We start from the raw sequence: 57671 nt of genomic DNA, 5'->3' as shown, positions 1-57671 counted from the left end.
CCTTATTATATTTCTACGGAAAGAATTGGGGATAGTGATATTACGTCTCAGGTGCCAGCTCTTTATACGGTGGAGTATCTAGCAAAGGAAGTCCAAAAACAAAAACAAGACAACTCATAAAAACGAGTTGCCTTGTTTTTTCTCTTATTTAAAGAAAGCTGGTAAATAGTGTTTATGTGCTTCTAACAATTCATCCATCACTTCTTTAGCGACATTTCCACTTGTGATTAAGGGATTCATCGTAAAGGCTTGTAATAATGTCCCGTAATCACCTGTAACAGCCGCTTCGATCGTTAATTCTTCCATTGATTTCATTACTTGTAGTAACCCACGTTCTTGGGGTTTAAAGCTGCCAAAGTTATAAGGAACGGGGCCTTTTCCAGTAATTGTACACGTTACTTCTACGGCACTTTCAGCAGGTAAGTCTGTGATCGTACCGTTGTTTCTAGTGCTGACAGTCATTGTTGTACGTTTGTCATTGTGGATCGAGTTGATGATTTCACACGCTGCATCACTGTAGCGTGCGCCACCACGTTCTGCTAATTGTTTTGGTTTGTAGTCTAAATTAGGATCTTTGTATAATTCAAACAATTCATGCTCGATTTCTTTGACCTTTTCAGCACGTGTGCCATTGTTTTTGAAGTCTTCTAATTCTTCAGCTAACATTTTATCTGTATAATAATAATAATTGTGGTACGGACATGGAACCATGTGTAGGTTCTCAACTTGTTCCCAAATCAAGTTATTGTCTTTGATATTGGCTACGATTGATTTAGCATCCTCTTGACCATACATTACTTTAATTAATTCATCTGTACGATCTTTTCCGTTTTTATCTGTAATTGTATGCCAATGTAAATGATTGATTCCAGCAAATTGGAAGAATAAATCATGGTTATTTTCACCTAATAATTCGGCTTCTTCAAAGACTGCATTGACTGGAATATTACATAAACCGACAACTTTATCCCAATTTCCGTAACGTAAAACCGCTTCTGTCACCATACCGGCTGGGTTCGTAAAGTTGATCAACCAAGCATTTGGGCAAAGCTCTTTCATATCTTCTACGATATCTAAAATCACTGGAACAGTTCTCAACGCTTTGAAAATACCGCCAGCACCATTTGTTTCTTGACCGATCAAGCCGTGGCTTAATGGAATGCGTTCGTCTAAAATACGTGCATCTAAAAGCCCTACGCGTAATTGAGTTGTAACGAAATCAGCATCTTTCAGTGCTTCACGACGATCTAATGTCAAGTGAACTTCACAGTTAATACCAGCGGCTTTGACCATCCGTTTTGCCATTGCTCCAACGATTTCTAGTTTTTCTTTTCCTGCTTCAATATCAACTAGCCATAACTCACGTACAGGTAATTCATCGTAACGTTTAATAAATCCTTCCACTAATTCTGGTGTATAACTTGATCCTCCACCGATCGTAACGATTTTAATTCCTTTTGACATCTCGTTCAGCTCCTTAAGCGTTTTATCTGATTCTAGTATAGCCTTTTGCTGATTGAGAATATATAGGAAAGAAGAAAGTGGTTACAGAACAAAAGAAGAAGTCACTTGTAACATTGATGTATCAAGACGTTACAAAAAAAGGATTGAACACTATTTTCATGTCCAATACTTTACCTCTCTCAATCAATCATTAAACTCATCAAATGCACATCTAATAATTCGCCCTCATCCGTTTTTGCACCACGAGCCATGATCGCTTCTGTTTGAAAGCCAATTTTTTCATAAACATGGACTGCACGTTGATTGCGATGTTGAACAGTCAATTCTAGCCGGCGGATAACCTTACTTTCTTTTGCCCATTCGATCAGCTCTTCCATCATCAAGCTACCTAACCCAAACCCCCAATAATCCTTTAAAATACTGATACCGATTTCCCCAATATGTTCCATTCGCTTTTTCGATGATGCTTTAACAGAAGCTGTACCAATGACCTTCCCATCCGCTAAAGCAAGCATTAACACGTTATTCACAGATTCATATAGGTTTGCTAAGTTCTCACTCATCTCAGCTGATGTCATGCCCATTCCTTTTTCATCCATTACAAGAAAAGGAGTCTCACTGCCGATGATTTTTAATGCCTGTAAAATCTCTGTGGCATCATCTGGAATGGCTTCTCGAATCGTAAACTCAACTTCTGTCATACATGGTCCTCCATTTTTTTGTGAATGCGTTCTAAAAATCGTTCTGCTTGCGTGCCAATTGCTTGAAAGGAAACGATTCTTTTTTCCATATCTTCAGAATCTTTCGTTATCGTGATGTCTAAATAATCTGTCGGTAAAAATTCTCCTAATAGTTTACCCCATTCGACAACAGATAAGCCATCACCTTCAAAATATTCATCTAAGCCAAGATCATCTGCACCATGTTCAATACGATAAACATCCATATGATACAGTGGCAAGCGCCCTTGCTGATATTCACGAATGATTGTATAAGTAGGACTTTTGATCATTTGATCGATACCTAAGCCTACTGCGATTCCTTTGGTCATGGTTGTTTTTCCTGCACCTAAATCTCCGGAAAGTATGATCGTATCTCCTGGGGCAGCGACCGAACCGATAATTTTCGCAATTCCTTCTGTTTCTTTTGGATTGTTGAGCATAATATCCATTTTTTCACCTACTTATTTCAACAATTGATATTTCTATGTAGTGTAGTATACCGAATTTTCACAAAAAAAACTAGAGAACTGAGACAAAACGCTGAGCGTCTAGTTTCAGTTCTCTAATAGCTTACTCATTCATTAATGTTTGTGCAGCAGTGATAATTGATAATTTGTAGATATCTTCTTCATTTGCACCACGAGATAAATCAGAAACTGGTTTGTTTAATCCTTGTAAAATTGGACCAATCGCTTCAAAGTTACCTAAGCGTTGCGCAATCTTGTAGCCAATATTTCCTGATTGTAACTCTGGGAAAACAAAGACTGTTGCTTGTCCCGCTACAGATGAATTTGGTGCTTTTAATTGTGCAACAGACGCAACATATGACGCATCAAATTGTAATTCACCATCGATCTCAAGTTCTGGGGCTAAGCTTTTCGCAATTTTAGTTGCTTCAACTACTTTATCAACTTCTGGTGCTTTTGCTGAACCTTTAGTAGAAAAACTCATCATTGCTACTTTTGGTTCGATATCGAATAATTCAGCAGTTTTTGCACTATCAACAGCGATCTCAGCTAATTCTTGGGCTGTTGGATTTACATTAATCGCGCAATCAGCAAAAATATATTTCTCTTGATCACGGCCACGAACCATGATCATTGCACCACTTGTACGGCTAACGCCTGGTTTTGTTTTGATGATTTGTAGGGCTGGACGAACAGTGTCTCCAGTTGAGTGGATTGCACCACTGACCATACCATCAGCAAATCCCATGTAAGTTAGCATTGTTCCAAAATAGTTGACGTCTTTTAAAATCTTACGTGCGTCTTCTTCTGTAACTTTTCCATTACGACGTTCAACAAACGCTGTAACCATTTCTTCCCATCCATCATAATTATCTGGATCGATAATCGTAAAGTTAGATGTTTTGATTCCACGAGCATGTGCTGCTTCCACAATCGCTTCTTGTTTACCGATCAAAATTGGTTCCATTAATTCTTCTGCTTTCAAACGAGCTGCAGCTCCTAAAATACGAGGATCTGTTGCTTCTGGGAAAACAATTTTGATGTTACGGCGAATGACTTTAAATTTTAAGCTATCGAATAATTCCACGATATACCCTCCAACTGATTATTTATACAAACTAATCATACACCATTCTCCAAGAAAATAACAGTTATTTATAGCTGTATTAGTGTAAAAAATGCTGATTCTGATATTATTTTCACAAACTAGCTCTACTGCACTATAACAGATTGTTCTGTTTTAAGACACTGTATCAGGCAACTGCCAATTGATTGGTGTCTCCCCTAATTGCTCCAAAGCCTGATTTGCTTTTGAAAATGGTCTTGAACCGAAGAAGCCGCGATGGGCTGCCAAAGGGCTTGGATGGGGTGATTTGATAATAATATGTTTATTGGTATCGATCATTTTAATTTTTTCTTGTGCTGGTTTGCCCCATAGAATAAATACGATCGGTTTATCACGTTCATTCAACTTTTTGATGATGGCATCTGTTAAATTTTCCCAGCCTTGTCCTCGATGAGAATAAGCTTGACCATTACGAACAGTTAAAACTGTGTTCAATAAAAGGACACCTTGTTTCGCCCAACTCTCTAAAAAGCCATGTGAGACTGGCGAATACCCTAAATCCGCTTGTAGTTCTTTATAAATGTTCATTAAAGAAGGTGGTATCCTCACACCAGGCTGTACAGAAAAACTTAAACCATGTGCTTGATTTGGTCCATGATACGGATCCTGACCTAATATTACTACTTTTACCTCTTCATAAGGTGTTAATTCCAGTGCGGAATAAATGTGGTACATATCTGGATAAATGGTTTGCTGGTTATACTCTTGTTTCAGGAAATCACGTAAATTCAAATAATATTCTTTTGTAAATTCTTCTTCTAAAACCTCTTGCCAACTATTATGGATAATAGCTTTCATATGTTGTCCTCCTTGTATTGGTTTTATTTACTCATTAAAACTACTATTCTGACAGATTTCTTTTACACATTAAGCATATCTGATTTTTTGAGTAGTGACAAGAAAATTTTTTCTGCACTGAAATTGCAAAAACATGGTAAACTATAGGTAAGTTAAATAAACGAGGGGTAGAAAATTTTATGATTAAATTGATTGCTTCAGACATGGATGGAACATTACTCGATTCAAAAATGGGGATTTCAAAGGACAATGCTTCTGCAATCAGAGAAGCAGAACGACAAGGCATTGAATTTATGGTTGCGACAGGACGTGCCTATACCGAAGCAAAACCTGCTCTAGATGAAGCTGGGATCGAATGTGCGATGATCACGTTGAATGGTGCAAAAGTATTTGACAAGGCTGGTAATTCACTTTTTACCGCAGGAATCGAAAAGCAAACTGCAACAGATATCTTAGATATTTTAGAAGCGCACGATATCTATTTTGAAGTCTCTACAAACAAGGGGATTTATTCTGAACAACAAGAAAAAAGAATTGAAAATTTTGCTTCACATATTGCAACGACTATGCCCCATTTGACCTATAAAGTAGCTATTGCTATGGCTGCAGCGCATTTATCTTTATTAGATATCACTTATATAGAGGATATGCGCACTTTAATTAGAGAAGACGACATCGAAGTCTTAAAAATCATTGGTTTCAGTATGGATGGACCAAAAGTATTAGGCCCGGCAAGTGCTCAAATCAGACAATTGAATGATTTAGCAGTCACTTCCTCTGCTCAAAATAATATTGAGGTCAATCACAAAAATGCTCAAAAAGGAATCGCAGTCGCTCATGTTGCAAAAGATCGTGGAATTTCCGAAAAAGAAGTGATGACCATTGGCGATAATTTTAATGATGTTAGTATGTTGCAATGGGCGGGTGTTAGTTTCGCAATGGGCAATGCTGAATTAGAAGTCAAAGATCATGCAAAATATATCACGTCTACCAACTTAGAAAACGGGGTCGGCGAAGCGATATTACGTGCAATTAGAGAAAATTTATAATGTATTAAACGGCTAAACAACAAGGAAAAGAGGTGAGAGATGGTGTCTGAATTTTTTATTCAAGAACAACAATTGAGCAAGGTTACAAGAACCATTGTGAAAGACGAAGACGGCAAGTCCATTTTCTTACTTGTTGGCCGTTGGGGAACACGTGGTGATGCGTTGTCCTTATATACGATGAGCGGTGAATTAGTCGCTAGCATCAGACAGACCTCCTTTGCGTTTGGTTCACGTTTTGACTTGTATAAAGGATTTGAAAAAGTCGGTGTTTTACGGAAGATTTTAAATTTGAATGCTGACTTTTATTATATCCAACATATGCATTGGACCGTTTTAGGGGATATTAAAAATCATCGGTATTCTATTTACCAAGTGAATCATAAAGTGATGGAAATGAGTAAGGCTACTCTTTTCTCTGGTAATTACTTTACCCTGGATGTTGCAGATGACGAAGATGCGCCATTATGTATTTGTATTGCAGCAGTCTTAGATTATTGGCTATATAATAAAAAGAAAGATCAGAATCACAAACCAATCATTGGTTGGGGTACTTGTTGATATACATAAAAAATCAGCGGATTTTATTCGCTGATTTTTTTCTGCATATGATCGTACAAGTGTCCGCTGATCATCATCTCAGCCACATCTTTAAACCCTTTGCGGCTATACAATTTTTTAGCATTAGGATTTCCCTTGTCTACACTTAAACCAATGATTTCTTTACCATCTCGCTTCGCCATTTTTGGCAAAGCATCTAACAGTTTAGAACCGATTCCAGTCCCACGATACTTTTCATCAACGGAGATCGAATCTAAATACCACTCTCCCGGTAATGTTTCAGGATCGATAAATATTCTGATTTCTTCATCCAAATTGTATTTACGCAAGACTTTTTTTAACGGTTCGTCAATTATTGGTTCGTCTTCATTTGGATAACCAAAAGCAATTCCAGCTACATGCCCATTGTCTTCATAAACCAATCCTCGCTGATAGCCATAACGATAAGTTGGATCGGCTACTGCTTCGGCTAGAACGGCTAAAAGTGTTTTCTCTGGGATAATTTCTAATAAAGGTAATTCCATATCTTTTAAAATAACTAAGATCAACGGAGCAATAGCCTCTCCGTCTTCTTTTGTTGCAAAACGAATCATTGTTATTCCTCACTTTCTATAATGAAGTGTACCATTTATTATTTGTTAATGCATTACATTCACTTTTTTTTTAATTTGTTTTAACAAACAATGAGAAAAACAGTAAATCTGCAGCAAAAAAGACACTCGAATGAGTATCTTTGATTTTATTGAATTGTAACTTTGACATTATTTCTGCGACCCCAAGTTAAACATTGGTCAACAGATGGGAAATGTACATCAATAATATTCCCTTTGATTGCTCCACCGGTATCACCAGCAACCGCAAAGCCATAGCCTTCTACTTCAACAAATGAGCCTAGTGGAATCACACTTGGGTCAACGGCAATCACATTACTTTGTGAACGAAGATCGATCCCAGTCGCTGTGATATATCCTGAACCAGCTTCTCTAAAAGAATAAGCTGTTGATTGCATGTAGAGTACTCGCCCGTTAGCATTGCCTTGTCCAGTATCCCCGCCAGCGCTTGGTACTTCTTCCGGCTGAGATGGTGGTGTGACAACAGGTTGTTCTTCGCTAGAAGAGCTACTTGAATCACTGCTTAATGATGAACTGTTGCTTGTACTTGACGATGAAACAGTCGTTTTAGCTTTACTTTGAGCGGCTTCTGCCTGCTTACGCGCTTCAGCTGCATTCTTTTCATCTGTGATTCGTTTTTCTTCTGTCTGTTTTTGATCAGCGATTTGTTGTAACGCTGCTTGATTATCAGATAATTGCTGTTTTAATGTCACAACTTGTTCATCCATTGCTGAAGCTTCATCCTGTAATTTCGTTTCGTTGGTTTGTAATTCTTCTTGTTTATTTTTTACAGTTTCTTGAAGTTCAGACAATTTTTCTTTATCTTTAGATAGACTATCGATTTTTTCTTGTTCTGCATTTTGTAAGATTGTCATCGCATATGCTTTATTAAAGAAATCTGATACACTTTCAGCATCTAATAATACTTGCCATGTACGCTGTTCCCCACTTAGCTGGATATCTTTCATACGATTTCCAACGACTTCTTTACGGCGTGCAATGCTTTGTTCTGTCACTGTGATTTCAGCTTCAGAGTTCTTGATTGTTTCTTCAGCTTTTGAAATATCTGCTTTAAGTTTTTCAATTTCAGCGTATTTTTCATTAACATCATTCAAAGCTGTATTGATATCTTTGCTAAGTGATTCTCCTGTTTGTGCGGCTTGTGTTTCTTTATCCTTCAGCTCGTCTAATGACTCTGCTGCGGCACCAACTGGAAGAGCAACATTTACTAGCATGATAGCAGCTAAAAATGGTATCAATTTTTTTACTTTCACTGAATCCAACACCTTTCCTAACTAAATCCAACTCCACCTATTATACTAATCTATCAGGCTTATTTTATTTCAATAGCGTTACAATTTGTTACATTTCAGCGAAAACATCCCTTTTGCTGTAACATTGTTTGTTTTTATCTAATGTGTTTTACTGAAAAGAATGCTTACATACCAATGCTTTAAAGCGTTATAAAACACTCTTTCCGACTGTTATAGTCACACCAAATTATTTAACATTCTTTTTGTTTTTTTTGATGATTTCTTGGACTTCAGAAGAGTTTTTCACCTTTTTCAGCTTCAAATTGGGATAATTTCGAACCCAACGCTTTTGATTAAAGCTCATATGTGTGACTAATTTTTTGATTGCAGGCGTTTCTTTGAACTCTTCCAACCAAGTGATTCTTTCTGTCATTTTAGCTTGTTTCCGTTCATTGATTTCTTCTGATACGGACTCTTTAAATTCAGAAAGATTCGTTGCAAGCTCCTCTCTTTTTTCAGCCAAAACTGCTGTTAATTCTTGCTTACGTTCTTCCACAGCTGTATTGAGTTGAGACGTAACTTTTTTGAATGACTGCATATTAACTAAGGTATAAACTAAATCGCTAAGCAACAAAAATAGTAAAATGATCGGTAGTACTAGTCCAAATTTTTCAGATAAAAATGTCTCAAGGAGCATGACTTTGGGATGGATGACACGAACGATCAATACACAGCCGATTCCCCAAAATAGCGATACCGGCAAGGCAACTCGGCCATTGATATTTAAGGGAACATCTTTGTAGTCCCACCATGAAGCGTGGAATAATTTTTCCAAGCCATAACTCGTGATATACTCTAAGATAGTGACTAGAATCGTCGATAATAAATATAAAACAACAATATTTTGTTTGAGCGGCTCTAAAAAATACAGGACACCTAAAATACCAAAGCCATAAATTGGGCAATAAGGTCCGATTAAGAACCCTCGATAGACAAACTTTCCAGCTTTTAATGAGCAGTAAACAGTTTCCCAGAGCCAACCGACAAACGAGTAGATAAAAAACAATAAAACAATTTTGATAAATTCATTCATATATTTTCTCCTTCAAACAGCATTTACTAGCTATTGTAACAAATAATTATGGTTTTATGCTAGCAACTTTATTCTCAAGAAATATTGATATACAATAGAAGGGAAAATAAATCATGTTCATCTTTTAGAAATTCTGTAATACGCTTTTCATTTTAGGAGGAAATTCATGTTCAATTTACTTAGATACGCGAAGAAGTACCGCAAGCAAATCATACTTGGACCTTTTTTTAAGTTTTTAGAAGCTTGTTTTGAGTTAGTCTTACCATTATTTATGGCCCGTTTAGTTGACCAAGGAATTCGTAATAATGATCGTGCCTACGTAATCCAAATGGCCGGTTGGATGCTTTTGATGTCGATCATCGGACTAATTTGCGTAATGATTTGTCAATATTATTCCTCAATTGCTTCACAAGGGTTTGGAACTGAACTAAGAAATCAACTGATGAAAAAGATCAATCAACTTTCACATGCTGAATTGAATAGCTTCGGAACGGATACCTTGATTACAAGAATGACGAATGATATCAATCAATTACAGTTAGCCTTAGCAATGTTGATTCGCCTTGTCATTCGGGCCCCCTTTTTAAGTATCGGTTCAGTGATTATGGCCTTTTACATCAACGTGCAAATGGGCTTTATTTTTCTACTGATGCTGCCAATTTTTTGTCTTATTCTTTATTTTATTATAAAAACAACTGTACCTTTATATAAGAAGGTGCAAGAAAAACTGGATTCGCTCAATCGTCAGATCAGTCAAAATTTGAGTGGTGTCCGCGTTATTCGTGCCTTTGCTAGAAAACAAACGGAAGAAAAACGAGTCAACAACGTAACAGATGACCTTTCTGCTATTTATATTCGTGTCTCAAATATTTCCGCTTTATTAACTCCCGCTACAACCTTAGTCATGAATCTTGGGATCTTAGCGTTACTTTATCTTGGCGGGATCAAAGTCGAGATTGGCGGGCTGCAACAAGGTGAGGTGTTAGCTTTAATCAATTATATGAATCAAATGCTGCTGGCTTTGATCGTTGTGTCAAATTTAGTGATTATTTTTACTCGAGCTTCAGCATCTGCCTCAAGAGTGAGTGAAGTGCTCGCTGTTGTTCCTAGTATTCAATCAGAAAAGTTCGATCCAGCCTTTAAAGAACAAGCCAAAGGCATCGTATTCGATCATGTCTCCTTCCGCTATCAGCCAACTGCCGGACTAGCATTGACAGATATTTCCTTGGAAATCCCAGCAAATTCTGTTCTAGGGATCACTGGTCCCACAGGTGGCGGTAAGAGTACGCTGACTCAATTGATTCCACGTTTTTATGATACAAGTGAAGGGAATCTATTTGTCAATGGAATCAATGTACGTGACTGGTCTCTAGATAAGCTACGCAAAAAAATCGCAATTGCACCTCAAACAGCTATTTTATTTACAGGAACTATTCGAGAAAATCTTCAATGGGGTAAAGAAAAGGCAAGTGATGACGAATGTTGGCAAGCACTCGAGACTGCTCAATGTAAAGAATTCGTTGAAAATTTAAGTGACGGTTTAGATACGCAAGTTTATGAAGGCGGCAAAAATTTTTCCGGTGGTCAAAAGCAACGTTTAACTATTGCTCGTGCCTTGATTCATAAACCAGCCGTGTTGATTCTAGATGATTCTTTAAGCGCCTTGGATTATCAAACCGATTTAAATTTACGAACAGCACTAAAACAAGATTTAAAAGAAACAACTCTTATCCTGATTTCACAACGTATCAGCTCGATTCAACAAGCTGATCAGATTCTCGTTTTAGCTAGTGGAAAACAGGTTGGCTTAGGGACTCACGAGGAACTATTACACCATTCTACAGCTTATCAAGAAATCGTCGCATCACAAGAGGAGGAAACTGAAAAATGAAGACAAAAAAAAGAACCTCAAATTCATTGAATCGTTTCATGCCTTACTTGTTACGTTATCCAAAAGAAATGACCGCAGCGGTCATTTTAGGCATCCTCAGCGGTTTAACAACCGTTTTAATGACCTATTATATGGGAAAATCTGTGGATACAATGATTGCCAAAGGGCACGTCAACTTTATGCTTTTGTTCCATTTTCTTAGTTCGTTAGCAGGTATTTTGATGATCACTGTTATTAGTCAATGGCTGATCCAACGTTTAGGTAATCGTGTTTCTTACCTGTCTGTTGCTGAACTTCGAAAGGATGCGTTTGCTCATTTAAATCGATTGCCTTTAAATTATTATGTTCAGACTTCTCATGGAAATATCGTCAGCCGTTTTACAAATGATATGGATAATATTTCGGTGGCCTGTTCAGCTGTCTTTAACCAGCTTTTTTCTGGACTATCTGTTGTAGTCATCGCCTTCTTCTTTATGCTCAAGTTAAGCCCATTACTTACGGTTGTTGTTTTAATTGCAACACCAATCATATTTCTCGTCAATTGGTTAGTGGCAACCTCTTCTCAGAAAAACTTTTCTGCTCAACAAAAAATTGTTGGAGAGATTTCTGGTTTCGTTACTGAAATGGTTGGCAATCAAAAAATCGTCAAAGCCTTTCAGCAAGAAAACGTTTCTCAACAACGTTTTGAAGCATTAAATCAACAATTATATGTTCGCGGTCAAAAAGCGCAATTCTCCTCTTCTTTAACCAATCCTTTATCGCGTTTTATTGATCATTTAGCTTATTTATCGATTGGTCTTGTGGGTGGTTTGTTGTTGTTAAGCGGCAATCAAACAATCACGATCGGTGTTATTTCGAGTTTCACTATTTATTCTAGTCAATTTTCTAAACCGTTTATTGAATTATCAGGAATCACAACGCAAATCCAAACGGCTTTAGCTGGACTAGATCGAACGTTTGAAATCATCAATCAGTCTGAGGAAAAAACAGATGGACCACATAGTTTTGTCTTAAATGATGCGAAGGGAAAAGTGATCTTCGATCATGTAGATTTCTCTTATACGCCTTCAAAACCACTGATCCAAGATTTTAACCTAACGGCATTTCCTGGTGAAACCATTGCTATTGTTGGAAAAACAGGTGCTGGTAAATCAACCTTAGTCAATTTATTAATGCGTTTTTATGAAGTTGATAGCGGTCAGATCTCAATCGATGGTCATCCGATCACGCAGATTACAAGAGACAGTTTACGAAAAAGTTTTGGGATGGTTTTACAAGATACTTGGTTATTTGATAGCACAATCCGTGATAATCTGACGTATGGAAATCCAGAAGCAACTGATGCACAAATCAATGCTGCTATGAACAAAGCCTATATTTTTGATTTTGTTACTCGTTTGCCTGAGGGTTTAGACACCTTGATCGGTGCTAGTGGCATCAAAATTTCTGAAGGTCAAAGACAATTGATGACCATTGCAAGAACGATGATCAGTGATCCACCAATGCTGATTTTAGATGAAGCAACTAGTTCGGTCGATACGTTGACTGAAAAAAATATTCAAGATGCCTTCTTACAGATGATGAATGGTCGAACAAGTTTTGTGATTGCGCACCGACTTTCAACCATTAAAAATGCGGACAAAATTTTAGTAATGGAACAAGGATCTGTTGTTGAAATCGGCAGTCATGATGAATTGATTGATAAAAAAGATGGGTATTATCACGCATTATATGAAGCTCAATTTAAAAATCAACTGTAAAATAAAGAACAAAAAAGCCTCAAACTTCCTTGGGATGTAGGACAGTTTGAGGTTCTTTTTATTTTAAATTAATTAAAGATTTATTTAAAATTTGCTTATAAGGAATTTTATTGCCTAAATAGTAAGTAGCAACTACTTGGATTGGTAAAAAGACGATGTTCTTCACAATCCTAGGTATCCACCAAGCCAGATTAGAGAGATCTACGCCATACATTAGACCAAGCCATAGTGGTGTTAGAAACATATGAATAATCAACGTGACTAATGAAGTCGCTAAAAATACTCGTTTCCAGGTTAACTCCTTCTTATAATAAAAGAAACCATAAATTGCGCCGGAAATAAACGCATTCAAGGTAAACCCTGGAAAATAAGGTCCTTTAGGAAACAGCAACATGCCGACTGTATCAGCAACAGCACTACCGATCCCTGTCCAAAACGGACCAAAAAGAATGCCCATCAATGATTCTGGGATAAAGGTAAAACTAATACGTAAAAATTGGGTTTCAAACGAAATAAATCGTGTGAAAACCACCATTAACGCGATCAATAGACTCATCAGCGTAATGATTCGGGTCTCAATCTTTGTCTTATTCATTTCTAGCATCTCCTCTAAGAGCTGCTACACAAAATATGCAGCGAATGCGAAAACAAAACCGCGAATATAGAAAAGTGAAGCGAACTGCTTATCTCTTTTGAAAATTAGGAAAGTAGCATTGAAACGCTTTTTGTTTCACTGATACTTTGTCTATTTTCCTAAAGAGATGGTTCGTGCAACTAGATCATTGAAAAGCGGAATGAAGCGTCTAGCCTTTTAGAAAGTTAGGAATATGAACATGGAACATCTTTTGTTCCATGTTCATATTGTCTACTTTCCTCAAAGGCTGCTTCATGCAGCTAGATCATTGAAAAGTGAAGCGAACTGCTTATCTCTTTTGAAAATTATCTACTTTTCAAAAAGCTAGTTCGTATAGTAAAAATCACTATTCTCCTATATTCTTCGTCCGAAAGGCAACATCCCATCCTCTCGGCACTTAACGCTTTATTTCCTACTCTGTTTTATTAGGCCTAAGCCTAAGAGCAATATAGCATATTCCATTATTCACTGCAATCAATTTTGACTAAAAAGATAAGGGCTTATTATCTGTCTCATGCACTACATTTCTAAAATCTGCGAAGCCTGCTTGTAAGCCTCTTAATAAAATTTCAGCAGTACCGATATTGGTTGCTAAAGGAATTTCATAAACGTCACTCAAACGAATCAAAGCGGTCACATCTGGCTCATGAGGTTGTGCCGCCAGTGGGTCTCGTAAAAAAATCACCATATCTAGTTTATCTTCTGAAATCATGGCTCCAATCTGCTGATCGCCACCTAAAGGACCTGATTTAAAACGGTGAACAGGTAATCCAGTTGCTTCCGCAATTTTCAATCCTGTCGTTCCCGTGGCAAATAGTTCATGCTCTTTTAATATTGGTTGATAGGCTAAAGATAGTTTGACCATTAATTCTTTTCTTCGATCATGTGCGATCAATGCAATTTTCATGATTACGCCCTCTTTTCATTTCTTTTCCTTATTATAACAAAGACAACCCTCACAAAGTAAAAGAACGATTGATTATTTGTCACTTTGACGAAAAAACGTTTTTTTCTTGTGCAACCTTCCATTGAGATTATATAGCGCTTTCATTTATACTGAAGGTACAAAAAAAAGAAAAGAGTGACGACAATGGTAGAAATGGCGCTAAAACATATCTATAAAAAATACGACAATGCAGAAAATTATTCTGTAACTGATTTTAATTTAGAAATTGCTGATCGTGAATTCATTGTATTTGTTGGCCCATCAGGCTGCGGAAAATCTACAACTTTAAGAATGATTGCTGGTTTAGAAGATATTACGGAAGGCGAACTTTCCATCGGTGATAAAATAATGAATGATGTCGCACCGAAAGACCGAGATATTGCCATGGTTTTCCAGAATTATGCTTTATATCCACATATGACTGTTTTTGATAATATGGCCTTTGGCTTAAAACTGCGTAAATATGATAAAGCAGAAATCAAAAAACGGGTAGAAAATGCAGGTGAAATCTTAGGTTTGACTGATTATCTGCAACGCAAACCAGCAGCACTATCTGGTGGACAACGCCAACGTGTCGCTTTAGGTCGAGCAATTGTTCGTGATGCAAAAGTTTTCTTGATGGATGAACCTTTATCAAACTTGGATGCAAAATTACGGGTTGCTATGCGTGCTGAAATCGCTAAATTGCATCGTCGTTTGGAAACAACTACAGTTTATGTAACACATGACCAAACCGAAGCGATGACAATGGCTGATCGCATCGTTATCATGAAAGACGGGTTTATTCAACAAATCGGGTCACCAAAAGAGGTCTATAACACACCAAATAACGTTTTTGTAGCAGGCTTTATCGGTTCACCTGCGATGAATTTTTTCAATGTTACCTTAAATAATGGTGTTATTCGTGATGGTCATGGATTAGAACTAAAGATTCCAGAAGGAAAAAATAAATTATTAGGTGAAAAAGGTTACGAAGGAAAATCGATTATTTTTGGTATTAGACCAGAAGATATCCATAGTGAGCAAGTAGCTTTAGATACAATGAATGACGCTGTCGTTCGTTCTGAGGTCGTTGTATCAGAATTACTAGGTGCTGAAACAATGTTGTACACCCGATTAGGTGATACAGAATTCATCTCAAAAGTTGATGCGCGTGATTTCCATCAGCCAGAAGAACTGGTCGATTTAGCATTCAATATTAATAAAGCCCATTTCTTCGATCCAGAAACTGAGCAAGTAATCAAACTACCTTAAACTATAAAAGTGACTAAGACAAAACTCTTTGCGATTTATTGATGTCACCGTGAAGCCAAATAAACGGTGGGAGCAGAAGCAATCACTACGCTTCGCTTCGATCACATCAAATTCTAAGTGCTAAAGCACTAAGATTTGAAGGCTTCGGAAATAAGCCGAAATTCACAAAAATTTGAAAAGCACCAATTAGGAATCATTCAACATCGTAATTAAACATTCCGTGTTTCTTGTCATTTTTGTGAATTCCTTCTTATTGCTGTAAAACACAACGAAGTATGAGTTGATGTTGCACAGTACCTACGTGGTTCTCGGGATTAAACACTCCTGTCCCAACCTCTTTGGTCCAATTGCTAAAGCCTAAACGACTTTTGTAACAACCTCTTATATCTGTGGTTCAGTCTTTTGGGGAAGAATGGCCACTTTTGCTCGTTCTAATTTTTTAGCCTGACTAAATACTGGAATATCAAACGGTTTACTTAAAGCATTCGCTACAAAATAAGCAATGTTGTAATCAATCAAACTATGAATCAATCCACCAAGTCCCATCAACAAAAAGATCGAATACATGTACCCTTGTGAATAGTAAGTTTCCGGCAGATTACCCATTGTATAAAAAACACTTACTACAGCTAATTCTGCAGCAGAATGTATAAAACCTATCATTAAATTAAACAATTGAAAACGTCCATTGAACAAAACCAATTTATGCTTAGATAAAACAATCGTTGGATGGTTCTTTAAATAAAAAGCACCTATCACAGCAAATAGTAAATGAGAAAGTGCCCTTAACGCAATAATCGGCGTTGCTGAAAGAAAGAACCCAAATCCAGTTCCTAAACTAACTGCTACTGCTACTCCTGGTGAAAAGAACATTGCTAAAAATAGCGGTACATGACTAGCCAATGTAAAGGATGCTGGTCCGATCGTGATCCTGGGCATGACCATAGGAATAATAATGCCCATTGCCACTAATAAAGAGGCAATTGTTAAATGTCTTACTGAGTTCTTTTTCATATTCCCTCCGATGTGTCTTGACATATCTGATAATATTCATTTTAAAGTAAAAACAACTAGGTGTCAAGACACATAGGTAATGCTTTTGACTAAAAAGTAGTTGCTCGTATAGAAACCTAAATAAACTCATTGCGGACAGTATATAGCCGTATCAATGAGTTTATTTATTATGTTACAGATTATTTCGACTTAAAACAGACCAATGATCTTTCCATCGGGGTCAACATCGATTTTTTCATAAGCTGGTTTCTTTGGTAACCCAGGCATTGTCATTACTGACCCCGTATAAGCTACAATAAACCCTGCTCCAGCCGATATCTTGATATTACTGACTGTTATCGCAAAATCGGTGGGTCTTCCTAATTTGGTTTGGTCATCTGAAAATGAATACTGAGTTTTAGCCATACAAATTGGCAAATGACCGAACCCGAGTTTTTCCAGTTTAGCAATTTCTCTTTCCGCAATAGGCTCATAGCGAACAACGTTTCCTCCATAAATTTTCTCTACGATGGCACTGATTTTTTCTTTGATTGGCAATTCGTCTGGATAGGCAAATGAAAAATGATTTTCCAGATCGGCTAGTCGAACTACTTCTTTCGCTAGCTCTTCACCACCGGCACCACCTTGAGCCCAAACATCTGAAAGAACTACATTCACATTGCGTTTTTGGCATTCTTCTTTCACAAGTTCAAGTTCTGCATCTGTATCTGTAGGAAACTTATTGATGGCTACTACTGTTGGTAACCCAAACACAGTCGTTGTATTTTCGATATGTTTTAAAAGGTTTGGCAATCCGTCTGTTAAGGCTGCTATATTTTCAGCGCCAAGTTGATCTTTAGGTACACCACCATGCATTTTTAATGCACGAACAGTCGCTACAACAACAACCGCCGAAGGTCGAATACCAGATTTCCGACATTTGATATCGATAAATTTTTCAGCGCCTAGATCAGCACCAAAACCACCTTCTGTCACAACATAATCGGCTAGTTTTCTAGCCGTGTTCGTTGCGATCACGCTATTGCAGCCATGTGCGATATTGGCAAATGGTCCACCATGGATCAATGCTGGATTGTTTTCTAATGTTTGAACGAGGTTGGGCTTGATCGCATCTTTCAATAAAGCTGTCATAGCGCCTTGTGCATTCAGTTCTCTGGCCGTAACAGGTTGATTATCATAGGTGTAACCGATAATGATATTAGCTAGATTTTCTTTCAAATCTTCAATATCATTAGATAAACATAAAACGGCCATGATTTCTGAAGCAACTGTGATTTCAAAACCATCTTCTCTAGGAACACCGTTGACCCGAGCCCCTAAACCATCAACAATATTTCTTAATTGACGATCGTTCATATCCACCGCTCTTTTCCAAGTGATACGACGATTATCAATTCCTAGCTCATTCCCTTGAAAAATATGATTGTCAATAATTGCTGCTAACAGGTTATTTGCTGCTCCAATCGCATGAAAATCCCCTGTAAAATGAAGGTTGATATCTTCCATTGGAACAACTTGCGCATAGCCGCCGCCAGCTGCTCCTCCTTTTATTCCAAAAACAGGTCCCAAAGAAGGTTCCCTTAACGCGATAATCGCCTCTTTTCCGATTCGATTCAATGCGTCACCTAGACCGACAACTGTGGTTGTCTTGCCTTCCCCAGCAGGCGTGGGTGTGATTGCTGTAACCAGGATCACTTTGCCTTTTTTGTTGCCTTTGATTTTTTCAACTTCTATTTTAGCTTTGTATTTTCCATACGATTCAAATTGTTCTTCATCCAAACCAAGTTGTTCTGCTACTTTTGTGATAGGCAACATCGTAGTAGCTTGTGCAATTTCAATATCTGTTTTGACCATTCTTTCCTCTCCATTCCATCAATTCTTTCAGTTGTTCTTTAACCACGACATTGCTGTATCTGTATAAACTTTTGCTCCTTCAACCAACACAGACTCATCAAAAACAATAGTTGGATTATGGAGATTGATATTTTCTTCAGATGCCACCAAAAGAACGGTTGTTGTTGGAATCAATTGACTGATTTCGCCAAAATCTTCACTACCCATCAATGGTGTTGACATCGGAATAGCGACAATACGTTCTGCTCCAAATGTTTCTATCAGTGAATTTTTAGTAAATGCCGTTAATTCAGGATCATTCACATTGGTTGTGCAACCATTCGTGAAAACCACCTCAGCTTCGGCACGAAATGCTTTTGCGATATTTTCAGCGATTGCAACCATTCGTTCTTTGACCTGTCCACGGACCTCTTCTTTTAAGGTTCGTAAGGTTCCTTTCATCACTGTCGTTTCTGGAATAATATTAGAAGCACCTGGTGTTCCCCCAATAAATTCGCCGATGGTCAGCACAAACCGTTCCTCTGAACCAATTTCTCTCGCTGATAATTCTTGTAGCGCTGTATAAATATGGACAGCTACATTGATTGGATCGATTGATGTTTCAGGTTGGGATCCATGTCCCCCACGACCTTTGATATTGATTTCAAACCAATCCGCACTAGCCATAAAAGTCCCTTCTGGTGTTGGCATGATCTGACCTGCTTTAAACCCTTCAAATGGGAAAACATGGATCATCATGCCAGCATCTACTGTAGGATTTTCTAGTGCCTGATGTTTGATACAGTCTTTTGAACCTGAAAGTATTTCTTCCCCAGGTTGAAATAATAACTTCACTTGTCCGTCTAATTCATTTTCAAATTCTTTTAATAATTTTGCAGCACCAAGCAACATCGTTGTGTGCATATCATGACCGCAGGCATGCATATAGCCATTTTCGGATTTAAATGGTAGATCAGTCAGCTCGCGAATCGGCAGTGCATCCATATCACCTCTTAGTAAAAATGTTTTACCACTTTTTTTACCCGCCACAACGGTGACACCAGACTCTCCGCATGCTTTAGGTTCATAGCCGTATTCTGTGAGTCTCTCTTTTACAAAAGCCATAGTATTCGGTAAGTCCATCCCTATTTCTGGATTCTGATGTAAATGTCTTCTGATTTGAATTAGTTCGTCTTCTAAACTATCGGCAACTTTTTTTTGTGTTTCTGTCAGCATTATTTTTTCTCCTTTTCTTTTTAAATGAAATGACTTTCAATAAATTTGTAAAAACCAATCATGTACCCAAAGCGAACGGAAAAATTGCTTCTCTTATTATAGTACCAAATATTTCAGAATATTTGGTATATTTCTATTATTTTTTAGGGATTGTGTGGATTCCAAGACCTTGAAGCGTTTCATAAGCCTCGCCTATTCCTTCATTATACGTTGGATGTGGATGAACAATCGACATTACTTCCTCAATCGTCAACCTGTTAACAATTGCTGTCGTAAATTCACTGACCATATCTGTTGCCCGATCACACATCAGCTGCGCACCAATAATTTTGCCATTTTGTGCATTTGCAATGACTTTGATGAATCCTAATGAATTCCCTGCAATCATTGTTTTTCCGTTTCCCGCCATGTTGTATTTGCCAACATCCACAGAGATTCCTTGCCTGTTTGCCTCTTCTTCTGTCATTCCGACAGCAGCGATTTCAGGTGTAGTGTAAACACAAGAAGGAATTACCTCTAAATCATATTCCACTGCTTTTTGATTCATCGCCAAAACAGCATTCACGCCTTGAGCAGAAGCTACATGAGCCAATTGAGTGCCACGGCTTGCTACATCTCCGATGGCATAAATGCCTTTAATAGACGTTTCAAAAGCATCATTGACCCAAATACTTTGATTTTCACTTTCTACGTTCAAATCAGCTGAAAATACCTCTTCAAAGCTTGCTTTTCGACCAGTAGCAATCAAAACTGCATCACTTGTAACAGTTTTTTCTTTTCCTTTAGACGTATAGGTACAGGTCAACTGTTCCTCCTTAGAAATACCGGACACGATCGATTTGGTTGCTACTTTGATTCCTTGTTTTTTTAAAACCATTGCTAATTTTTTGGAAATTTCACTATCAAAATTTGGTAATAATGTATTAGCAGTTTCAATAATCGTTACATCACAACCTAACGCATTAAAAATCGAGGCAAACTCAACGCCAATCACTCCACCGCCGATAATGGTCATTTTTTTATAGGTATTCGGCTGTTTTAAAAGTTCGTTACTTGTTAATACACCTGGTAAATTGCTACCTGGAATCGGTGGAATCACTGGTTTTGAACCTGTTGCGATCATGATTTTTTCGGTCTCGTATCTTGATCCGTCAACGTCAATTACACCCACTTGGATGATTTGTGCTGATCCGAAAATCAATTCGATTTTATTTGCTTTGACCAAACCTTCGATTCCTTGAACGAGAGTCTCAACCACTTTATTTTTCTTTGCGTAAATTTCTTCCATGTTCATTTGGCTATCATCAATATAGATACCATATTCACTCGCGTTTTTTATTTCACGAACTGTTTCAGCTGAATGTAATAATGCTTTCGTCGGAATACAGCCTCGATTTAAACATGTTCCTCCTACTCGATCACGTTCAACAAGAGCTACTTTCATCCCCAGCTGAGCCGCTTTGATCGCTGCAACATATCCACCAGGCCCCGCCCCGATTATGATTAGATCATACCGCATACCATTCCTCCTTACTCTTTTGGTAAAAGCATAGCGGGCTTATTTAATCTCGACTGAAAAATAGGAAAAATGAACTGCAATGCTCTTTATCACATTTTATTTTTCTTATTTCCTGAGAGACTAGCCCGCATAGCTAGATAACTCAAGGTAACAACGTTCCGCTTTGTACTTTTCAATAGCAGCTCACTTTATTCATTGTTTTCCAAAGCAAAGTCATAACGAACAATGGGATGTCTAGCAGCTCTTACTTCATCTACACGATGGATTTGAGCATGTAAAGGATATTCATGAAAAGCTTCCGGATTTTTATGAGCATCTTCATAAAGTTTACGATAAACGGCAATTGCATCATCCATCCGTTCTTTTGACTCTGTTTCTGGCGGTTCCACCATCAGAGCTTCCGGTACAGTTAAGGGGAAATACATCGTTGGCGGATACATATGATGATCTAAAATCCCTTTCGCTATATCTAGTGCTGTTACACCTGTTTCTTTTTTCAATTTATCTAAGCTAATTACAAATTCATGCATACAAGACTCGCCATATGGCACTTCAAAGATATCTTTTAATTCATGAAGCATGTAATTAGCATTTAATACTGCACTCTTGGAGGCAGACGAAATTCCTTCTGATCCTAAAAATAAAATATAGGTCAACGCTCGCAAGAAGACTGAAAATTGACCATAGAAGCCTTTTACTAATCCAATTGAATTCACAGGTCTCGTAAAGCCTATTTCCGCTCCTTTCTTGACTGGATAATAGTCCGGTAAAAATGGTTTTAATAATGATTTGCACCCAACAGCGCCAGATCCTGGGCCACCGCCACCATGTGGTGTTGAAAAGGTTTTGTGTAGATTTAAATGAATAATGTCAAAGCCCATATCACCTGGACGTGCAACACCCATAATGGCATTTAAATTTGCACCATCATAATAGTTCAATCCACCCGCATCATGAACGATTTTCGTGATTTCTAAAATATTTTTATCAAAGATCCCAGCTGTATTTGGGTTGGTCAACATCAAACCCGCGGTATCTTCCCCAACCGCAGCTCTCAGCGCTTCAATATCCACACAACCATAGTTATCTGATGGAATATTCACTGTAATCATCCCTGTCATTGCTACACTTGCAGGATTTGTTCCATGAGCAGAATCAGGGACAATAATTTTGTTTCGTTGTGGTTGACCATGCTTTTTGTGATACGCTTTGATCATCAATAAGCTAGTAAACTCACCATGTGCACCCGCTGCTGGTTGAAATGTTATTGCATTCATCCCCGTGATTTCTTTCAGCAACATTTCCGTCATGGTAAAAACTTCTAATGAACCTTGAACTGTATGCTCTGGCTGCAAAGGATGAATACTTGCAAAAGCGGGATAGGTAGCCATTTCATCATTAATTTTAGGATTGTATTTCATTGTGCAAGAACCTAAAGGATAAAAGCCATTATTGATACCAAATGTTGCATCTGCTAGTTCTGTATAATGTCGACTGATCTCAGGTTGAGGCAGTGAGGGCAAATGGAGTTCTTTTTGGCGCTTCATTTCTTCTGGAAGAGCCGTGGTTGGTACATCACATGGTGAAATCATTTCGTTATAATACCCTTCTACACTACGTTCAAAAATTAATTTCATTGTCCACACGCCTCCTTCACCAATGCAACGACTTCATCTATTTGTTCTTTCGTATTCATTTCTGTTACACACCATAGTAAACCTTGCTCTGTCGGATAGCCGCCTAAGATGTCATGTTCTTCTAATTTAGCTAGAACCACTTCATTTGCTACTGGAAAAGTTGTCACAAATTCGTGGAAAAAGGGACTATCATTCGTTCGTTTTACCCCTTTGATTTGCGTTAGTCCATCCAAAAGGTAATGAGCTTTGCTGTAACATTGCTCAGCTACTTCCTGAATACCCCGAGCGCCCATTGTACTCATATAAACAGCATTAGTTAAGGCGCACAGTGCCTGATTTGAACAAATATTAGAAGCTGCTTTCTCTCTACGAATATGTTGTTCACGAGCTTGCAGTGTTAAAACAAATGCTCGATCACCTGCTTCGTCCACTGTTTCCCCTGCAATACGCCCAGGTAATTTACGAATCATTTTTTCTTTTGTCGCAATGAACCCAATATAAGGTCCACCAAAAGCTAATGGTATCCCAAATGGCTGTGAATCGCCAACCGCAATATCTGCCTCAACTTCACCAGCTGTCTTTAGTACCGTACTAGCAACTGGATTGACGCTCATAATAAATTTAGCTTTTGCTTCGTGAACCATTTCAGCGATTACCTCGACAGGTTCAATTCCTCCATAATAATTAGGTTGTTGGACAATAAAACAAGCGCTTGTATCATCTAATTTTTCTTTTAAAACAGATAAATCTGTCAATCCATCTTTCTCTGGAATCATCACAAATTCGATTTCTCTAGAACTAAAATAAGTCAACGCTGTTTGAATCGTCATTGGATTTGTCGTTTCTGAAATCAAAACCTTTAAGCGTTTTTTTTCTAAACACATATTGATCGCTTCAGCAGCAGCCGTTGCACCATCGTAAACAGAAGCATTCGTTGCATCCATTCCGGTAATTTCACAAATCATTGTTTGATATTCAAAAATCGACTGTAACAATCCTTGACTGATCTCTGGTTGATACGGCGTGTAAGACGTCATGAATTCTTCCTTTGCTGAAATTTGCTTTACAATAGCAGGAATATAGTGATTATAGGCACCCGCACCCCGAAAAATGCTGGAGAAGACTTTATTTTTCTTGCCCATCTTTTCTAAAATACGTCGTACTTCAAATTCTGATTTTCCCGCTGGAATAGCTAGATTTTTTATAATCATTTCTTTCGGGATATCCTGATAAAGGTCACTCATATTTTTTAAACCGATCGTTCTCAGCATTTCTTGTTGTTGTTGTGGCGTTGAACCAAGATAGTTACCCATTCATTATGCCTCCTCAGCTTCTTCACAGAATTTTTTATATTCCTCAGCACTTAGCAAGTCTTCGATTTCGTCTACCCCTTCCACTTCAATTAACCATGACTCTAACGGTGCTGAATTGATCAACTCAGGACTGTCCAAAAGCTCTTCATTGACTGCTGTCACTGTAGCTGTGATTGGAGAATACGCTTCTGAAACAGCCTTGACAGATTCAATATCTGCAAACGATTCACCCTTGGTAACATCGTCACCCTCATCTGGTAAATCAATAAAAACGATATCACCTAATTGATCTTGTGCATAATCAGACAGACCGATTTTTACTTTATCTCCATCAAAAAGTACCCACTCATGTGATTTTGAAAACTTCAATTCCATAGCTTTTGTCATAATAAACGACTCCTTCTTTTTCAATTATTTTTTTACAAATGGTAGTGTGACAACTTCTGCTTTAATTTTTTTGCCTCTAACCTCAACTTCTATGGGAGAACCAATTTCTACACTATTCTTCTCAACTAAAGCCATTGCACAGGCTTTACTAATGAATGGACACATGGTGCCTGAGGTGGTCTGCCCGATTTTCTTATCATTAAAATACACATCAGCTCCTTCACGAACAATTCCTCGATCCGTTAACTGCAGACCGATTCGAGTAATTTTAGGTTCCCCTTTGTCAATGAGCGCTTTTTTGCCGATAAAATCTTCTTTTTTCATCTTGACGGCAAAATTTAAATCCGTTTCAAGAGGAGTAATTTCTTCTGTCATTTCATGACCATAAAGCGGCATCCCAGCTTCTAACCGTAACGTATCACGAGCTCCTAAGCCACAGGGAATGATGTCATATTCTTGACCCGTTTCCAGTAATAAATTCCATAATTTGATTCCGTCTTCTGGTTTACAGTACAATTCATACCCAAATTCTCCGGTGTAACCGGTTCGTGATAATAGACACGTCACACCGCCTACATCAGCATTTTCAGTAAAGCTATAATATTTTTTAGGAATCTCTTCTTCTTTCGTTCGTTTTTCAATCATCTCTTTGGCAAATGCGCCTTGCAATGCAATTTGAACAAATTGATCCGATTGATCCGAAAATGCCACTTCACCAAATAAGTGTTCTTTCATCCATGCAACATCTTTTGCTCTATTCGCTGCATTGACTACTAATAAATATTTTTCATCGCTACATTTATAAACGAGTAGATCATCGATCACACCGCCGTTTTCATTACACATCAAGGTATATCTAACACGACCTACTTCTAAGTTACTAAAATCATTGGTTAACAAATAGTGCAAATTCGCTAAAGCATCTTTTCCTTCATAAACGACCTCTCCCATATGGGAAACATCGAATAATCCTACTTGATTTCGAACAGCTAAATGTTCTTTGATCACACCGCTGTCTTTGTACTGAACAGGTAGTGTGTAGCCAGCAAATGAAACCATTTTTCCACCGGCTTCAAGATGTGCGTCATATAAAGGTGTTTTTAAATCCATCTTTTCTACTCCTTTGCTTCTGTGTATTTTTAGTACTTAACCAATGACACCTCCAAGCTATCTAAACTATATAAAAAAACAGAGGAACAGGCATCTTAAAAAAATGCTAGTTCCTCTGTAAAAAACCTGAGAGATTCGTCTTCCTCTTGAAGAGTTGCTCCTTCGGTGCTTTCGCTTTCCAGAGTGATGTCCAATTACGGTCCTTTTACCTGAGATCTTCATGATCAATGATTTGCGTCATTGATTATTTATTCCTTCGGTGCTATGACTAGTCTCTCCCGTAATTCTCTTCCATCAACTTTATTTTAGGTCTATTTTTCGTTCTTTTTAGGCATTGAATAATATTGTTGTTCCCTCTTTAATTCAAAATACTGAGGTACAGAATTATCTAATCTACCGGCTTTTAATGACAAGGTTTGGATCATACGATTTTCATACAAATGAATATACAGTTGCTTTTCCTTACTATCGTAGGCACTGGTATATTGGGTGTACTGCACATCCGTCTGTGAACTGACTTTCACAACTCCTTTAGGAATATCAAAGCTATCTAAAATATGGAAAATTTGTTCTATTACCTGTTCATCATCTACTTTTTCAGAAAAGTGTTTTAGATAGACTGCACGAATAAAACGAGATTGTGGAGTAAAATCGCCTGGGATTCCGAGCAAACCAGATCCTTTACCATTTGAAAACACATAAAGATTATCCATCTGAATAGCTGGTGCGATCATGTCACTAAGTCCTACGTAATTTTGAAGATTGGTTAAATGCCAGTCAAATTTTGGGCTGTTCGTAAAAACTCCCACAGGATTATCATATATTTCATAGCCGCCTTCAATCGATGGTTCTACAACGATCGACGCACCAGATTCATCTTGGAAAACGTAGTGCTGCGGAATGCCAACCTGATTGTCAACAATTGCAATCGCTGTCTCTTGATTGACTCGCTCTTTTATTGCCGCAACTGATGCATAATTTGTTAAGGCATAGGTCACAAATTCAGCGCCAGCCAATGGCAATTTTCCCATCTTGCGAATTTCATCCGATTCAACATAGCGATTATCATTGCCGAAATAAAAAGAGCCACCCATTAATCCTTTTTCATTCACTCCGTCTACTAATAATGGATTACCAGCTAGAGCTATACCCATTGCAGCAAAATGTGTCCTATAATGATCCAATGATGTACTTAAATCATAATTTTTAGGGATAATCGCACCGTCGTAATCCAACAATACTTTAAATTCTTGTGTCCGTCCCCAATAGCTGTTCCCTAATTTAGATTTCACTGTGATTCCCGTACACATCTTCTCACACCCTTTTACTTTTTTCAAAATTCTGAATTAAGATTTCTGATTTTTTTGAATCAATAACGTAATCCCTCCAGAAACAACGAATGAAACGCCAATAAATAAAAATGAACTGAAGAAGCCGCCATTAGAAAATTGAATCAATGCCCCAATAATAGTCGGCGCCACAAACCCACCTGAAACACCAATCGCATTGATCGTCGCATATTTAGCAGAAACTTCATCTGAAGGGAATATTTTCACTGGGATGCTCATTAGCGTCGCAAAAGCTAAACTAGCAAAAGCCACCGCACAAGCTAATGAAATCATGCTCATGAAGAATGATCCGACAACTGAAACTAGAAGAGCAAAAAGTCCGCCACCTATCGTTGCGACAAAAATCACCTTTTTTTCTTTTCCAATAAAATATTTATTGACCATAACCCCGCCTAACATCGCTGCCACCATTGTGAAAAAGCCAATAACTGCCGTTACATAAGCAGTTTGAGTTAGAGCCAGTCCGTGCGCTTCGACTAGATAAGTCGCCATCCAGCCATTTAGCCCATAAATTGCAGCATTGATGAAAAACGCTGCAAATATCAAAATCCAAACATTTTTATCCTGTAATACTTCTCTGAATGAAATCGTGCGCTTATTTTTTAAATGCTCTTTTACTCCACCAAATTCTTTAGGAATCACAACATACATCAATACTGCAACCAAAAGAACCACCGCCCCTAAAATATAATAAGTCCTATGCCAACCAACTTGAAGTAAAAGTGGCGCAATCAGTAAGGGACCAACAATTGCCGCAAAACCTGATGAAGCGATCATAGTCGATTGTGCCGGCCCACGTTTTTCTATTGGCAATTCTTGTGAAATGAACGTGCTGACAGAAGACGGATAACCCGAATGAGCAACCGCACCTGTCATGAAACGAACTAAAATCAAATACAATAAAGAAAAGCCAAACCCGAATAAAAATAGAAAAATTCCTACTAAAAAAACGGAGATGATCATCATTTTTCTCGTACCAATCTTACTTGATAAATACCCAAAAGGAATTTGAAAAACTGTATACCCTAGAAAAAAGGCGCTCAACACCAAACCCTTTTGCTGCGGATCAAATCCTAAATCATTTGCAATCGTCACCAGTGACATACCAATTGTTGTTTTATCGATATAAATACATGTGTATCCTAAAAAAATAGCCGCCAGCATCCAATGAATATTTCTCGTCTTCTTATTTTCCATATTTTCACTCCTAACGAAAGAAAGCGCTTTCTATTTATGATTATCCTTGATATTCAGAAAAAGTCAATAACTGAAAGCAATTATTTTACATAAAGTTAAAATAAATTATTTCGATAGACTTCTATACGTCTACTATCAAAAAGAGAGTGAGAAAAGTTATCAACTTTTCTCACTCCCTTTTTGCTTAGTACAGAGTTAACGATTTTTTTCCAATGTATTACTTAGACGTCCAAATTCTTCTAGTGACAATGTTTCACCACGACGTGATGGGTCAATTTCCGCTTCGGATAAGCTTTGGGTTAACCATGCTTTTGTCTCATCATCTTTACCATAGTAATGAATCAGGTTATTCCATAGTGTTTTACGACGTAACTGGAAAGACGCTTTTGTTAATTTGAAGAATTCTTTTTCATTTGTTACCTCAACGGCTGGTTTGTCACGTTTAGTTAATTTGATGATGGCAGAATCAACATTTGGTTGCGGGATAAAGACCGTTTTCGGTACAATAAACGCGATACTTGCTTCCATAAAGTACTGGACTGCGATTGATAGCGAGCCATAAGCTTTTGTTCCGGGTTTTGCTGAGATTCGATCTGCGACTTCTTTTTGCATCATAACGATCATTTCTTGGACATCTAAATCAGATTCTAAAAAGTGCATCATGATCGGTGTTGTAATGTAATAAGGTAAATTGGCAACAACTTTGATTGGACGCTCTTCTTTAAAAACTTCTTTGGTTGTACCGACTAAATCGGCTTTTAGTACATCATTATGGACAACTGTGACATTTTGATACGGACTCATTGTCTCTTCTAAAACAGGAATCAGGCGATCATCGATTTCAAAAGCTAAGACTTGGGCTGCGTTTTTGGCTAGCTGTTCTGTTAAAGCCCCGATGCCAGGACCTACTTCTACTACATTAGTACGGTTATCGATCCCTGCAGTCTCAACAATTTTACGTAAAATATTTGGTTCGGTTAAAAAATTTTGTCCTAAACTTTTTTTGAATGAAAAGCCATGTTTCTTCAAAATTTCTTTGGTTCTTGAAGGAGTGGCGATTTCTTTGTACTCTGTCAAATTGATTCCTCCGATTTTTCACTAGGTAAGTCGTTTATATTATGCATTGCCTCTATCAATTCTTTTTCTGTGATACGAAACATTTTCAAGCGTTTGGTCAATTGCTTGCTATTGGTATAACCAATGCGCAATTCATCTCCTAATTTTTCACGACGTTCTTTTGCACGAGCTCCCGCTATTAAACCATATTCAATCAAGGTTTGTCTAGCTATTTCTTGGTAATCATCTGATTCAATAACAGGCGTCACTACTTTTTCTAGTGCTTCTAAAATCGCTTCATCACTGGCATGTTCCACACCTAAGCTATTCCCTCTTTTTTTAGGGGCAGCAAGTTGTCGTGAGAGAAACGCATGCTGGGCATCGGGAACAACTTCCATGATCGTTTTACGAATTTTTTCACCTGAAAAATCTGGATCAGTGAAAATGATCACGCCGCGTGTTTCTTGTGCATGCTCGATTTGTTCTAGAATATCCTCATTGATTGCTGAGCCAATCGTTTCGATCGTATCAGCATCCACAACTTCTTGGATACGTCTGGTATCGTCTTTTCCTTCAACGACAATAATTTCTTCAATTCTCAATTTGTCTGTCATTTATCTAACCTAAATAAGCGATGAGCATTCGTAGTTGTTTGCTTCGCAATTTCTTCAAATGGGACTTCTCGTAATTCTGCGATTTTCTCTACTACATAACGGGTATAGCCTGGTTCGTTACGTTTGCCTCGGTAGGGAACAGGTGCTAAATACGGTGCATCAGTCTCGACTAATAAACGATCTAACGGCACTGCCTTGGCTACTTCTTGCACTTCTAAAGCTTTCTTGAACGTAACAACGCCACTTAGAGAAATATGCATGCCCATCTCTAAAAATTTTGCCATCCACTCAGGGTCACCACTAAAGCTATGCATGATTCCGCCAATATCACGAATATCTTCTTCTTTTAAAATCTTGTATGTGTCTTCCATCGCATCCCGTGTATGAATACTGATTGGTAAATTCATTTCTTTGGCGATTGCGATTTGACGTCGAAACACACGATCTTGAACCTCTTTTGGATCTTCCATCCAATAATAATCTAAACCGATTTCGCCAAGTGCGACTACTTTAGGCGTGGTTAATAATTGCTGAATTTTTTTCTCGATTTCAGGTGTATAGCTCCCTGCTTCTGTTGGGTGCCATCCGATAATACTTTGGATTTCTTTATATTGTTGGCTAAGCTCCAGAGATTTTTCGATCGTTGGTGTATCAAAACCAACCACCGCCATCTCCGTTACACCTAATTCTTTCGCACGTTGAATTGTTTCTGGAATATCTTCATTAAATTGTTCTGCATTTAAATGGGTATGAGAATCAAAAATCAAGTAAACCCCTCCTCTGTCTTCTATACTTTATCACATTTTAACCAAAATCTGAATGGACAGCACTGATAAATTATCAGCTTCTTATAATTGCTTTATTCAACAAAATAGCTTATACTATTCGGTCACGGCAATTTATGTCAGGAGGAACCCCTATGTCAAACGAGCGTACACAAGAAACCCAGCATCTGCACCAAGTTTACGAGGAATTGACCCAAGCAAAAGATGTCTATCAAACCGCTATTGATGATGTTAATATGACAGGACAATCAGTATTAGACCAATTTAGCGGTGATACTAAACTAAATTTCGACAGTTATTCTGATAACTTAGAGACATTTGCCGTAATGGAAATGAAAAATAGAGAAATCGATCAATTAAATTTGCAGCAGGCAACTGCGGCTAAACAATTAGAAAAAGTCGAACGCCTACTTCAAGTCCCTTATTTTGGAAAAATCGATGTGACTTTTTTAGATGATGGTGCGGATCGTGACGTTTTTTATATCGGCATGAATGATTTTACCAATTTGGATGGAGAATCACGAATTTACGACTGGCGTTCACCGATTGCTTCTCTTTTTTACAATAATGTTTTAGGCGACAGCAATTATCATGTCAGCAACAATGAAATTCCTGTTACCTTAAATTTGAAAAGACAATTGATCCTTGAAGAAGATCGTTTGATCAACTTTTTTGATACCAGCCTTGCGATTCAGGATGATATTTTACTTCATACACTTGAGGCTGATTCTTCTCAATATATGAAAGATATCACGACGACGATTCAACAAGAGCAAAATGAGATCATCCGTGATGAAAGTCATCCCTTGCTTTTAGTCAATGGCATCGCCGGCAGTGGGAAAACGTCTGCAATCATGCAACGGATTGCTTATTTACTTTATAATCATCGGACTAAAATCACTGCCGATGATATTTTACTGCTTTCTCCTAATTCAACTTTTATTGACTATATTTCTCAAGTATTGCCAAATTTAGGGGAGCGGAATCCCATGAATTTGACGTTGCTGCAATTTCTTAAATTTACCTTTCGGGAAAAAGCACCCATTGAAAGTGAAGCAGCTTATTTTAAACGAATCACTGCTGAACAAGTCGCTACCCAACAAAGAGTGATTCAGTCACAGAAATTTGTGGACTTCATTCAATATTTTCAAGATGCATCTCTCATTCAACAATCGCTATTCCAACCAATTTTATTCAAACGAAAAACACTATTTTCTGCTGAATTGATTTTTGGTTTATATCAAGAAACCCCAACGAATTTATCGATCAGAGATCGACTTTCTGCAACAAAGGAAAAGCTTTCAAGTTTGTGGAATCGTTATTTGATCAAGCAAGCGAAATCGAAACAAATGATCGATCAGATGCAAGACTTAACTGAAACAGAACAATTACGCTATTTTGACATGACTTTTACAGAAGAAGATGAGGAACAATTAGCAGAATTTGCCCTTCAACGATTGCAACAAAAATACCGCAAAGTAGTGACTGCGATTGCTGATTTTACTTGGTTTGATCAATGGTTACTTTTTGAAGCATTGTATCAACAGTATCAGCAAGAGACGTATGAACGAGTAACGACCGCCTATACGGCAGATGAAGTCGTAATTTTGTTATTGCTCAAAGATACATTTATTGAAGATTTATCGAATCGACAAATGGCGTTTATTTTGGTAGATGAAGTACAAGATTATACTGAAGCTCAAATTCTTTTATTGCTTAAATTATTCCCGCAAGCGAACTTTACTTTAGCTGGAGATGAAAATCAGGCGATTTTTAATACATCGATCAGCTTTATGGCATTGAAAGAGTTGTTATCCGCTTCCAGTCGTTCTGTTACTTCGTATCAATTATTGAATAGCTATCGCTCAAGCAAAGAAATTACACAGCTATTCCAAACGTTAGTGACAAATCATGAGAAACTCAAGATTGTTTCTATCCGAAAAGATGGCGAAAAACCGACCTTTATTTCATGTAAAGATGAAGCGAGTTATCTAAATACTCTTATTTCTATTTTGGATTCATTGGCACAGAAAGAAGATACTGTAGTGATTACCAAAACAGCGTCCGAAGCAGCATTATTGAAACAGCAGCTTCTACAAAAAAATAGTGCTTTTGATGCCCAAATTCTTTCGATTGATATGGCAAAAGGGCTTGAATTTGATAATGTGATCATCCACGATCCTTCTACCGTGCGTTATGGGACAACTGAAAGAGAGAAGAAAATTCTTTATACAGCAATTTCTCGGGGGATGAAACAGGTATTTCTACCTTATATCGGGGAGATTTCTGAGTTGCTTGCCTCTAAGTAATATTAAAAACGAATCCATGCTACTTAATGAATTCTTAAAAACATCAGGCTAAAACAACCGACTTTAGCCCGATGTTTTTTTATCTATTCAGCAGTAAACTTAATTCCAGTCTAATTTTCAATTTGATAGGAGTGAGTGCTTTTGAAAAATTTCTTCGAAGATTCTGACTTTCTGAAATCAACGATTCAAAAAAATGTTACGATCCAGAGGAAGCCTCAAGTTAATACAGTTTGGCATTGGCTTTTATTGATTCTGTTCGGTTTATTGGCTTATGGAACGATGACACAGCAATTTCTGCTGATTGCTCTTTTTATTGTGATTGCAGCAATTGTAAAGGGACCCTTGATGATTTTATGGGGAGCTATTTATGCCACCTTGGTTGCATTTTTTCCACCACTAGGAATTGTGTTATCCATTGTATTTTTTTTGATCAATCTTGGAACGATTGCTAAAAGTTGGCGTATTTCATTGACGAGTGCCTATTTTTATTTGGTCCCGCTGATTGGCAGTATTTTTCGCTTTGCCATAAAAAATGAGTCGAGCTACGCTGTTCTAACTTTTGTAGCTCTTGGTATCTTAGGCCTACATTTTTTATTAAACTGGTTATATAAATACAATAGCTTGAGCCGAACTTTGGCTTGGTCGATCATCAGTGTTCCTTATGCGATTTTGATCATGCTTTTACCCGCTCGTTTCCACAAATTTAAATCAAATAAAAAATTAAGATTTTAGTTGATGATAGGCGTAAACAGCCAAAATAGACAGCACTTTTACTTAGGAAGTGCTGTTTATTTTGGCCGTTTAACTCAACCCAATAGCACGGAACCATTTTTGTAATCTCTCCTCTGTCAACTCATTTCGTAATTGAATACATCTGTTCATCTAATAACGTTACTTCCTTTAAAAGCATGCTACTTCACTCCTATTTTAATAATTTTGTTTTGTAGGAATCACACCTCTTACTCCGCCTTTAGGATTCTCTAGATCGCCAACATATCTAGGAATTAGATGGATATGACAATGCATAATACTTTGACCAGCATATACACCACAGTTGGTCCCAATATTATAACCTACGGGTTGATAGTTTTTTTCTAGTAGTTGTTTCCCTGCTTGAATCAGTTCCTCGACTGCTTGTTTTTCCACTTGTGATAAATCGAAATAGTCACTTCTATGATTTTTAGGTATGATCAACAAATGTCCTTCATTCACAGGAAATTTATCATAAAATGCTCCAGCTAATTCATTTTCTAAAACAAAATCCGATATCTCGCAAAAAATACACATCGTACTCCTCCTTTGAACTGAAACTCTAGTTACTCAAGTAAATTTTCTGTGCCCTGATCGTATACACAATGACCGTTCTATCGTAATAGAAAAAGCGATAGCTTTGTACAAATCAAATCACTGATTTGATTGTAGAAGCTACCGCTTATTTATGATCTTTTAAATGGTTCCCGCTTCTAGCGCTTTGTCTAGTGCTTCATTTAATTTTTTCATTTGTTTGTCGTTGAAAATTTCTTTCGCCTCTTCACGTGCTTCACTAGCTTTTGCTTCGGTGACGGCACTTGGATTGGCTTCGATTTGTTCGATCATTGCATCTAATTGAGCATCGATCAGCTCTTGCATATCTGGATCATCTTTTAAATCACTGTAATCATATATATCATCTTCTAACTCGAAATCCGAATCGTCCGAAATAGTTCCAGTGATCTCTGCTAAAATTTCTTCCAACTCATCTTGGCTGATGATTTCTTTTTTACTTGGTATTTTGATTTTTGCACTATTTTTTTGTGGTTGTACTGAGATTGCCATGACCATAGTCATGGACGCTGCATCTTCATCAGTTGCTGCAATAGCAATTTCTGTATCAAAGGCTTTTGTTTTTTGATTGATACTGACCTTTATATCCATTTTGTCCATGTCTTTTTTCAGTGATTTGATGGCATCTTTCATTTCTTTCGCATCATCTGATTTTTTGTAGTCTTTGTCTTCTTTGGCAACTTCATCGATTTTTTCCATCATTCTAATAATTTCTTTTTTAGTAAAGGTATGTGTGATAACATCCTTATCTTTTTTAAACGAATCTTTATCGAAGCTTTCAATTAATTTTTTCATTTCGCTTCCCATTTTGGACTCTTCCATATTTACAAAAGTTTTATCCTTCAATGGCTTCGTTTTCTTGTCTAATTCACCTGATGAAAGTGTATCACCAGCTTCAGCAATATCAATATATTTTCCTTTTAGTTTATTCAAATCGCTTTTACTAAGCTCAAAGGGATAACCAAATGAATTGGCTAAATCCAACAATCCAGAGACAAAACTAGTAGACATATAGTAGTTCTCTTTATTTCCGACGAATTGGAATGGTAATTTTTCACCAAACAAATTTGCTGTAATTTCCATTTCCACCGTATCTTTTTTCTCATCGACCGCATAGCTTCCATCAATACTCATATCTTTCAGTTGACTAGCAAACATTTTGACATAGGCGCCGCCTTCATCCCCATCATACGTTAAATCCTTGATCTTCATTTCAAAACTTGCTGCATTATACTCTTGTCCTTTAGAGCTAAACATGGCATTAGTAAATTCTTTTCTAGGATCTGATCCACATGCTGCTAATAACAAAATCACTACACTTGTGATGATCCCCAACAGATACTTTTTCACTTTCATCCAACATTCTCCTTATTTCCAATTCAATTATTTTGTTCTATCATAATGATACAATAAAATAAGTTTATTTGATATAATTTTTATCGATATTATTTTTTTACTTATATTTATATAAAATCATCCTTGCCTTTTTGTAAATAATTTAAAAAAAAGAAACAGCTAATTCTATGTAAGATAACTCTTAGCATAGAGGCTGTTACTCTTCTTTATATGTTCTACTGTTTTAATTAGGCAATGCTTGCCCCGTTCGGCATATCTTTCGGTGCGTCAACGATCTGTAGTTTACCTTCTGGTGATTCAGCGGAAAGAATCATTCCCTGACTGATCTGACCACGCATTTTTCTTGGTTTTAAGTTCGCTACAATCACGACTTTTCTACCGATCAATGCACTTGGGTCTGGATAAAATTCAGCAATTCCAGAAAGGATTTGACGATCTTGTTCATCACCTGCATCTAAGCGGAATTGTAATAATTTATCTGCACCTTTGACTTTTTTACAATCAATGACTTCAGCAACTTTTAATTCTACCTTGTCGAAATCCTCATACTTGATTTCTTTTTCTTTCGTTGAAATAAGCTCTGTTTCTTCTGGATTCCATTTGATTTCTTCTGTCGTTGTTTGGGCGTTTTGCGCCATTTTCTTTTGAATGTAGAGAACTTCCGTGTCAATCTCTAAACGAGGGAAAATTGGGGTCCCTTTTGCAACAACTTTAATATCTGTTGGAAACTCACCAAAATGGATGACTTCCATATTCATTGTTTCCGAATCTAACCCTAATTGTTCAAAGATTTTTTTGGGTGTTTCAGTCATCACTGGTTGTAAAAGGATCGCTACAATCCGTAAACTTTCAGCTAAATGGACCATCACACTATCTAATTCATTTTTCTTTTCTTCATCTTTTGCTAGAACCCATGGTTGTGTTTCATCAATATATTTATTGGCACGTGAAATCAATGTCCAAACCTCAGCAATTGCCGTATTGAATTCCATTTTTTCCATTGATTCATGATATTTTCCGATTACATTTGCCGCAGTTGTAGATAATTCACTATCAAAAGGCGTTACTTTTGAGGCATAGGTCGGAACCTGTCCTTCACAATATTTATTGATCATTGCAATCGTACGATTTAAAAGGTTACCTAAGTCGTTCGCCAAATCGTAGTTTAAACGAGAAACAAAATCTTCTGGTGTGAAGACGCCATCACTTCCAAATGGAATCGCACGCAATAAATAATAACGTAATGCGTCTAAGCCGTAACGGTCGACCAAAATCTCAGGATAAACAACATTTCCTTTAGATTTAGACATTTTTCCATCTTTCATCAATAACCAACCATGTCCAAAAATTTTCTTTGGTAGTGGTAATTCTAACGCCATCAACATGATTGGCCAATAAATCGTATGAAAACGAACGATTTCTTTGCCGACCATGTGAACATTTGCCGGCCAATATTTTTTAAACAAGCTGTCATCTTCTGAGCCGTAGCCTAATGCGGTAATGTAATTTGATAATGCATCGATCCATACATAAACAACATGTTTTGGATCATTCGATAGAGGAATTCCCCAAGAAAATGTTGTACGTGAGACAGCCAGATCTTCTAAACCAGGTTTGATGAAATTGTTGATCATTTCATTTTTACGTGATTCTGGTTGGATAAATTCTGGATGTTCATTGTAATATGCTAACAAGCGGTCCGCGTATTTGCTCATACGAAAGAAATACGATTCTTCTTTTACCAATTCAACATCGTGCCCACTAGGTGCTTTACCACCGATCACTTTGCCTTCATCATCACGATACACTTCAGCTAGTTGTGTTTCAGTAAAGTATTCCTCATCTGACACAGAATACCAGCCTTCATATTCACCAAGGTAAATATCACCTTGTGCTAATAAGCGATCAAAAATTTGCTGAACAGCTTTTTTATGGTAATCATCTGTTGTACGGATAAACTTATCATAGCTGATATCAAGCGTTTTCCATAACTTTTGAACATCTGCCGCCATTTTATCGACATATTCTTTTGGTGTAACGCCTAATTCCGAGGCTTTATTTTCAATTTTTTGTCCGTGCTCATCCACACCTGTTAAGTAAAATACATCAAAGCCCATCAAACGTTTGTAACGGGCCATCGCATCACAGGCAATCGTTGTATAAGAATTGCCGATATGTAGTTGTCCGCTTGGATAATAAATCGGGGTGGTGATATAAAATGTTTCTTTTTCTGACATGTAGAAACATCCTCCTTCTAGCATTCTCTTGAAATTACTCCTAAATAGTATACCACACTTGGCTTTATTGAACTAGAAATCCTGTTATTTTCTCTAGATAAAAAAGTTCCACCTATTTTGCAAAAAGCAATAGATAGAACTTTTTTGTCTTTTTTATCTATATTCTAATAACACCATCTTGTACTGCAGTTGCAGCAACTTCACGTATAATGACATCCACTAATTCTTGATTAAACGGTGAAGGAATAATGTACTCACTTGTAAGCTCTGATTCAGGAATGATTTCTGCAATTGCTTTTGCTGCCGCTAGTTTCATGTTTTCAGTGATTTTCGTGGCTCCCGCGACAAATGCCCCTTTGAACAAGCCTGGAAAAGCTAAGACATTATTGATTTGATTTGGATGATCTGAACGACCGGTTCCAACAACTGCCGCACCTGCATCGATCGCATCTTGATAATCGATTTCTGATTCCGGATTCGCCATTGGGAATACGATAGCACTTGGATTCATTGAAGCGACCATTTCTTTTGAGACTAATTTAGGCGCAGAAACACCGATAAACACATCAGCTCCAACCATCGCTTCTCCTAAAGAACCGCTAAAATTTTCAGGATTCGTGATTTCAATAATTTCTTTTTCTAAGAAATTCAGCGGTCTGTCCAGCGTTTTAGATAATGCACCATCTATATTAAATGCGATGATCTTCTTCACGCCAAAATGATGCAACATTTTTATAATTGCGCTACCAGCTGCGCCTGTTCCTGATACAACTACTTTTATTTCATCGACTTTTTTACCAACGATTTTTAGCGCATTGATCAATGCCGCAATCGTAACGATGGCCGTACCATGCTGATCATCATGAAACACAGGAATATCCAACTCTTCCATTAATGTCCGCTCGATTTCTACACAGCGTGGAGCGGAGATATCCTCTAAATTGATACCGCCAAATGTTGGAGCCATAGCTTTGATGATATTGATGATTTCTTTTGGGTCTTTCGTATCTAGACAAATTGGGATCGCATCGATTCCAGCAAATTCTTTAAATAACAAGGCTTTCCCTTCCATAACTGGCAATGCAGCTTTAGGGCCAATATCACCTAGACCCAGAACTGCGGTACCATCCGTTACGACTGCAACAGTATTCCCTTTCCACGTATAATCGTAGACTTTATTTGGATTTTCATGGATTCTTCTACATGGTTCAGCGACTCCTGGTGTGTAAGCTAAAGATAGGGCCTCTTTTGTTTTTACTGTTACTTTTGAATGAATGTCGATTTTCCCACGCCATTGTTCGTGTGCTTTTAATGCTTCTTCATAAATATCTGCCATAATTTCCCCATTCCTTTCCAAATTAACGCTATTTATTGTCCTAACATCTGTTCTGGTATGACCCAACGTTCATATTCTTCTTCTGTCACTAATCCAGAAGATAGAGCGGCCTGTTTTAGCGTTGTATTTTCTTCGAAAGCCTTTTTCGCGATCTTCGCGCCATTATCATAACCGATATGAGGATTTAAAGCTGTTACAAGCATCAGCGAGCGTTCCACATATAAAGCCATTTTTTCCTGATCTGCTTTAATTCCGATCAAGCAATTTTGATCAAATGAACGCAATCCATCGGCCAACAATTCTATACTTTGGAGCAGATTATATGCTATTACTGGCATGTAGACATTTAATTCAAAGTTGCCTTGGGAAGCACCGATCCCAATTGTTGTATCATTTCCCATGACTTGGATTCCAATCATGGTCAATGCTTCACATTGCGTTGGATTGATTTTCCCAGGCATGATAGAGCTACCTGGTTCATTTGCAGGAATCGTGATTTCACCTAAGCCACTCCTTGGTCCACTTGCCATCCAACGAATATCATTAGCCATTTTCATCGCATTAGCAGCGAGCGCCTTTAATGCTCCTGAAGTAAAAACAACAGCATCCTTGCTTGCTAATGCATGAAATTTATTAGGATTTTCTATAAATTGATTATCTGTCTCTTCATTCAAAAAGTTAAAAAATAGTTGGATATATTCTTTTGACGCATTTAATCCAGTTCCTACCGCTGTGCCTCCTAACGCCAATTGTTTCAGTTCATGCAACGTCAACTCTAGCATCTGATAGCTATGTTCCAGACCAGAACGCCAACCACTGATTTCTTGTGCAAAAGTCACTGGTGTTGCATCTTGTAAATGAGTTCTTCCTATTTTTATGATTTTTTCATTTTCAGTTTCTAGTTTTTTCAGCGTTTGAATCATCTGCTCCATGACCGGGAATAGCTGCTGCTCAATCAACCGAACAGCGGCTACATGAATCGCTGTGGGGAAAACGTCATTTGAACTTTGAGACATATTGACATGATCATTGGGGTGCACGGTCATGCCAGTTTTAGCCGCTAAATAAGCAATGACTTCATTAACGTTCATATTGGTTTGAGTCCCACTGCCGGTCTGCCATAAAGAGAGCGGAAACTGTTCATCTACCTCACCTTTGATGATCGTATCTGCTGCGTGTTGGATTGCTTGACTGATCTCCGTATTTAACTTCCCAGCTGCTTCATTGGCTTTAGCCGCATTCTTTTTTACCAGTGCTAGGGCTTGAATAAGCGCAATCGGCATTTTTTCGATACCAATATTAAAATTTTGACGGCTGCGTTCGGTTTGCGCTCCCCAAAGAGCATTTTTTGGGACTTGAATTTCTCCCATAGAATCCCTTTCAATACGATAGGACATGCTTTTGATCCTCTCCTTTTTTCATTATTTACTATCACTATACTGTAAACGAATCACGATTTACAGTAAAATTCCTTTATTCTAGAAAAAGACAGCAAAAAATCAGCAACCTTTTCGATCACTGATTTTGACGTTTAATGTTTAATTTTACCTTCATTACTATGTTTATAACCATAAGCAAAATAAATAACAAAACCTAAAACCAACGCTATTGCGAAAGCTTTCCAAGTTGCCGCCTGTAATTGCAGCATTAACCCAATACTGACGATGACTAATAAAATAGGAACAAGCGGGACAAAAGGAATTTTAAATTCCCCTGGTTTAGGATCACCGGCTACTTTTCTTAAACGAATAATGCCAATCGCCATAACGATCAAGTACATCAAAGTCACAATATTCGTCAACTCGGCTAATAATTCCATTGGGACTAGCCCTGCGAAAATCATGGTGCAAACCCCAGCTACATAAGTCGCATTTTTCGGTGTGCGTTTTTTTTCATCGATCTTACTCATAAATTTTGGCAATAAACCATCTTTACTGATGGCATAAATAATTCTAGCTAAACTGTACATCATGGAAATTGTCACAGTCAAAAGTGTTAAAATCGCCCCAACGGAAATAACACCTGCTACGCCATCGCGCTGTACAAAACGCATCGCAAATGCGACAGGGTCTTTCACACCAAGAGCATCAAACGGTACGATTCCAGTTAAAACTAATGTGACGATCACATATAAAACAGTGGCTATAATGATCGAACCGATGATGCCTTTTGGAATATCTTTTTGAGGATTTTTTACCTCTTCTGCCGTCATGCTTACTGCATCAAATCCTAAAAAGGCAAAGAAAACCACAGCCGCACCACTTACCACACCTGAAAATCCAAAGGGCATGAACGGCTGCCAATTATCAGGTTTCACATAAAAAATGCCGACGATTAAAAAAAGGGCAATAATGCCAAATTTAACAAATACCATCACATTATTTAACCGTAAAGCTGTTTTGGCTTCTAATGACACCCAAAAAGTAACTGCTAAAAGCACCAGCATCGCGATCAAATCAACATAAGTACCATTCGCTGGATTGTAGGCACCACTCAATGCCTTTGGAAAATCTACACCAAGGCTATTTAAAAAGCCATGAACATAACCTGACCAGCCTGAAGCTACAGAAGAAACAGCTAGAAAAAATTCACAAATCACTAACCAGCCTGTCATCCAAGCAACAAGTTCGCCAAACACAACATACATATAAGCGTATGGACCGCCGATTGCCGGAATCCTTGAGGCAAATTCCGCGTAACATAACCCGGCTAAGATAATTGCTCCTGCCGCAACTAAAAATGAAAGCGACAACGCAGGTCCTGCGTATTGTTCAGCCGCAACTCCTGTCACGACAAAAATTCCTGTTCCAACAATGGCACCGATCCCAAGCATGATCAGATCCATTGTTTTTAAATCCTTTTTCATTGCGCTTGGCTCACTTGAGACAGCCGTTAGCTCTTTTTTCCGAAACATCGACATTACTTTTCCTCCAATAAATCTATCCATTTTCTACTCTTAACCATTGCAAAATGTCCTCATAAAAATAAGCGTAAATAGGACATCTACGCTTTCATATACCCTAAAAGAATACCACCTAAAATAACGAATAGGCAACCAATAATGACATATCTCATTTCTTTTTTAGACTTGCGCTCACCAAGTAAGTAGATTCCGCCTAAAGTTGAAATAATAATGCCCATTTGGGACAGAGAAAAACTGATTGCCAAACCAATTTGACGCATCGTCAACAACATACAAATATTTCCTAGCCCCCACAACAGACCACAAGTCATATTCGTCCAGACATAACGATCCAGCTTAACCTTCTTAAATGCAAAGAAACTCGCACCGATTACCATACCAATACTTTGAGGCAAAATGATTCCCATCGGATCAAGGCCAGCTGCGTTGATCATGATCGTATACGCACCATAACCAATTGTTGAAATAATTAATGCTCGTAACCCTTTGTTAAAATCAAATAGCTTATTCGTTGTTTCTACACCGCTGTCATCATCTTGTCGAGCCGTTAAATACGCCCCTAACACCAATAACCCAAGTGCAATAAATCCTAAAATAAAATCCCGACTACCTTTCCATTCATGAAAAAAAACCGCACCTGCAATCGTATTGACGATCAGCTGCATTCCTGTTGAAACAGGCAATCCTACAGACACACCTAAATATTTCATACCATGAAACTGCTGATTTTGCCCGACACTCCAAAATAAACCGGATAAAATACCAATCACGATCATCTGAATAGTGATCACTGGCTGAACAACAAAAAACACAACTATTGAAAAAATCAACGCACCTATGGTCATGCCTAAAGTCTGCTGATTCGCACTACCACCGATTTTACCACTGACAAGACCAATACTGCCCCAGGCAAACATTGGGATCAATGCTACTACTATTTCCATAATCTACTCCTATCAAAAGTATGATGTGTTCAGTCTAACAATAAAAGCGTTTACTATACAACTATAAGATAGGAAAATTTTGATAGATTTTTTCTCATTTAAAGATTTTAACATTCTTTTATTCGTTATTAGCACCTTACTTAGTATGTTAATGCTTATCTTCGCTCGTTAAAATAACTTAAAAATGGAAACAACAAGTAAATCGTCGTACCTTCTCCTTCAACTGATTCCATCGTCAATTGATGCCCTAACTTATCTGCAAGGCTTTTCGCTAAATATAGTCCTAAACCTGTTGAATGCTGTTCACTTGTCCGACCATTTTCACCTGTAAAGCCTTTGTCAAAAACCCGACGCTGGTCTTCTTTAGGAATTCCGATTCCTGAATCTTTTAAGGCTAACCAAGCACCTTCTTTGGTCTGTGAAAAAGTAACTGTAATCTCACCGCCGGCCGGTGTATATTTAATGGCATTACTCACTAATTGTTTGAAGATAAATGCGACCCACTTCGCATCAGTCAAAACTATTTGATCATCCCCTTCGATCGAAAAACGCAAATTCTTTTGAATAAAATAATTGCCTTGCGTGCGAATCACAGATTGGACGATTTCTTTTAGCGAATACTCCTGAATTAAATAATCTCTAGAAAAACTGTCTAAACGAGCATAATAAAGTACTTGTTCCACATATTCATCGATTTTGCTCAGCTCATTTTCAACTAAGTAGTATTTTTTTTCAGGTATATCATCTTCGATCGATTGCAAAATCAAATTGACTGCTGCTAAAGGAACTTTAATTTCATGAACCCATGAATCGATATAATCTTTTTGTTCCTGTTGATTATTGATTGCTTGTTGCATACCTTGCTGATGCTCCACTAACAAGCCATTGATATAATCCTGCACTAATTTTTCTTCTGATTTTGACGCTTCTCCTAGGTATTGTTGTAAAGAGGGCGGATGCTCCGTAATATCTAATGAGCGCCACCACCGTTTTTTTAAGGAATAATCGATCGTTAAAAACAAGAGTAAAAATAGTCCTTGTAATAACACGAGATACCCAATGATCGATGGATTCACAACCATATCAGGCGATAACCATAAAATAAAACAGGTCACTCCAATAAAAAATAGCCAGCCAATCAACAGAAGCCAATGATCTTTTAAATACTTATAAATCGTCATTTTCTTCTCCTATCTAGGGAACAATATAGCCTTGCCCAACTTTTGTTTCGATATAGCCTTCAAGCCCTGCCTGTTCAATTTTTTTTCTTAACCGATTGATGTTGACGGTCAAGGTATTATCATCTACAAAACGTTCATCTTCCCACAACGCACGCAATAATTTTTCTCTCGTTAAAATTTTCCCATGTTTTTTGATCAAAATATACAATAGACGGTATTCATTTTTACTTAAATCGATCACTTCACCATTGATTTCCATACTGCCGTTATCCACATTCAATGTAATTCCGTTGTGGGACATGATTTCACTACCGACCTCAGAATAATTATACGAACGACGCAGTAAAGCATTGATTTTAGCAATCAACACATCGATTTGAAATGGTTTTGTGACAAAATCATCTGCGCCCATGTTCATCGCCATGATCATATCCATGTTCGTATTGCGACTTGAAATAAAGATAATTGGAATTTTCGAAATTTCTCGGATTTTCTGACACCAATAGTACCCATCAAACACAGGTAAATTGATATCTAATAAAACCAATTGTGGTTCTTCACGCTGAAAATCTTCTAAAACATTATTAAAATCCGTTGTTCCAAAGGTATCAAACTGCCATTTCTGCAACTCTTCACTGATCAATTCGCGAATCGTTGCTTCATCTTCTATAATCATGATTTTTGCCATTCTTTTACCCTCCAGTTATTTCCTTCTATTGTACCTTATCAGAAAATTTGCGTCATTCATATAGGACTTTTAGCCGAAATTTTAATAAAAAAAAGATACAAAAGTTTTTCTATCTCCCCTCGCTAAGTTTAATCACGTAAATTCTATAGCCTCTTTTAGAAAATGGAAATTAATTCCAAGCAAACCCATTCTTAACAATGCGCATTCTATTTTTGGAACAATGTTACAACTTAGTTTTATATTTCTAAATAAAAAAATAGCCTATGATTAATCTTTTCAAGTAAATAAGATTTAACTATAGACTATTTTTTCATCGTTCAATATGGTTGTGTCTAAGAAACTACCGTCACATTAATTTCTGTTCTCTCATAAGAGATTTCGTCGATTACTGTCACAGATGACGTCCCAGGTTCTACTCCTATTATTTCTTTTGTTCGATTTGTTTCGTCTAGATTGTTCTTACCAAATGCGATTCGGTCATTTCTTTTTTCGTAGAACACTTCTTTCTTTAAGCGATATTCTTCTGGTAGTCCACTTGTGGCTTGCGCTTCGATTTGATAGCTTTCGCCAACCTTTATCTTGACTTCTTTTTCTTTGACGATTGGCGCTGTCTTTTTATATGGCACTAATTCCAGCTCATAAGTGTCGCCCTTTCCCCATCTCATACAATAATAAAGGTAGGTTAACGTTTTGTTCGATGGATTGCTCGTTTCCCACGTTGCGTAGAATCGGCCATTTCTTTCATCATACTGGCGTATTCCTCTTCCGCTAACCCAATTAGTCGGATTTTCTAGGTCTTCACTCTTTTCAAACGCAACTAATCGTTTGTTCGTTACTATCACGTAGGGATTATTTAAATCTACTTTACTGAAGAAATGATCTTGATCTGAATCATAATCAATTTTCCCCGTATATTTTTTACCTACGGTCAATTCATCTGCTTCTGCTTTAGTGTTCCCAAAATCATCTTTATTCGCTCATAATCTTTTTCATTTTCATGAAAAATAATCATTTATTTCTTCTACAAATTGTATTGTTGGCTACTATATCTATAATTTGTTATCAGAAATTTATATTTACCTATTCCAAAACAGTTATACCACTATCTGATAAGACTTTACCAATAAACAAGAAAATACCATCTAAAAGCAGAACCGTCATATTCACACCAAAAAAGATCGATAACTTTTCAATTCCTTGGATTTTTTCTTTTGTTCTAAGAGTCATGTATAAAATAAAATTACTGCCATATGTAAAAACTGTCAGTACCATTACAAGTTCTATCAACACTGCTTCTCTCCTCACAGCTTTTTTGTTTGTACTCCATTCATTTTACGCTAGCATTGGCTTTTTTCAAAGGGAAGAATCATTGAATTTTTGGCAGAAACTATTTCAGTCAAAAATTTCTATGTTAGAATAGATAAAAATGTAAATGGTTAGGAGAATAAGTATGAATGAATTGATTCAAGAAATAAATGCGTTTCGAGATGAACGGAATTGGCGTCCTTATAACACCCCAAAAAGTTTAGCCATTTCAATTTCTTTAGAAGCCTCAGAACTATTGGAAAACTTCCAATGGTGTTCCAGTGAACAAGCAGTCTCAGCCACTTTTGAAAATATCCAAGAGGAGCTAGCAGATGTCCTCATCTATTCACTCATGTTGGCTTCAGACTTAGACCTAGATGTTCCACAAATCATTCGTGAAAAGATGAAAAAAAACGCAGTGAAATATCCTGTAGAACCAAAATAATGGTATTGTTTTGATAGCAGTAGCCATCTCATCCATCCACTTCAAGGAAGCTAGTATTCTATTCTCTTTATTAAAAACAAGAATGGACAGTTATTTCCTTTTTAATGAAAGAGATAATTTACACATGAAAAGTACTAGAAAATACTCATTCATGTAATTTTTTTCCAACCCTTTATTGACCCTAAAACGGTTTTCCTATAAAATGGAAGTTAGATAGAAACGAATAGGATAAAAAAAAAGCACTTCATGATTTAGCTACCAACTAAATCATGAAGCCCTGAACAGTCAGTGAACACCTGACCAATCAAGTTGCTTAAGCCAATATTTATACATTGACATCTTCCATTTTACTCAATTTTGACAGAAATTTCTAGAGGTTTGTACTAGTTTTTTCTGGCATGGAGATGTTTATGCTTATTTATTGAACTTACAATGGCGTTGGATGTGTATCCAGCGCCATTTTTTTATTTATCCGTTTCTATCTGGTAGGAACGCTTGCTTACTTTTTTTCATAACATATCAATGTCAACCAACCATTGACAAGATTAAAGGCTGATCCCAACCAGCCTTACCCATTCTCCTGGATGATTAAACGAGTAAGCAGCGTTTCTTTTAAGCTAATAGTCAATTACTACTCCCAAGTATTCTTTAAGAAAATGCAATGTACAAACCAACGCACCCTTTTTCAATACTTCCTTTTATAAAAACATCGTTATTTGTATTTTCTTAATTGATGACTATTAGCAATGGAGATAAGCATTTTGCTTATCTCCATTTTTTTGATTGAGCTTTTTTTAAACGCTCAGCCAAAATAAAGTTTGTCTAAAAAATCCAAATCCCACGTATTTGTCAGATCTATAAAATAAGAATGTTGCCAACGTTGTGTCTCCGCTGCTGTTTTATTCAACCCCTTTATCCAGTCTGGATAAAGGCGTAAGGCCATTTTACCTCGTTTTTTCTTATTAGTTAAACTATTTTTATCTGCTAAAATTGATTTTGGAAAGACAAATTGTCCTATTTTATCTTGATCAAATATAGTGATGATTAATTTATCTGGTGCTGACTCGTAGTCGTAAGGTTGATTTTTACGGTTCTCGTCTTTTTCCCAAAATGCAACAAAATAGCCTAACTTTTTAGGTGTTTTTTTGGCTCTTCTACTTCTAAAGGATTGATTTCCTACTTCAAAGGTTGCGCCTTCGTAGGCTTTATTTTGTTCTTCTATTTTAAATTCTGATAAGTGATCTATTCCCATTTCTTTAATAATTTTTGCTACATAATCAATTGATTTTATGCTATTACACTCCCTTTTATTCACTATGTCAACGAGTTAGAGTGAATTATTGTATCATGCCATTTTCTTAAAAAGAAAGCACCTTTCATCGTTTTTCCTACGTTTAGAAATACTTACAAAAAAATACAACCAACGCTAACCGTTTGCTGCACTTTTTCAAAATTGTTCTAGTGATTTTAGCTGTTACCAATAAGTTCCTATGTAACAATGATAGACCGATCAGAAAATTCTTTGCGAAATTGACCAGGTTTCGTATTCCGGCATATCAAAAATGTATTTTTCCCTATGTGTTTTTTTATAGTCTTGTTCAATTAAGCGAATTGTATCGATGGCAGTATCATTTTCTAGTGCATAATCATTAAAGATAAAAAAAATAACCAATGTGCATTTTTCATCTATCGCCATCAATTTAGGTAGGGTTACAGCCAATGTCTCAGCATTTATTTTGGCTACTAATTGATTGGCTTGCGTTGCCAATTTTTGATAATAATCAATGAATTCTTGGTCGATATTGATTGTTTGGTCCACTGTTGCCACATACTCTTTTAACTGAATGTTCCATAAAAATCCTTCTCCCACGATGTTTTCTCCTGTCATACAGCTACTATACTACATCTCACATCTCAAAACTCAGCTACATACTTGCTCTATTTTTATTCATTATCTCTTATTTAAGATAGCACAGGACACCTATTTTTTTCCATTAAAACGGCTATTTTATTTACACAATAATCTTTCGATTCATTTAACGACCATTCTTAAGCAGTTCAACTATTTGTTTTATGACAATAGACCTGAATCCATCGATTGATTGCTTGCAATTGTGATGATTCGATGTGTTGTCTTTTTATAAAATAAAAGTTTCTTCGATATTCTTGGCTTAGAGAATGCCAGGTTATTTTCTTCGTCAGGGATTTTTTGGATATGATGGATTGACCTATGCCTTGCTCTAAACATCGAATGATCATTTCATTATTTTTGATGACCATCTTTTGAGGATTCAGATTCTGCTCTAAAAAATAACGTTCTGTATAATGAAAAACACCAGAAGTTTCCTCTCGAACAAGCCAAAGCTTTTGAGAAAAATCACCAGCGTGAACTAACTCATCGGATAAAATCTCTTGGCGAATAATTGAATCTGTGACTAAAGGTTTTTCAATAAAGCCAAAGTGTGCTTGATGTTTTTCGATTTTGTCTAAGACCTGTTCAGAGTTATCCATTTCTAAAATAAATGAAACCTCTGGAAATTGGCTTATCAACTGCACTATCATTTCTGGCAGATAATACACGGCGAATGTATTCGAAGCAACAATCCGACATGTTTCTCTAGGAATTGCTTTGATTCGCAGTGCTTGTAGTGCATCTTCCCAATCATCTGATAAATTAAGCAAATGATGATATAAAATATCTGCTTGCTTGGTTGTGATGATTTCTTGGCGCCCATTTCGAATAAATAGTTGAATAGCTAATTCTTCTTCTAATTGTTTAATTTGATTAGACACTGCTGGTTGGGAGATAAACAGCTGTTCTGCCGCTTTTGAAAAATTTTTTGTTTCGTAAACACTACGAAAGGTTTTCAGTAATTTAAACATAGTAATCCTTTCCATTCATTTTCGTTATAGATATTATTTTAACTATTTATTTCTCAAATGCAAATTATTTCGTTATACTAGATTCAAAGAGATACAAAGAAAGAAGAGGAATGATTTAGTGAAAAATAATAATGGAAAAAATTCTTATGCAACAACGATCATGCTCATTTTACCAGGACTAATAACTGCGTTTGTCGTAGCTGTTATCAGCAAAGTAGTGGCTATTTGGCTACCAACTCTGGGCGCTGCTACGATTGCTATTTTACTGGGTATTTTATTAGGCAATACTTTTTTGAAAAATCCAGTTCTTGAAAAAGGAACCAAAATTGCTGAAGGAAAGTTGTTAGAATTTTCCGTGGTCTTGTTAGGGGCAACCGTTACCTTTCAGACCATTGCTCAAATCGGGCTAAAAGGCGGACTTTTTATCCTTTTACAAATGAGTTTGACAATTATTGCGACGTATATTCTTGGAAAAAAAATGTTATTTTCAGATAATATGTCCTTATTGATGGCTGGTGGAAATGCTGTCTGTGGCTCCTCTGCGATTGCATCGATCGCCCCTTCGATCCATGCAAAGGAAGAAGAGAAAGGGCAAATCATCACTTTAGTCAATTTGCTAGGCACGATCCTGATGCTGCTACTCCCCCTTATTGGGTCTATTATTTATGGGAGTGACATTTTAACAAAAAGTGCTTTGATTGGCGGTACTTTACAGTCCGTTGGGCAAGTAGTAGCAAGTGCCAGTATGATCAATGGACAAGTAGTGGAACTCGCTATGTTATTTAAGATCATGCGCATCATGTTGTTGGTAGTAGTTGTTTACCTTTTTGGTCGCTTCAAACAACAACGAACGCCTAGTTTAGAGACTGTCGGATCACCATCTAAGAAAAAGATCTCAGCTTTACCATGGTACGTAGTAGGATTTCTTTTATTTTGTATTGTAAATAGTCTGATTCATTTACCGAAAGAATTCAGTGAAATAGCCCATTTCTTTAGTGGTTGGTTTGAAATCACTGCTTTAGCAGCAATTGGTTTACGCTTAGACTTTCAAAAGTTTTTCAAAGAAGGAAAACGTTTTTTGATTTACGGATTATCCGTTGGTTTTATTCAAGTACTTTTAGCAATCGTCTTGATTTCATTATTAAGTATTTAAAAAGAGGTTACTTCAGCCTTACACTGGAGTAACCTCTTTTCTGTTTATTTAATTGATTCTTTGCTCTCGTCCACATTGGTTTTAAATCCCACATAAGACTTATTGCCGCTTAAATTAAGTACAAACAATACAATCACCAATGATAAAATTGACACTGATAACAGTAAAGTTTGAATTGCATCCCCATGTATCACCATCAGTTGTCTTAAGATTGCCGTAATACAAATCAGAATCAAATACCTAATTGGAATATGATGACCTTCTTGAATATAACGAATCACCATCATAATAAACTCAAATAACATGAAAAATGCCACAACTTCCTGCATTACGATCGATAAGTTTTTTGGCGTCATTGGTTTGGCAATAAATGTACTGATGTCAATCAATTGACGAATCATAAAAATTAAAATAAGTACGGCAAGCACGCCTAAAACAATATCTAAAACAAGATTGACATATTTTTTCATTATTCCGAAACGCTGATCTTCTTTCATTTTTGTCCTCCTTTCATTTTAATAGCGAGATAGTCTATAACGCTCGATGCCATGCATCTGTCTAACCTAAGACTTTCACTATTTTTCCTCATAAGAATAATATATCATTTTTTTTACACGATGTAAAAATCTAAAACTAAAATAATGTATACAAAACGAACCACTTAAATCCATTATTGTGAACATCAATCTAAAAAATCAGAGTGAAAAATACAGCTAAAGCCCCAAGATTCTTAATGATACATATGTTATTTTTAAATCAGAACGTTTAGGGGGAATTATTTTATGAACAAAAAATTAGATGCCTTTCATTTAAAGGTAATTGCAATTGTTGCTATGTTGCTGAATCATATTGGTAGCGGGTTTAAGCTTTATGATTATTCCGATCAGTTATTCTTTTTTACTGAATTCATTGGGAAGTTGACGTTTCCTATCATGGCCTATTTATTAGTGGAAGGCTTTCATTACACGCGAAATATCAAAAAATATGCAACGCGTTTAGCTTTCTTCTGGATTATTTCTATCTATCCATTTCATATGTTATTCTATCCTGATCATCCTTTTAGTGCGACCGAGTTAGTCAATAATATTTTCTTTACGCTTCTAATGGGGCTGATTTTGATTACTTTATATGATAAAACAGAAAATACAGCTGAACATATCCTTTTAGTCATTGGCTTTTCTTTTGCCACAGTAATGTCTGATTGGAATTTGATTGGCGTGTTGATCATTTTTGGTTTTTATCGGATTCAAAATCCTAACTTAAAAAAAATTATTCCGCCCGTTTATGCGGCTGGGTTCTTGTTTTTATTGCTATTGATTGCTTATCTTATTTCCCCTAGTTCAGTCCCTTGGTATGAACTGGTATCCGTTTTGGGCATTTTAGGAACAATTCCGTTGCTTTTACATTATAATGATCAACGTGGCTACTCGCCAAATTGGGTTAAATGGGGCTTTTATCTATTTTACCCACTGCACATGGTCATACTGATCATAATTCGCGGAATGTTGTAAGAAATTTTAGTTCCTGATCATAAAAAAAGCAAAAAAATCATCGAGATTTTTTGCTTTTTTTATTTCTATTTTATTATATCAAACCTAAAGCAATCACGATTGCTGGAAGTATATTGTTTAAAAAATGAATGGATATACTTACCTCCAAGCGTTGTGTTTTATAGTACGATAGTGAAAGAATCAGCCCCATCAAACCATAAATCAAAAAACTAATCAAGTTTGTTGGTCCATGAATCAAGCCAAATAAAACGGAGCTGATTGCAATACTAACAATTGGAAATTTTTCTAACCAATAGCCAATGATGCCACCTCTAAAAACAATTTCCTCCATAATTGGTGCTGAAATCCCAAGCAACAATATAATCAATAATGGATTTTCACCTGTAAATATAGTTTGAATCACCGCATCATTAGCCGTTGACTTAGCTCCTTGATTATTCAATAATAACGTTCCGCCGATAGCGATAACTCTTGCTAAGATAATCCCAACAATTATGATCCCAATATTTTTCTTCGTTAGAAAATCAAATTTGAAACTCAAAAAGCCTAGCTTTTTTGCGACATAAATCAATAGCCAGATATTTCCAATTGCCAATAAAATCAATAAAATCGTTGCAAATAGCGGCATGTTCACTTCGCCCATTTCCATTGAAGATCCCTTTGCTATTGTATAGGCAGTCATACTAACTTGGCTCAATAAGAACAATCCAATAACAATAAAAAACTTTTTAATATACTCCATCCAATACTCCCCTTCTTATACAGTAAAATTCTGTATGTATTCATGATAGCAAAGTATGGTGGATGAGTAAATTAAATTTTATACCAACTTTACATACAACGCGATAATTGACGCCATAGATTCTTTGACGAGTTTTATAGATATGTAATCATTTCTTGAAATCGAGGCTCCTAAAACCCGCTTTTTTAATCGAGCAGGTAGCTGTTTTTGATACAGCTTTACAAACGTCTCTTAAAGCAGAGCCTGCCCCCCGATACAGGTAGTACTTCTTGCTCGCTTTTCAATAAGACAATGCTTTGAACTGCTACTTTTCGAGCAGATCTAACATGTTCCTGTGCTAATGTTATTACCTGTTGAAATTGTTTTTGATCAACAATTTTATCAATTACAGTTAGTAACTCACTTACTGAAACCAAAAAATAGCTGTAAAGCGACTTTCCAAGCTATTATATTCAATTTAGCCTAACCTTAAAATGAGTTCAAAAAAATACCCACTCGAATGAGTGGGTACAAACGCTGATAAATCAACGAAGATTCAATTATTTAGCTAAAGCACCTTTAGCTTGGTCAGCTAATGCTGTAAAAGCTGCTGCATCGTTCACTGCTAATTCAGCTAACATTTTGCGGTTGATGTCAATCTCTGCCAATTTCAAACCGTGCATTAATTTAGAATAGCTCAAGCCATTCATACGAGCTGCTGCATTGATACGTGCAATCCATAATTTACGGAAATCACGTTTCTTTTGACGACGATCTCTGTATGCATAACTATAAGATTTCATTACTTGTTCTTTTGCTGTTTTAAATAAAGTATGTTTTGATCCGTAATAGCCTTTCGCTAACTTAAGGATCTTTTTACGACGTTTACGGCTTACTACGCCACCTTTAACACGTGCCATGGTTAATTCCTCCTAATATATCTGTTGTCTCTATGAGTTATTTTTAATTGCTAAGTTGTGACAAGAATCTTTTCAGCTCTCTCAAATCAAGCAAGCTTTTTTATTTCATTCTTGCTAATTGTTGGCGAATACGTTTGAAATCGCCTGCTGAAACCATTCCTGCTTTACGCAATTGACGACGTTGTTTTTTTGTTTTACCGTGGAAACGGTGACTTGTAAACGCACGGAATCTTTTTAACCCGCCGTTACCAGTACGTTTGAAACGTTTTGCTGATCCGCGGTGTGTTTTTTGTTTTGGCATGACTAATTTTCCTCCTACAATTTCATACTAATTATCAGCTTGTTAGCTTAATTTTCATTCTTCGGTGCCAGCGTTAGGAACATGCTGCGTCCGTCCATTTTCGCTTTTTGTTCCACTGTAGCAATATCTGCAGTTTCTTCAGCCAAGCGATCAAGAACTTTCTGACCAATTTCTTTGTGGGTAATGGCACGGCCTTTGAAACGGATCGAAGCTTTCACTTTATCCCCTTTTTCTAAGAATTTACGTGCATTACGAAGTTTTGTATTAAAGTCATTTAAATCAATTGTTGGACTTAAACGAACTTCTTTTACGTTGATCACTTTTTGTTTCTTACGAGCTTCACGCTCTTTCTTTTGCGTTTCGAAACGGAATTTACCGTAATCCATAATTCGCGCAACAGGCGGTTTTGCAGTAGGTGCTACTAGCACTAAATCTAAATTCGCAGTTTCAGCAATTTGCAATGCTTCTACCTTTGTTTTTACACCTAATTGTTCGCCATCTTGTCCGATCAAACGTAACTCGCGTGCACGAATGCCGTCGTTCACCATCATATCCTTTGCTATGGTCATTCACCTCCAAGTTTTTTAAGAGAAAATCAGCGCCGAAACTTTTTTCCTATGTGTTCATTATCGTCATAAAATACAATAAAAAACAGGCTCTGTATACAGATCCCGCAATTGTTCGGACTTGTATCGATCGATACAAGGAATCCTATCTAGCCCAGTGACATTGTCAACTAAGGCGAGAAGCGGGTGCTTCTGCTTTCTTTTCTCAACTTTAACAGTATACGATAATAATTCGCTATTGTCAATAGTTTTTCTAAGAGAGAAACATCTTTCTATTGCGTTCTGTGATCTATTGGCTTGTTTAGTTTTGGAGTAATTCTTCAATTTTTAGTAACACACCATTTTCATCATTCGATGAAATAATCTCCTTAGCTATTGCTTTGACCTCTGGCTGTCCATTGCCCATCGCATAGCTGTATCCTGCATGTTTCAGCATTTCTAAATCATTGCCACTATCACCAAAAGCTGCAACTTCTTCTGTTTTGACCCCCCATAGTTCTTGTAGCTTAATCAAACCATGTGCTTTATGGATACCAGGTACAATCAAATCAACGTCTCCGTGTCCACTAGAAACTGGAATAACTTTATCGCCTAAAGCAACATGCAACTGATGCAATACTGTTTCTACCTGATCCACTGGAAAACTCAAGGCAAATTTAAACAAAGTGTCGTCTTTCACTTCACGTAAGTCAGGCACTTTTTTTAAACGATGGTAATATTTTTGACCGTGTGCTACAAATTCGTCAGGTTCGTTAAGACTAACATAAGCACTATTTTTCCCACAAAGAATGATATGGCCCTCTTCAAAATTTACTAAAATTTGCAATACTTTTTGGATCGTTTTCGGGTCAATTTCACCATTGAAAATCTCGTTGCCTTCGCTGACAATATACGCACCATTTTCAGCCACAAAAGAGATTTCAGTTGCGATTTCTGGAAAAAAGGACTTCAATTGATAATATTGATTCCCACTAGCCACAACAAACCGAATACCTTGTTCCTTCATTTTGTTGTACAACTGCTTGAATTTCTCACGACCATAGTCTTGTTGACTAGTCAAAAACGTTCCATCCATATCTACTGCAATCATTTTTACTGTCATGATTCTACTTCCTCTCAATCTAATAAGCCAAAATGTTTTAAACCAAATCGAATGCCATCTTCTACATGGGACTTTGTAATAAAATCAGCTTGCTCTTTTACATTTGTCGCTGCATTTCCCATCGCAATCGCAGTCTGTACAGCTTCAAACATGCCTAAATCATTATTTCCATCACCAAAGGCATACGTTGGTAACTCGTTTAAGTTCAAGCGTTTGATGACTTGCTGAATCCCAGATTTTTTTGATTGACCACTTAGAACAACCGCTAATGAATAAGGACTATCCCTAAAGAAAGTTAGTTCTCTCGCAAAGGTCTGCCGATATAGAGAATCTTTCTCAGGTTCTTCTGAAAAAAGATAGACCATATAAATTTCATTTTTTTCGTGGAAATCTAATGAAATTCGTGGAAGTGGTGCATGATCTAATTGATATAATTTTTCCATGCTTTTCGTTGAATAACACGCAGCGTACTCATCTTCTGTATAACAGGCTAACGAATGATTTAAAGATTTAGAAAACGTCATCAATTCATTGATTTGTTTTATTGGGATCGCATGTTTTGAGACAACCTGATTTTCGACAACATTATACTGCCCATTCAAACTCACATAAGAATCAATTCCTGTTTCTGCTGTAATCTGCTTGATTTCCTTTGGAGAACGCCCACTTGCGATCATAGGTAGAATATTTTTCTTTTTTAACTGCAAAATTGCTTGCTTATTTTCTTTAGGAATTGTTGCATCAGAACCTAATAACGTACCATCCAAATCAAAAAAAACAAGTGCTTGGTATTCTGTCATTTTTATCCCCTTTCTCGATTTTTTTATCTTATTTATATTGTACTATACTTTTGACAACACCAAACAAAAAAACTTCATCCTATTTACCTAAGTACGTTCATACTTGATGCAATAGAATGAAGATGATTTTTTATTAACTAATAATTAGTGAACTATCTCTATTCGCTAGAAATTTCCTAGAAAAAGATAAATGATCGAATAAACGCTATATCTATCTTATATACCCTAGGCTATCCCTGTAGTCCCTACAGTTCTTTATCTCCAGTGACTATTGCACAACTTCTTGTAAGCCTCGAATCAAGACTTGAACACTAGCGGCTGTTTCTGGATCATTTTTACTTTTTTTCGTATTAATATCTTGAAAAAATATTTGACTTAGTTCTTTATTATCTGAATGTTCAGAACATTTTCCGCATGCAGAAACTTTGATCAGCCGTTTGTTATACCAAGATGCTTTATATTCTAACTTCGAGACAAATAATGCCCACGAAACATCTGTAACTCCTCGATGCAACTTATTATTTCTATAAAAATCGGCTTGCTGAATATCTTCGATACAAATCAAATCATACTTTCTAACAATTTCTGTCGTGATTTTATTCAGAAAATCGATGCGCTGATTCATTAATTTTTCCCGCATTTTTACTATTTTTAATTTTTGTTTCTGATAGTTTTTCTGTTGGGAGAGTTCTGTTCCTTTAGATTTCGCAATTTCCTTACGCCGCATCAACTTTCTTTCTTCTCTCGTGATCCGTTGTTCAAACTCTTTTGTGTATTTATCATTATCAATGCGTCTGCCATTTGATAATACCGCAAATTCTGAAACACCTAAAGTTATCCCGATAGCCGAATGTGTTTTTTCAACAGTTGGAATTTCTTCTTCACACAAGATTGAAACGAAATATTTATTGCTGGGAGTTAAAGAAATCGTTGCTGACTTTATTTTCCCTATTACCGGCCGATGCATTTTCATTTTTATCAACGATTTTAA

Annotated in this window: 56 protein-coding genes and 2 riboswitches (2 of these 58 only partly in view); of the genes, 11 read left to right on the top strand and 45 right to left on the bottom strand. The window is 36.9% G+C overall.

Features of this window, described 5'->3' with window-relative positions:
* Positions 1 to 120, top strand: the 3' portion of a protein-coding gene (locus tag IGJ50_RS10390) for a MurR/RpiR family transcriptional regulator (protein ID WP_069639290.1). It extends 633 nt beyond the left edge of the window; only the last 120 of its 753 coding nucleotides appear in the window; the start codon falls outside the window, past its left edge; it ends in the stop codon at positions 118 to 120.
* Positions 121 to 144: 24 nt separating this feature from the next.
* On the opposite strand, the gene IGJ50_RS10385 is transcribed toward IGJ50_RS10390, so the two are convergent.
* The 5 genes from IGJ50_RS10385 to IGJ50_RS10365 form a co-directional block, all read right to left on the bottom strand.
* On the bottom strand, positions 145 to 1464 hold the full coding sequence (locus tag IGJ50_RS10385; RefSeq protein ID WP_069639291.1) for a 6-phospho-beta-glucosidase: 1320 nt from the start codon (positions 1462 to 1464) through the stop codon (positions 145 to 147).
* A gap of 179 nt (positions 1465 to 1643) precedes the next feature.
* Positions 1644 to 2165 (bottom strand): GNAT family N-acetyltransferase, encoded by a 522-nt coding sequence (locus IGJ50_RS10380; protein WP_069639292.1) that lies wholly within the window; start codon positions 2163 to 2165, stop codon positions 1644 to 1646.
* Entirely contained in the window at positions 2162 to 2635 is a 474-nt protein-coding gene (gene tsaE, locus IGJ50_RS10375) for a tRNA (adenosine(37)-N6)-threonylcarbamoyltransferase complex ATPase subunit type 1 TsaE (protein ID WP_069639293.1), read from the bottom strand. The genes IGJ50_RS10380 and tsaE overlap by 4 nt, the downstream gene beginning before the upstream one ends.
* 121 nt (positions 2636 to 2756) lie before the next feature.
* On the bottom strand, positions 2757 to 3740 hold the full coding sequence (gene pta / locus IGJ50_RS10370; RefSeq protein WP_069639294.1) for a phosphate acetyltransferase: 984 nt from the start codon (positions 3738 to 3740) through the stop codon (positions 2757 to 2759).
* A gap of 153 nt (positions 3741 to 3893) precedes the next feature.
* Positions 3894 to 4577, bottom strand: coding sequence for a uracil-DNA glycosylase (locus tag IGJ50_RS10365; protein WP_069639295.1), 684 nt, complete (start codon positions 4575 to 4577; stop codon positions 3894 to 3896).
* 179 nt (positions 4578 to 4756) lie between these two features.
* Between IGJ50_RS10365 and IGJ50_RS10360 the strand changes: the two genes are divergently transcribed.
* Both IGJ50_RS10360 and IGJ50_RS10355 read left to right on the top strand, forming a co-directional pair.
* A complete protein-coding gene (locus tag IGJ50_RS10360; RefSeq protein ID WP_069639296.1) occupies positions 4757 to 5626 on the top strand; it encodes a Cof-type HAD-IIB family hydrolase in 870 nt (289 codons plus the stop codon).
* A gap of 42 nt (positions 5627 to 5668) precedes the next feature.
* On the top strand, positions 5669 to 6184 hold the full coding sequence (locus IGJ50_RS10355; RefSeq protein ID WP_069639354.1) for an LURP-one-related/scramblase family protein: 516 nt from the start codon (positions 5669 to 5671) through the stop codon (positions 6182 to 6184).
* 23 nt (positions 6185 to 6207) lie between these two features.
* Here IGJ50_RS10355 and IGJ50_RS10350 read toward each other — a convergent pair whose 3' ends face one another.
* The 3 genes from IGJ50_RS10350 to IGJ50_RS10340 form a co-directional block, all read right to left on the bottom strand.
* The gene (locus IGJ50_RS10350) at positions 6208 to 6777 is read right to left on the bottom strand and encodes a GNAT family N-acetyltransferase (RefSeq protein WP_069639297.1); all 570 of its coding nucleotides are present in this window, start codon (positions 6775 to 6777) and stop codon (positions 6208 to 6210) included.
* A 146-nt stretch (positions 6778 to 6923) separates the two neighbouring features.
* A complete protein-coding gene (locus IGJ50_RS10345; protein ID WP_083244303.1) occupies positions 6924 to 8078 on the bottom strand; it encodes a 3D domain-containing protein in 1155 nt (384 codons plus the stop codon).
* Between the two features lie 217 nt (positions 8079 to 8295).
* Complete coding sequence (locus IGJ50_RS10340) at positions 8296 to 9141, bottom strand: putative ABC transporter permease (protein WP_069639299.1); 846 nt, start codon at positions 9139 to 9141, stop codon at positions 8296 to 8298.
* A gap of 166 nt (positions 9142 to 9307) precedes the next feature.
* Here IGJ50_RS10340 and IGJ50_RS10335 point away from each other — a divergent pair, with 166 nt between their 5' ends.
* Together IGJ50_RS10335 and IGJ50_RS10330 are read left to right on the top strand one after the other, a co-directional pair.
* Complete coding sequence (locus IGJ50_RS10335) at positions 9308 to 11032, top strand: ABC transporter ATP-binding protein (protein WP_429950264.1); 1725 nt, start codon at positions 9308 to 9310, stop codon at positions 11030 to 11032.
* Positions 11029 to 12792, top strand: coding sequence for an ABC transporter ATP-binding protein (locus IGJ50_RS10330; protein ID WP_429950262.1), 1764 nt, complete (start codon positions 11029 to 11031; stop codon positions 12790 to 12792). Before IGJ50_RS10335 ends, IGJ50_RS10330 begins: the two co-directional genes overlap by 4 nt.
* A 58-nt stretch (positions 12793 to 12850) precedes the next feature.
* Here IGJ50_RS10330 and IGJ50_RS10325 read toward each other — a convergent pair whose 3' ends face one another.
* Complete coding sequence (locus tag IGJ50_RS10325; protein WP_083244304.1) at positions 12851 to 13387, bottom strand: folate family ECF transporter S component; 537 nt, start codon at positions 13385 to 13387, stop codon at positions 12851 to 12853.
* A 358-nt stretch (positions 13388 to 13745) separates the two neighbouring features.
* Positions 13746 to 13848: riboswitch (THF riboswitch) on the bottom strand.
* A 62-nt stretch (positions 13849 to 13910) separates the two neighbouring features.
* Positions 13911 to 14333: a methylglyoxal synthase gene (gene mgsA, locus IGJ50_RS10320; RefSeq protein ID WP_069639303.1), complete on the bottom strand. Its 423-nt coding sequence runs from the start codon at positions 14331 to 14333 to the stop codon at positions 13911 to 13913.
* A gap of 183 nt (positions 14334 to 14516) precedes the next feature.
* Between mgsA and IGJ50_RS10315 the strand changes: the two genes are divergently transcribed.
* Positions 14517 to 15626: an ABC transporter ATP-binding protein gene (locus IGJ50_RS10315; RefSeq protein WP_069639304.1), complete on the top strand. Its 1110-nt coding sequence runs from the start codon at positions 14517 to 14519 to the stop codon at positions 15624 to 15626.
* Positions 15627 to 16007: 381 nt separating this feature from the next.
* Here IGJ50_RS10315 and IGJ50_RS10310 read toward each other — a convergent pair whose 3' ends face one another.
* The 13 genes from IGJ50_RS10310 to IGJ50_RS10250 all read right to left on the bottom strand — a co-directional run bounded on the left by IGJ50_RS10310 (position 16008) and on the right by IGJ50_RS10250 (position 30658).
* The gene (locus tag IGJ50_RS10310) at positions 16008 to 16640 is read right to left on the bottom strand and encodes a hypothetical protein (RefSeq protein WP_069639305.1); all 633 of its coding nucleotides are present in this window, start codon (positions 16638 to 16640) and stop codon (positions 16008 to 16010) included.
* 189 nt (positions 16641 to 16829) lie between these two features.
* Positions 16830 to 18494: a formate--tetrahydrofolate ligase gene (locus tag IGJ50_RS10305; protein ID WP_429950260.1), complete on the bottom strand. Its 1665-nt coding sequence runs from the start codon at positions 18492 to 18494 to the stop codon at positions 16830 to 16832.
* Between the two features lie 27 nt (positions 18495 to 18521).
* On the bottom strand, positions 18522 to 19709 hold the full coding sequence (locus tag IGJ50_RS10300; RefSeq protein WP_429950258.1) for a M20 metallopeptidase family protein: 1188 nt from the start codon (positions 19707 to 19709) through the stop codon (positions 18522 to 18524).
* 136 nt (positions 19710 to 19845) lie between these two features.
* A complete protein-coding gene (gene lpdA, locus IGJ50_RS10295; protein ID WP_429950256.1) occupies positions 19846 to 21228 on the bottom strand; it encodes a dihydrolipoyl dehydrogenase in 1383 nt (460 codons plus the stop codon).
* Between the two features lie 188 nt (positions 21229 to 21416).
* Positions 21417 to 22865: an aminomethyl-transferring glycine dehydrogenase subunit GcvPB gene (gene gcvPB / locus IGJ50_RS10290; protein ID WP_429950254.1), complete on the bottom strand. Its 1449-nt coding sequence runs from the start codon at positions 22863 to 22865 to the stop codon at positions 21417 to 21419.
* A complete protein-coding gene (gene gcvPA / locus IGJ50_RS10285) occupies positions 22862 to 24178 on the bottom strand; it encodes an aminomethyl-transferring glycine dehydrogenase subunit GcvPA (protein ID WP_429950252.1) in 1317 nt (438 codons plus the stop codon). Before gcvPA ends, gcvPB begins: the two co-directional genes overlap by 4 nt.
* Positions 24179 to 24181: 3 nt before the next feature.
* Positions 24182 to 24565 carry a glycine cleavage system protein GcvH gene (gene gcvH, locus IGJ50_RS10280; RefSeq protein WP_069639311.1) on the bottom strand — a complete coding sequence of 128 codons (384 nt, stop codon included), beginning with the start codon at positions 24563 to 24565 and terminating at the stop codon, positions 24182 to 24184.
* A gap of 24 nt (positions 24566 to 24589) precedes the next feature.
* Positions 24590 to 25675 (bottom strand): glycine cleavage system aminomethyltransferase GcvT, encoded by a 1086-nt coding sequence (gene gcvT / locus IGJ50_RS10275; RefSeq protein ID WP_069639312.1) that lies wholly within the window; start codon positions 25673 to 25675, stop codon positions 24590 to 24592.
* A gap of 187 nt (positions 25676 to 25862) precedes the next feature.
* Positions 25863 to 25966: riboswitch (glycine riboswitch) on the bottom strand.
* Between the two features lie 20 nt (positions 25967 to 25986).
* On the bottom strand, positions 25987 to 26985 hold the full coding sequence (locus tag IGJ50_RS10270) for a linear amide C-N hydrolase (RefSeq protein WP_429950250.1): 999 nt from the start codon (positions 26983 to 26985) through the stop codon (positions 25987 to 25989).
* Positions 26986 to 27021: 36 nt separating this feature from the next.
* Entirely contained in the window at positions 27022 to 28221 is a 1200-nt protein-coding gene (locus tag IGJ50_RS10265) for an MFS transporter (protein WP_429950248.1), read from the bottom strand.
* 195 nt (positions 28222 to 28416) lie between these two features.
* Positions 28417 to 29298, bottom strand: coding sequence for a 16S rRNA (adenine(1518)-N(6)/adenine(1519)-N(6))-dimethyltransferase RsmA (rsmA, locus tag IGJ50_RS10260; RefSeq protein ID WP_207120207.1), 882 nt, complete (start codon positions 29296 to 29298; stop codon positions 28417 to 28419).
* Positions 29295 to 29891, bottom strand: coding sequence for a ribonuclease M5 (gene rnmV / locus IGJ50_RS10255; RefSeq protein ID WP_181429541.1), 597 nt, complete (start codon positions 29889 to 29891; stop codon positions 29295 to 29297). Before rnmV ends, rsmA begins: the two co-directional genes overlap by 4 nt.
* Positions 29888 to 30658, bottom strand: a complete 771-nt coding sequence (locus IGJ50_RS10250) for a TatD family hydrolase (protein ID WP_429950245.1) — start codon at positions 30656 to 30658, stop codon at positions 29888 to 29890. The genes rnmV and IGJ50_RS10250 overlap by 4 nt, the downstream gene beginning before the upstream one ends.
* Before the next feature lie 152 nt (positions 30659 to 30810).
* Between IGJ50_RS10250 and IGJ50_RS10245 the strand changes: the two genes are divergently transcribed.
* Complete coding sequence (locus IGJ50_RS10245) at positions 30811 to 32985, top strand: HelD family protein (protein ID WP_429950243.1); 2175 nt, start codon at positions 30811 to 30813, stop codon at positions 32983 to 32985.
* Positions 32986 to 33126: 141 nt separating this feature from the next.
* Complete coding sequence (locus IGJ50_RS10240) at positions 33127 to 33717, top strand: hypothetical protein (protein ID WP_207120210.1); 591 nt, start codon at positions 33127 to 33129, stop codon at positions 33715 to 33717.
* A gap of 195 nt (positions 33718 to 33912) precedes the next feature.
* Here the strand turns inward: IGJ50_RS10240 and IGJ50_RS10235 are convergent, their stop codons facing one another.
* From IGJ50_RS10235 to IGJ50_RS10185, 11 genes are all read right to left on the bottom strand, one after another.
* A complete protein-coding gene (locus tag IGJ50_RS10235; protein WP_069639320.1) occupies positions 33913 to 34272 on the bottom strand; it encodes an HIT family protein in 360 nt (119 codons plus the stop codon).
* 159 nt (positions 34273 to 34431) lie between these two features.
* Complete coding sequence (locus IGJ50_RS10230; RefSeq protein ID WP_429950241.1) at positions 34432 to 35664, bottom strand: hypothetical protein; 1233 nt, start codon at positions 35662 to 35664, stop codon at positions 34432 to 34434.
* A 227-nt stretch (positions 35665 to 35891) separates the two neighbouring features.
* Positions 35892 to 37901 carry a methionine--tRNA ligase gene (gene metG / locus IGJ50_RS10225; protein WP_429950239.1) on the bottom strand — a complete coding sequence of 670 codons (2010 nt, stop codon included), beginning with the start codon at positions 37899 to 37901 and terminating at the stop codon, positions 35892 to 35894.
* 157 nt (positions 37902 to 38058) lie between these two features.
* Positions 38059 to 39237, bottom strand: coding sequence for an NAD(P)-dependent malic enzyme (locus IGJ50_RS10220; protein ID WP_429950238.1), 1179 nt, complete (start codon positions 39235 to 39237; stop codon positions 38059 to 38061).
* Between the two features lie 32 nt (positions 39238 to 39269).
* Positions 39270 to 40634, bottom strand: coding sequence for a class II fumarate hydratase (fumC, locus tag IGJ50_RS10215; protein ID WP_429950236.1), 1365 nt, complete (start codon positions 40632 to 40634; stop codon positions 39270 to 39272).
* 134 nt (positions 40635 to 40768) lie between these two features.
* A complete protein-coding gene (locus IGJ50_RS10210; protein ID WP_429950234.1) occupies positions 40769 to 42157 on the bottom strand; it encodes an amino acid permease in 1389 nt (462 codons plus the stop codon).
* Positions 42158 to 42240: 83 nt separating this feature from the next.
* Positions 42241 to 43104, bottom strand: a complete 864-nt coding sequence (locus tag IGJ50_RS10205) for a GRP family sugar transporter (RefSeq protein ID WP_069639326.1) — start codon at positions 43102 to 43104, stop codon at positions 42241 to 42243.
* Positions 43105 to 43259: 155 nt separating this feature from the next.
* Positions 43260 to 44285, bottom strand: a complete 1026-nt coding sequence (sapS, locus tag IGJ50_RS10200) for a two-component system sensor histidine kinase SapS (RefSeq protein ID WP_069639327.1) — start codon at positions 44283 to 44285, stop codon at positions 43260 to 43262.
* 13 nt (positions 44286 to 44298) lie between these two features.
* Positions 44299 to 44973, bottom strand: coding sequence for a two-component system response regulator SapR (gene sapR / locus IGJ50_RS10195; RefSeq protein ID WP_069639328.1), 675 nt, complete (start codon positions 44971 to 44973; stop codon positions 44299 to 44301).
* Positions 44974 to 45305: 332 nt separating this feature from the next.
* A complete protein-coding gene (locus IGJ50_RS10190; RefSeq protein WP_429950231.1) occupies positions 45306 to 45905 on the bottom strand; it encodes a hypothetical protein in 600 nt (199 codons plus the stop codon).
* A gap of 148 nt (positions 45906 to 46053) precedes the next feature.
* Positions 46054 to 46260 (bottom strand): hypothetical protein, encoded by a 207-nt coding sequence (locus IGJ50_RS10185; RefSeq protein ID WP_069639355.1) that lies wholly within the window; start codon positions 46258 to 46260, stop codon positions 46054 to 46056.
* A 163-nt stretch (positions 46261 to 46423) separates the two neighbouring features.
* Here IGJ50_RS10185 and IGJ50_RS10180 point away from each other — a divergent pair, with 163 nt between their 5' ends.
* Positions 46424 to 46723 carry a nucleotide pyrophosphohydrolase gene (locus tag IGJ50_RS10180; protein WP_069639330.1) on the top strand — a complete coding sequence of 100 codons (300 nt, stop codon included), beginning with the start codon at positions 46424 to 46426 and terminating at the stop codon, positions 46721 to 46723.
* 802 nt (positions 46724 to 47525) lie between these two features.
* On the opposite strand, the gene IGJ50_RS10175 is transcribed toward IGJ50_RS10180, so the two are convergent.
* The 3 genes from IGJ50_RS10175 to IGJ50_RS10165 all read right to left on the bottom strand — a co-directional run bounded on the left by IGJ50_RS10175 (position 47526) and on the right by IGJ50_RS10165 (position 49606).
* On the bottom strand, positions 47526 to 47975 hold the full coding sequence (locus IGJ50_RS10175) for a MepB family protein (protein ID WP_069639331.1): 450 nt from the start codon (positions 47973 to 47975) through the stop codon (positions 47526 to 47528).
* A gap of 258 nt (positions 47976 to 48233) precedes the next feature.
* Complete coding sequence (locus IGJ50_RS10170) at positions 48234 to 48593, bottom strand: DUF7006 family protein (RefSeq protein ID WP_239574205.1); 360 nt, start codon at positions 48591 to 48593, stop codon at positions 48234 to 48236.
* Between the two features lie 188 nt (positions 48594 to 48781).
* A complete protein-coding gene (locus IGJ50_RS10165) occupies positions 48782 to 49606 on the bottom strand; it encodes a LysR family transcriptional regulator (protein ID WP_069639333.1) in 825 nt (274 codons plus the stop codon).
* A gap of 160 nt (positions 49607 to 49766) precedes the next feature.
* Between IGJ50_RS10165 and IGJ50_RS10160 the strand changes: the two genes are divergently transcribed.
* Positions 49767 to 50759, top strand: a complete 993-nt coding sequence (locus tag IGJ50_RS10160) for a YeiH family protein (protein WP_429950964.1) — start codon at positions 49767 to 49769, stop codon at positions 50757 to 50759.
* 44 nt (positions 50760 to 50803) lie between these two features.
* On the opposite strand, the gene psiE is transcribed toward IGJ50_RS10160, so the two are convergent.
* On the bottom strand, positions 50804 to 51256 hold the full coding sequence (psiE, locus tag IGJ50_RS10155) for a phosphate-starvation-inducible protein PsiE (protein ID WP_069639334.1): 453 nt from the start codon (positions 51254 to 51256) through the stop codon (positions 50804 to 50806).
* A gap of 285 nt (positions 51257 to 51541) precedes the next feature.
* Here psiE and IGJ50_RS10150 point away from each other — a divergent pair, with 285 nt between their 5' ends.
* Positions 51542 to 52270, top strand: a complete 729-nt coding sequence (locus IGJ50_RS10150; RefSeq protein WP_429950229.1) for a TraX family protein — start codon at positions 51542 to 51544, stop codon at positions 52268 to 52270.
* Positions 52271 to 52343: 73 nt separating this feature from the next.
* On the opposite strand, the gene IGJ50_RS10145 is transcribed toward IGJ50_RS10150, so the two are convergent.
* From IGJ50_RS10145 to IGJ50_RS10115, 7 genes are all read right to left on the bottom strand, one after another.
* Positions 52344 to 53012, bottom strand: coding sequence for a CPBP family intramembrane glutamic endopeptidase (locus IGJ50_RS10145; protein WP_429950227.1), 669 nt, complete (start codon positions 53010 to 53012; stop codon positions 52344 to 52346).
* Positions 53013 to 53551: 539 nt separating this feature from the next.
* The gene (rplT, locus tag IGJ50_RS10140) at positions 53552 to 53911 is read right to left on the bottom strand and encodes a 50S ribosomal protein L20 (protein ID WP_069639337.1); all 360 of its coding nucleotides are present in this window, start codon (positions 53909 to 53911) and stop codon (positions 53552 to 53554) included.
* A gap of 100 nt (positions 53912 to 54011) precedes the next feature.
* A complete protein-coding gene (gene rpmI, locus IGJ50_RS10135; RefSeq protein WP_010771140.1) occupies positions 54012 to 54212 on the bottom strand; it encodes a 50S ribosomal protein L35 in 201 nt (66 codons plus the stop codon).
* A gap of 47 nt (positions 54213 to 54259) precedes the next feature.
* On the bottom strand, positions 54260 to 54781 hold the full coding sequence (infC, locus tag IGJ50_RS10130; RefSeq protein WP_010762696.1) for a translation initiation factor IF-3: 522 nt from the start codon (positions 54779 to 54781) through the stop codon (positions 54260 to 54262).
* A gap of 298 nt (positions 54782 to 55079) precedes the next feature.
* Entirely contained in the window at positions 55080 to 55880 is an 801-nt protein-coding gene (locus IGJ50_RS10125; protein WP_429950225.1) for a Cof-type HAD-IIB family hydrolase, read from the bottom strand.
* Between the two features lie 14 nt (positions 55881 to 55894).
* Positions 55895 to 56680, bottom strand: coding sequence for a Cof-type HAD-IIB family hydrolase (locus IGJ50_RS10120; protein WP_069639339.1), 786 nt, complete (start codon positions 56678 to 56680; stop codon positions 55895 to 55897).
* A 268-nt stretch (positions 56681 to 56948) separates the two neighbouring features.
* Positions 56949 to 57671: the 3' portion of an RNA-guided endonuclease TnpB family protein gene (locus IGJ50_RS10115; RefSeq protein WP_069639340.1), read on the bottom strand. It continues 399 nt past the right edge of the window; 723 of the gene's 1122 nt are visible here — the last part of the coding sequence; its start codon lies beyond the right edge, outside the window; its stop codon occupies positions 56949 to 56951.

This window comes from Enterococcus sp. AZ101 (genome assembly GCF_050499005.1).
Classification (GTDB): Bacteria; Bacillota; Bacilli; order Lactobacillales; family Enterococcaceae; genus Enterococcus_L; species Enterococcus_L ureilyticus.
The sequence above is the reverse complement of the archived record's forward strand: the minus strand, read 5'-3'. Positions and strand labels throughout refer to the sequence as shown.

What these genes read in the sequence shown, in the direction of transcription:
- IGJ50_RS10385 (WP_069639291.1), bottom strand. Translation starts at nt 1,464, where the DNA reads ATGTCAAAAGGAATTAAAATCGTTACGATCGGTGGAGGATCAAGTTAT.
- IGJ50_RS10380 (WP_069639292.1), bottom strand. Translation starts at nt 2,165, where the DNA reads ATGACAGAAGTTGAGTTTACGATTCGAGAAGCCATTCCAGATGATGCC.
- tsaE (WP_069639293.1), bottom strand. Translation starts at nt 2,635, where the DNA reads ATGGATATTATGCTCAACAATCCAAAAGAAACAGAAGGAATTGCGAAA.
- IGJ50_RS10365 (WP_069639295.1), bottom strand. Translation starts at nt 4,577, where the DNA reads ATGAAAGCTATTATCCATAATAGTTGGCAAGAGGTTTTAGAAGAAGAA.
- IGJ50_RS10360 (WP_069639296.1), top strand. Translation starts at nt 4,757, where the DNA reads ATGATTAAATTGATTGCTTCAGACATGGATGGAACATTACTCGATTCA.
- IGJ50_RS10350 (WP_069639297.1), bottom strand. Translation starts at nt 6,777, where the DNA reads ATGATTCGTTTTGCAACAAAAGAAGACGGAGAGGCTATTGCTCCGTTG.
- IGJ50_RS10340 (WP_069639299.1), bottom strand. Translation starts at nt 9,141, where the DNA reads ATGAATGAATTTATCAAAATTGTTTTATTGTTTTTTATCTACTCGTTT.
- IGJ50_RS10335 (WP_429950264.1), top strand. Translation starts at nt 9,308, where the DNA reads ATGTTCAATTTACTTAGATACGCGAAGAAGTACCGCAAGCAAATCATA.
- IGJ50_RS10330 (WP_429950262.1), top strand. Translation starts at nt 11,029, where the DNA reads ATGAAGACAAAAAAAAGAACCTCAAATTCATTGAATCGTTTCATGCCT.
- IGJ50_RS10325 (WP_083244304.1), bottom strand. Translation starts at nt 13,387, where the DNA reads ATGAATAAGACAAAGATTGAGACCCGAATCATTACGCTGATGAGTCTA.
- mgsA (WP_069639303.1), bottom strand. Translation starts at nt 14,333, where the DNA reads ATGAAAATTGCATTGATCGCACATGATCGAAGAAAAGAATTAATGGTC.
- IGJ50_RS10315 (WP_069639304.1), top strand. Translation starts at nt 14,517, where the DNA reads ATGGTAGAAATGGCGCTAAAACATATCTATAAAAAATACGACAATGCA.
- IGJ50_RS10310 (WP_069639305.1), bottom strand. Translation starts at nt 16,640, where the DNA reads ATGAAAAAGAACTCAGTAAGACATTTAACAATTGCCTCTTTATTAGTG.
- IGJ50_RS10305 (WP_429950260.1), bottom strand. Translation starts at nt 18,494, where the DNA reads ATGGTCAAAACAGATATTGAAATTGCACAAGCTACTACGATGTTGCCT.
- IGJ50_RS10300 (WP_429950258.1), bottom strand. Translation starts at nt 19,709, where the DNA reads ATGCTGACAGAAACACAAAAAAAAGTTGCCGATAGTTTAGAAGACGAA.
- lpdA (WP_429950256.1), bottom strand. Translation starts at nt 21,228, where the DNA reads ATGCGGTATGATCTAATCATAATCGGGGCGGGGCCTGGTGGATATGTT.
- gcvPB (WP_429950254.1), bottom strand. Translation starts at nt 22,865, where the DNA reads ATGAAATTAATTTTTGAACGTAGTGTAGAAGGGTATTATAACGAAATG.
- gcvPA (WP_429950252.1), bottom strand. Translation starts at nt 24,178, where the DNA reads ATGGGTAACTATCTTGGTTCAACGCCACAACAACAACAAGAAATGCTG.
- gcvH (WP_069639311.1), bottom strand. Translation starts at nt 24,565, where the DNA reads ATGACAAAAGCTATGGAATTGAAGTTTTCAAAATCACATGAGTGGGTA.
- gcvT (WP_069639312.1), bottom strand. Translation starts at nt 25,675, where the DNA reads ATGGATTTAAAAACACCTTTATATGACGCACATCTTGAAGCCGGTGGA.
- IGJ50_RS10270 (WP_429950250.1), bottom strand. Translation starts at nt 26,985, where the DNA reads ATGTGTACGGGAATCACAGTGAAATCTAAATTAGGGAACAGCTATTGG.
- IGJ50_RS10265 (WP_429950248.1), bottom strand. Translation starts at nt 28,221, where the DNA reads ATGGAAAATAAGAAGACGAGAAATATTCATTGGATGCTGGCGGCTATT.
- rnmV (WP_181429541.1), bottom strand. Translation starts at nt 29,891, where the DNA reads ATGACAGACAAATTGAGAATTGAAGAAATTATTGTCGTTGAAGGAAAA.
- IGJ50_RS10245 (WP_429950243.1), top strand. Translation starts at nt 30,811, where the DNA reads ATGTCAAACGAGCGTACACAAGAAACCCAGCATCTGCACCAAGTTTAC.
- IGJ50_RS10235 (WP_069639320.1), bottom strand. Translation starts at nt 34,272, where the DNA reads ATGTGTATTTTTTGCGAGATATCGGATTTTGTTTTAGAAAATGAATTA.
- IGJ50_RS10230 (WP_429950241.1), bottom strand. Translation starts at nt 35,664, where the DNA reads ATGAAAGTGAAAAAGTATCTGTTGGGGATCATCACAAGTGTAGTGATT.
- metG (WP_429950239.1), bottom strand. Translation starts at nt 37,901, where the DNA reads ATGTCAGAAAAAGAAACATTTTATATCACCACCCCGATTTATTATCCA.
- IGJ50_RS10220 (WP_429950238.1), bottom strand. Translation starts at nt 39,237, where the DNA reads ATGGCAGATATTTATGAAGAAGCATTAAAAGCACACGAACAATGGCGT.
- fumC (WP_429950236.1), bottom strand. Translation starts at nt 40,634, where the DNA reads ATGTCCTATCGTATTGAAAGGGATTCTATGGGAGAAATTCAAGTCCCA.
- IGJ50_RS10210 (WP_429950234.1), bottom strand. Translation starts at nt 42,157, where the DNA reads ATGTCGATGTTTCGGAAAAAAGAGCTAACGGCTGTCTCAAGTGAGCCA.
- IGJ50_RS10205 (WP_069639326.1), bottom strand. Translation starts at nt 43,104, where the DNA reads ATGGAAATAGTAGTAGCATTGATCCCAATGTTTGCCTGGGGCAGTATT.
- sapS (WP_069639327.1), bottom strand. Translation starts at nt 44,285, where the DNA reads ATGACGATTTATAAGTATTTAAAAGATCATTGGCTTCTGTTGATTGGC.
- sapR (WP_069639328.1), bottom strand. Translation starts at nt 44,973, where the DNA reads ATGGCAAAAATCATGATTATAGAAGATGAAGCAACGATTCGCGAATTG.
- IGJ50_RS10180 (WP_069639330.1), top strand. Translation starts at nt 46,424, where the DNA reads ATGAATGAATTGATTCAAGAAATAAATGCGTTTCGAGATGAACGGAAT.
- IGJ50_RS10175 (WP_069639331.1), bottom strand. Translation starts at nt 47,975, where the DNA reads ATGGGAATAGATCACTTATCAGAATTTAAAATAGAAGAACAAAATAAA.
- IGJ50_RS10165 (WP_069639333.1), bottom strand. Translation starts at nt 49,606, where the DNA reads ATGTTTAAATTACTGAAAACCTTTCGTAGTGTTTACGAAACAAAAAAT.
- IGJ50_RS10160 (WP_429950964.1), top strand. Translation starts at nt 49,767, where the DNA reads ATGCTCATTTTACCAGGACTAATAACTGCGTTTGTCGTAGCTGTTATC.
- psiE (WP_069639334.1), bottom strand. Translation starts at nt 51,256, where the DNA reads ATGAAAGAAGATCAGCGTTTCGGAATAATGAAAAAATATGTCAATCTT.
- IGJ50_RS10150 (WP_429950229.1), top strand. Translation starts at nt 51,542, where the DNA reads ATGAACAAAAAATTAGATGCCTTTCATTTAAAGGTAATTGCAATTGTT.
- IGJ50_RS10145 (WP_429950227.1), bottom strand. Translation starts at nt 53,012, where the DNA reads ATGGAGTATATTAAAAAGTTTTTTATTGTTATTGGATTGTTCTTATTG.
- rplT (WP_069639337.1), bottom strand. Translation starts at nt 53,911, where the DNA reads ATGGCACGTGTTAAAGGTGGCGTAGTAAGCCGTAAACGTCGTAAAAAG.
- rpmI (WP_010771140.1), bottom strand. Translation starts at nt 54,212, where the DNA reads ATGCCAAAACAAAAAACACACCGCGGATCAGCAAAACGTTTCAAACGT.
- infC (WP_010762696.1), bottom strand. Translation starts at nt 54,781, where the DNA reads ATGACCATAGCAAAGGATATGATGGTGAACGACGGCATTCGTGCACGC.
- IGJ50_RS10125 (WP_429950225.1), bottom strand. Translation starts at nt 55,880, where the DNA reads ATGACAGTAAAAATGATTGCAGTAGATATGGATGGAACGTTTTTGACT.
- IGJ50_RS10120 (WP_069639339.1), bottom strand. Translation starts at nt 56,680, where the DNA reads ATGACAGAATACCAAGCACTTGTTTTTTTTGATTTGGATGGTACGTTA.